The organism is Halalkalibacter oceani (assembly GCF_023715605.1).
Lineage (GTDB): Bacteria > Bacillota > Bacilli > Bacillales > Bacillaceae_D > Halalkalibacter > Halalkalibacter oceani.
In genome coordinates this window covers 1-43,369 of the sequence record NZ_JAMBOL010000027.1, presented here as the reverse complement: position 1 = coordinate 43,369, position 43,369 = coordinate 1, and the positions used below count along the sequence as shown (strand labels likewise).

Below are 43,369 nucleotides of genomic sequence, written 5' to 3'. Positions count from 1 at the left end.
CACTATACCAAAGAATGAGGTGTTTTTTGTATTTATGAAGCATAATGTCAAGGCTCCTATTGAAATAGGGAGAACCCAAACAAAATCAACAACCTCATCTAATTATTTAGGTGCGAAGTTTGAGTTAATAAGATAATTTATGTCCATCAAAGATTCCTCTCTCCCCCTATAATAGATATACCCCTATATGTATTATAACATTTTTTTTAACTTTTACCAGCGTTTAAATTTACCACAGATATACTGAGAATTTTTTTATTTATCTCCTCAATACTTATTTTAATCCAAATATACAGACAGCGAAATCACTTCCTTGTTCACTTAATGTAAAGTTACAACCTACCTTGTTATCTAAACTGTTTGCTAAAAAGACTAAGTGTCCATGTTTGAGAGTTCAAAGAAATCCTATATTAGAATAAATACGACTTAGATGGGAAAAAGAAAAATTGCTAGACATAACAATCTTAATTGTTTATGTACATCTTATTTCTTGCAGATACTTCTTCATCCTCTTGAAAGAACTGGACCAAATCGTAATGCGATCTAATGTTCAGTATGGTAATTACAGGGGCTATCCATGCAAGTATTTTTTTACGAGTAATCGGCAACTGATGGGTGGTCAAGTACTTATTGCATTACTATATTTCTCCTTTACCAGGATAGATGAAGAAAAAGCCCGCAAAACCTTATGGTCATGCTGGCTTTTTCTTTGGCCTTTCATATAGCCTTAAACTTTTATGTACCGCAAAAATTGGGGATTTTTACGCTAGGCAAACTATAATTTTAATAAGTCTATTTCCTGTAAAGGAATCAACTATATAGTTGTCTTGTTTAACTAAAAGTAAAATACTCACGCTAATTGAGAAGAGTAGGAAATTATTATATCCTTCTCTTAACATTTTCAATAACTACTTTACTTTGGGGAATACTTGGTATGCTCACCATGCTGTAACTTAAATCCTGGTTAGGAACTTCATATTCCATTTGGTTGGCTAGATAATCAAGACTTACTTTCATGACTTCAATGGTGACCCACTCTCCAGCACAGCGATGACCCATAAAGTAATCACCACCACCTTGCGGAATGAAGCCAAATGGGCTTCCTTCCCATTTAGCAAACCGATCAGGACTGAACAAATCAGGATTTTCCCAAATTTCAGGGTCATGATTTGTACCATAAAGATCCAGTAAAGTTAATGTGCCTTCTTCAAATTTATAGCCCTTCCAGATGAAATCTTTTTTTACCAATGCTACGACAAACGGAAAAAACGGATAAAAACGGCGAACTTCCTGTACAAACATCTGAGCATATTTTTCATCATGGGATTCAAGTTTCTCCCTTTCTTCTGGAAAATGATGCAATGCCAGCGCAGTGAAATTGATGAATATCGCGATCGCAACAATAGGTCTCAAGATATTGATCACTTCCACAGCAGCAGTCTCAGTATCCAGAAGATTCCCTTCTAAATCGCGATGCCAGGCAAATCTATGTAAAGCTGTATCTTCTGGAGGATTTATTTCCCCGTTACGCACCTTATCAACCAACTCACCAATCCAATTTTCTACTTTATTCCGTGCATTTCTCCCTAACCAATGGTTTGGGCCAACTGCAGCCGGAGACTCGAACATCGCGGCCAAGTCTTTTGTCATTTCTTTAACATCGTCTTCTTCCAACGGGACGCCTGCCCACTGGCAGGCTGTTCTGCACAGGACTTCTTTTACTTCTTCATAAAGAATAACTTCATCCATCTGTTCCCATTTATTTAGTGCTGTCTTCCACTGTTTTTTTGTGATGTCTGTTAGGCTTTGAAGTCCCTCAGGAGACATGATGGACATAAACATTTCCTTCCGATGTTTGTGATCTTGTCCATCCAACGCCTGAACACCATTCTTCCCGAATAATGTTTGAACCGCCCGGTTCGGTGCTGCATCTTTCCTTTTGAATTTCTCAGTGTCATAAAAAACTTCTGCAGCATCTTTTCCTACCATACAGATAGCTTTCTTTCCAAGTAATCGAGTCTCAAAAACATTAGAATTAAAACTTTGACGTCTGTTCAAAATGTACATATATCCTTCTCTCATAAGGCTAAAGCTATGATCTATTCCTTCTTCCCGAGGCATTTGATTTGTATCTGACATATCATTCATCTCCATTTTCATTAATGATGATTTTATTATTTGTAACTTTTCCCTATTTATTCTCAAAAAAACTTTGATCTGTCCCATCCGTGTTCAATTTGCTACATTTTATAACCTTCTTAACGAGAAGGACTTCTAATTGCTCTTAGTCAGAGCTCAATCATCTTCGTTAATTTATGAGACATTCTTCTATTCAATAATGGAACCTATTGTAAATTGATGAAGGCAAGTCCCTTAAACGAATGTTTTAGGGATTTTTTTCGCATGCTTAAATTTACGTAGTTTTAGACTATTTACCGTTCCCTAAACTATTCCCTTTAACTTTTTCCCTAAAATTGACGGCACTCCCGTATTAGGGAATAATTAATTTTAGGAGGGGAATAGAATGGGGAAAATTTTTGGATATGCCCGAGTTTCTACTCAAGATCAAAATTTAGAATTACAAATGGATGCATTACAAAAGGCCGGGGCAGCTGTTATCTACAAAGAAAAAATAACGGGAACAAAAAAAGAGCGTTCAGAATTAGAGCAACTCTTAAAAGCAATAAGTGAAGGAGATACAGTGGTTGTCTATAAACTAGATCGTATCTCAAGATCTACTAAGCACTTAATTGAACTAGCAGAAACCTTTGAGGAAAGAAAAGTGAATTTTGTTTCTATAAGAGACAACATTGATACATCAAATGCAATGGGTCGTTTTTTCTTCCGTACCATGGCAAGTATTGCTGAGTTAGAACGGGATATCATCAGCGAACGCACTAAAGCAGGCTTACAATCCGCAAGAATTAGAGGTAGAAAGGGCGGAAGACCAGTTAAGGATCCAAAATTAGTAGAACGAGCATTAAAACTACATGCTTCTAAGGAGTACAGTATAAAAGAGATTTCTGATATGACTGGTGTTAGTAAATCGGTGTTGTATCGAGCTATAGAACGTATATAGAAATGAACAGGAGGAACTATCTTGTATTTGAGAGCAAGAGAACTACTTACACATGAACAACGCATAGATTTCATGACAATTCCAGCTGATATTAGTGAGTGGGAAATAGCTACCTCCTACACTTTATCACCACATGATTTAGAAGTGATTAAACGTCGAAGACGAGACTATAATCGACTTGGATTTGCCGTTCAGTTATGTCTGTTTCGCTTTCCGGGATGGACATTATCGGATGTTAAAGAAATACCTAAGTCAGTTTTACGGTTTATTGCCAATCAAATTAAGGTAGATCCCCTGGAATTTCAATCATATGCTGAACGGGAACAAACTAAGCATGAACATATGGTTGAAATTCGGAAAGAGTATGGTTATAAGAACTTCTCAGTAAGAGAATATCGTAACATCTCTTCTTCTTTACTAAGTCATGCAATGGAAAATGAGAACTCAATGTATTTGATTAGGACGGCTATCGAAGAAATGAAGAAGCGAAAAATTATTCTTCCAGCTATGTCGACGATTGAACGTCTGGTTTGGCAAACACGTCATCGAGCTGAACAAAAAATATATAAAATATTATCGCGGTCTCAACGATTAGAGTATGTGAAAAAACTTGAGTTATCTATTGATTGTAATGACATACACCCGAACCGGCTTCTTCAATTGTCGCGTTTAGGTGCGCGATATGAACCTCATTCCTTCCGAAGATTTAATGAGTCTAAAAAATATGCCATTCTTGTGGCTTATCTCTTAAATCTCAGTCAAGACTTAATTGATCAAGCCATTGAAATCCACGATCGCCAAATTATGATCTTGCAGTCAAAGGGCCGTAAGGCCCAAGAAGAAATGCAGAGACAAAAACGGTAAAACAATTAATGAAAAAATCATACAGTTTGCTGACATCGGTGCTGCACTAATAAAGGCAAGAAATGAAAGATTAGATCCATTTACTACACTAGAAACCGTCATGTCCTGGGAGAAAATGATTGCATCGGTGGAAGAAGCCAAACAATTATCACGTCCTATCGACTATGATTATTTAGATCTTTTAGAAAAACGATTTTTTTATCTTCGAAAATATACGCCTACTTTACTTAAATCACTAGAATTTCAATCGACCCAATCAGCCAAACCATTGATGGAAGCACTAGATATTATTAAAAATTTGAATTATTCAGGTAAACGAAAAATTCCAGAAGGAGCTCCTCTTGGGTTTGTCTCTAACCGGTGGCAGAAACACGTATATGACGATGATGGAAGCATCAATCGTCATTATTATGAAATGGCAGCATTAACTGAATTACGAAATCATATTCGATCTGGAGATGTATCTGTTCAAGGCAGTAAACAACATAAAGATTTTGAAGAGTATCTAATTCCAAAAGAAGAATGGTTAGAAACTGATTTACATCATAATCGCCTTGCTGTAAGCAGTTCAGCTGAAGAATATTTGAACGAAAGAATGGATTCTCTACGAAAACGGCTGCAAGCCATGTCCGAAAACGTTGATGAACTAGAGGGTGTCAGTATAGAAAAGGGAAAATTTCGCATTGACCGCCTCGAAAAGGATACGCCCGAAGATGCAAAGGCGTTTAGTTCATCCCTATACAGCATGTTGCCACGGATAAAACTAACGGATCTGCTAATGGAAGTCGCAAGTTGGACAGGTTTTGACGAACAATTTATTCATGCTTCTTCAAGCCGTCCTCCCAAAGGAGAGGAAAAGTCGATTTTATTGGCCGCGCTTATGGCGATGGGGACAAACATTGGCTTAACAAAAATGGCAGATGCTACACCCGGAATTAACTATCACCAAATGGCTCATGCTTCACAGTGGCGTCTTTATGACGATGCGATGAATAAAGCTCAGGCAACACTTGTGAATTTCCATCATCAGCTTGCTTTATCTACTTATTGGGGAGATGGAAGTACTTCCTCTTCAGATGGTATGCGTGTGCAAGTTGGCGTGTCTTCTCTACATGCAGAATCAAATCCTCATTATGGTTCTGGTAAAGGAGCTACAATTTATCGATTCACAAGTGATCAGTTTTCTTCTTACTTCACAAAAGTCATTAATACCAATGCTCGTGATGCCGTTCATGTGATAGACGGGTTACTGCATCATGAATCTGAATTAAATATTGAAGAACATTACACAGACACTGCAGGTTATACTGATCAAGTTTTTGGACTGAGCCATCTACTTGGTTTTCGTTTTGCACCTCGCCTTCGAGATCTGTCTGATACTCGACTATACGTAATAGATAAGCCTGGTGAGTTTCCAACAATAGAAAAACTACTACGAGGGCGTATTAATACAAAGGTTATTCTAGAAAACTATGATGACGTTTTACGTCTAGCCCACTCCATTCGGGAAGGGAAAGTTTCTGGTTCACTTATTATGGGAAAGTTGAGGTCCTATTCAAGGCAAAATCGTTTGGCTACAGCACTCCGTGAAATGGGTAGGATTGAAAAAACTATCTTCATATTAGACTATATTTCAAATGAAGCGATACGTCGTCGAATTCAACGAGGATTAAACAAAGGAGAGGCTATGAATGCCTTAGCCAGAGCTTTATTTTTTGGAAAACGAGGCGAACTCAGGGAAAGAGCACTACAAGACCAGCTTCAGCGAGCAAGTGCTTTAAACATATTAATTAATGCGATAAGCGTTTGGAACACGGTTTACCTCACCGAAGCAACAAAAGTCATGAGTGAAAAAGGGATATTACAAGATCAGATGATAAAACATATTTCGCCATTAGGGTGGGAGCATATTAACTTTTTAGGAGAGTACAATTTTGATATAAAAAGAATGACGGGACTCAACTCTTTAAGACCTTTAGATCGATAAAACCCTGAACCGATACCCTTAGAGTAAGGGATATCGGTTTTTTTATGGTAAAAAATGTATTAGCGTGGGTTTTATGTCAAAATGTTGGCGGTACCCCAAACCTAATTCATATCCAATTGATTGATAAGTTTGTTCTTGACTTCCGCCAATGACAGCAATTGTTTTCATAGTAACGCTCCTTATAAAATTTGATAACGAATAGTATTCTTTATGTAAACATGATAAAAACAATAACTGTCATTGTCAAGAATTTATTTCCAAATTCCTAATTTTTTAGAGATTGCATTTTTTTCTAATTCCTCAAAAATATGTGAATAAGTAGTGTTCGGCTCGATTGTCAATGCATTGGCTAGACCGGCTTCGACCAACATCGCATTCAACATACTAAGTTCTTGGTTATCTTTGTCATCAATCCAAATATAGGCCAATGTCCGTTCATATGGGTCATAAGGATGTTCAGGATCGATTTCTAGGAAGATTGTTTGATTTTGTATAATACCTTCTACAAACTGTTTAGCTTCTTCGGCCAATGGCTCAGGGGCTAGAGTACTGTTGCTATTTATTTCAGGAGTATCAATCCCAGTGAACCTGATTCGTGTCCCATCACTTATAACAATTGTGTCCCCATCAATTACTCGACTAACTTCACCAGGACTTAATGCAAGGTTGGGTTCTGTTGGCCAATATGTGTAGTTAAAGTTGTCCGTTTTCTGTTCTGTTTCATTTGTACCTTTTAACTTTTCTTCAAAAGGGTTACGAAATTCGATATTCTCGGTTGGGCTCATCCCTTGTCTGGGACTATCAATAAGCTCGGCAACTGAGCAACCTGATAGGATTGTTGCTATTATAGCAATACCAATGATGCATTTCTTCATATTAATTAACTCCTCTTGTGTATTTTAAAGTTTTGGATGAAAGTAATGAGAATAAAATTATTAGAACTAAAATCATACCTTCCCCAATCTTGTGCCCCGTGGTACTTAAGGCTAAATTGTTCTCCTTCAACCAGAAAAGTAGATGCATCAGTTTTGTATTTTAATTCTATGGGAACAAAGATATCCTCTAACTTGACCCATATATCAAGGTAAAAATTCTTCGATGTATTAGGGTAATTAAACTCTAATCTTATTTCAGCCTGAGGATACAACCTTTGAATTTCCCAGGCTAAAGCATGTTGAAAGTCTGCCTCTGAATGAAATAAAGGTCTTTTTGATTGCAATGACTTGAGAATTTTATTTATATCCATTACATTTCCCGCTCCTTATTTAAGTAATATTCTCAGTAGGAATGCTGCTAAGCGTTTGTAAACACTGAGGCTATTTCAACAACTACAAGAGTTCATTGATTCTTCTGTTTCAATCCCTTATTCTTACTTTAACAGAAAGGAGGGTTCATGATGTGTGGAAGATTTACTCTTACGGCAACAAAAGGCACTCTACAAGAGCAATTTTCCTTGCCGTTTCCGGAATTCACTCCAAATTACAACGTAGCTCCGAGTCAACAAATTTTAGCGATCGTATCAGGTGGAAACGAAAAGAAAGCAGGATTTTTACATTGGGGATTAGTCCCCTCTTGGGCCAAAGATAAGAAAATCGGATATAAAATGATCAATGCAAGAAGTGAAACATTAGATGAAAAGCCAGCATTCAAACGTTTACTCTCAAGAAGACGCTGTCTAATACCAGCTGATGGTTTTTACGAATGGAAACGAGAAGATGACGGTAAAACTAAGCAACCGTTTCGCATCACAATCGGGAACGGTCAACTATTCACATTCGCTGGCTTGTGGGATAAGTGGAGAACTGAAGAAGAGGAATACTTTTCCTGTACTATCATTACCACGAAGCCAAATCAACTAATGGAAAGCATTCACGACCGTATGCCTGTCATATTAGAGGGAGATGACCAGGATATATGGCTAAATAAAGACATTGAGGATAAACATATTTTAAAGAACATCCTGAATCCTTATGATGCAAATAACATGTCCGCTTATCCTGTATCGACATTGGTGAATAACCCTAGAAATAATAATGAGGCATGTATTGATCCACTTAGTTAATTTATAGTCGAAATAAGCGTATTGCACACTTGCAGTACGCTTATCAAAGCTATCTCGGATAAATTAGCACATACTGCTAGAAGGGTGTCGTAAAGGATTCATTTAAAATTTGAATTAATCATTACTTAAACGATGAATCAAATCATCGAGCAACTGCGGTACATCACCGCTACAATACTTTTTCATGAAGTCTGTTAGAAGAATCTCTAATATGTTTTCAATTGTAATATCCAGGTGGTTGACCTGTTGTGATACATCATAAATGAAAACTTCTCCTCGTAGCACCTTTTTACGTGCAAGATGTAAACGTAACGAGGTTCTTTTTTCCACTCTTTTGAAATAGTCCCCCTGGAATGTCGTCACTTCCGCAGGCTCAATGGAATGACTGAGCAGCTGCCTGTATGTTGTATACAGGTGATTGGTTTCCTTCAAATTGATAAGAAAATCATCATATAACAATTCAATCAAATCTGCTGGATGAAATGGCTGTTCTGCCTTTTCTTCAATATCCTCGCATAAAATCTTTGTGCGCAGTACTACATATGCGGGAACTTGAATGGTAATGGAAACAGTGGAGCTCAGCAGATCATGCGCCAACCATAACCACTTCGCCTTCAAAGTCTTAGGTGGTCCATACTCTAAACGGTCTAATTCGTCCTCCAGGACGTGGAATTTTCGTTTAATGGGTTTCATGTTACACTTCCCTCTTTGCGTTTAATCATTTCAACGAGGATACGATGAGCCGTTCTTCTCATTGTCGTGTATCCCCACTCTAACGAAAAATTGAAAAGCTCATCATAATAATATTGCTCAAGCTTGGCCCGCGCCATAGTTTTGTGTTGACGATAATCTAATTCCGGAAACAAGGAGATGTCCATTCTAAGACCCTTCTGGACAAGCCAACTTGAATATTGAGTCATAGAGAGTTGTTGCTTATGAGCTTGTCTCCTCAGCATTTTATATAGTTGTAACTCTAACGGAATATGGATGTCATGTTTTTTATCAATTCGAGTCTTTCTTGTTTCCGTTGGCGGTTTCCGAATATTCGTTTCATTCCATTTGGATCTAATTTGTGATGAATTTGGTCGCAGCATTGGATTAAGATTAGGACGATTCATTACTATTCCCTTCCTCCCCCTCTTCTTTTTTTCAAAAACCCTCTTTGATGTCAGGGCCGCTGGGCTATAGGGTTGTTTGGTCCATATTATTCAAAAGTGGGAGGGACTAGAACGTTTAAAAATAAAAAAATTGGATATGCTGAAACCATAGATGAAAGACGAACGATCTTATAAAGGGAGTTGAAAAAAGTATGTCAAATAATAAAGCGATTGTTCCTAAAGTAACAAAAAAACAAGCCCTAAAACTAGCCGAGCTTGCTAAAAAAAACCGCATTGTAAAAACTGAAAAATAATTTGTGAAGGAGACAATGTGCCTTTTTATAAGATAAATTAGATCCATACTTTACGTTTCTTCCTATGGTATTTACCTAATCACTTTTAAAATGGATTGCATTAATTCCATTTTTTTCGCGTTGTTTACGAACGTATATTCGCATATAATAAAACAGAATATATGTTCTTATTAGGGGTGTAAGAAATGAAAAAAATAATCTTTCTAGTGGATATGCAAAGTTTTTATGCTTCCGTTGAAAAAGCACGAGATATCCGATTGACCAATAAACCTATTATTGTCGCGGGTGATCCCAAGCGTCGATCAGGAATTGTGCTGGCTGCCTGCCCCCTGGCTAAGCAAAGAGGCGTCAAAAATGCGGACCGGTTGTGGGAAGCACAAAAAAAGTGCCCAGAAGCGGTCATTGTTCCGCCCCGCATGGAGGATTATGTTAAAGTCGCCACCGGAATCACAGCGATACTTGAAAATTTCACACCATTGGTCGAGCCTTACTCTATTGATGAGCAATTCATGGACGTGACGGGGAGTCAAAAGCTATTTGGTTCACCATATGACATTGCAGAAATGATTAAAGCTGCGATCTGGGAAAGATATCAGGTCCGAGCTAGAGTTGGGATTGGTGAAAATAAAGTCTTAGCGAAAATGGCCTGCGATAACTTTGCTAAAAAGAGCAAAAGCGGAATTTTCTGGCTAAAAAAAGACAATCTTGAAGAGCAGCTGTGGCCCTTACCAGTCGGGTCAATGTTTGGGGTTGGCTCTCGCATGGAGCAGCATTTACGTAATATAGCTATTCGGACGATTGGCCATTTAGCCACCTGTCCAGTTGAACGACTTAAAAGGAGATGGGGCATCAATGGTCATGTCCTTTGGATGACGGCCAACGGTATTGATTATTCCCCAGTTTCCATTCATTCACATGAGAGTCAAAAGGCCATAGGCCATGGGATGACACTTCCTTGTGATTATACAACTCGGCAGGATATCCAGGTCGTTTTGCTGGAACTTTGTGAGGAGGTATGCAGCCGTGCACGTCGTTCTCATGTAATGGGAAAAACAGTTTCATTGAGTGTATCAGGTGCAAATTATGAACTCCGTACCGGCTTCCATCGTCAAACCACTATGCCCGTTGCTACAAATGTAACAATGGAAATGTACAAATACATTATCAAACTATTCGATAGCTTTTGGGATGGTTTACCTGTAAGGCGACTTGGAGTCACCTTGGATAAACTACAAACAGATCGTGTCATACAACTTAGTCTCTTCGAAGAGAATAGAGATCGTCTCTTAAAAATAGGTTCAACAATGGACAGCATAAAGGGCCGCTACGGTGAAACAGCCATTCTACGGGCCTCATCTTTACTTCCTTCAGGCCAGGCAAGGGAAAGAGCAAATAAGATCGGTGGACACTACAAATGAAACCATCTTAGCCCTCAGGTTTGACTGTAAAAGAAGTAAATTACTTTTCCTTGGTCAGCTGACACTAAAATAGCACTTACTTTATAGTAAGTGCTAAATATATAAGTTTTCTTACACTGCATAAAAACGTACTACTCTTTATTGTCCTTATTTGAATGTTTATTAATCCAACTTTCTATGAAGTCTGTCCGGTTTTTCGTAATTTTAGTAAGTAGACTTAATTTATCCCATTCTTCTTCAGCTTGCTTTCTAAGTCTGAAGATCTCTGCTAGAGAATTAACTTTTTTCTCACTCTCAATAATACGTTTGTTTGATTCTTTTTCTTGCTGTTGTTGTTTTTCTTGTATTTCCTTTAACACATTGTTTTGATCTTCTAATTTTTTCAGCACTGAAGATTGCTCTTCTATTAAATTATTTTGATTTAACAGTTGTTGAAGTGGTTGCTTTAGTTGAAGCTGATCATTCTCACCTTTTTCAAGCAATAAGCCCAATAACGTTTGGCTCACCGTTTCTAAGCGTTCGATCTTTTCGAAGGCATCAGCTAATTCCCTGTCCCTATTACTACTACTTTCTTTTGTTTCCTTTATAACATTTTTAGGATTTCCGGTAATACCGAGTTCTGCTTTTAACCCTTTCAGTCTAAACTCATCTTTTAACAGCCATACCATTTTTAGTTTTACTAAAGACAAATAATTAAGCCGAATGTAACTATTTGAGGGAGCATCATCTGGAATGATATATTCCTCTAAACTATCAATATAATAAGATAGTGAACTTGGAGGTATCGGCTTGTCTCCTCCTAAAATCCTGCCTGCCTCCTGGACGCTGTACCACCTATGCATATCTTTCTCAAGATGGGAAAGAAATCCACTGTCAAAAAGTTCAGTTTTAAGCTGATCCCTTTCAATGATTAAATTATATAAGTTATCATACTGCAAATCAGATTCAATTTTGACATATATATCGTCTTCATTCGGGATAATCTTTCTTTCATTCAAATACAACGCCTCCAATCATCACGAAATTCATCGAACCGAAACAATTCGTATCAAATTCACGAAATCATAGTATAACTTATGATATCGTACCACAAAACACGGAAATTTATAAGGTTTTCCACCAAAATAACGAAAAGACACGAATAATTTTTCATTACTAATTATAACGAAATCTTACTACGTTATACGCAGATACAAACTATATAACTATTATTAATACTTCGTTTCAATTCGATTCACTTAGTAATAAATATTATATCCAACGAATTAACCCGAAATTTCTCGTTCAACCAAGTTTTAAACGAATTTAAATGAATTTTCTAGTTGATGTTCGTTGAAGCAAGGAATCAAGACGAAAAAAGCTGATAAAATTCGTTAAACCAATAGATTGTCCATTTCACAAAAAAAGACATCTCAGATGTCTTTTTTAAAGTAAATCGAAAGGATTAGGTTTTTTTGTTTTTGCATTATTTGAGGATGAAGATAGAGTACTGAAAGGATCGACTTTTTCCTCTGTTATTTTCTTAGCTTTTGTCCGAGAATAACCAGCCAGAGCAGAGAACACTTCATCTTCATCATCTGTGGCGTTTTCTAAGTCAATTAGTCTAGTATTTTCTTCAACCAATGCTTTAATAGATGTAGGAAGTGGCAAACCTGCTAGTAAAACATAGAAATATATGTCATTCTTATTTTTTAGATTATATTTATATTGAGCAATTGGTCTTTCACTAGCAATAGGAGCTATTTCTAATAACTGTTTTTCTATAGTATTACTAAAAGTTAAGTTGAAAATACGCTGTGAAGTACTTTCATTTGTAATAATACTAACAGCAAGCCGCGATGCTTTATTTAAGCGATAACCCCCAGATAAAACACCATTCTGTATGTATTCTTCCAACTGGCGAATGTAAGTAAGACTTTGATCTGTATCAACTGAATTAGCTGGTAAACTAAACTTCGCTAAGTGTAGAATACGCGGTGTCTTAATGAGATTCTCAAATTCACTGCTGTCAAAGTGAAATTCCCCATATGGTTTAAAGGATGCTGTAATAATATTCAATTCATGTAACGTATCAGCGACATACTCATTACTGAAATTCAGGTAATCCGAAACACTTGCGTTTGGTTCCAGAGTAGTATAATCCCCGTAAAGCTTATTATTATCAACCAGGATGATCGATCCAAAGGCTGAATCCATTAAACGAGAAATAGTCTGTAATTGCTCTAATGCATTATCAAGAACTACTTTTCCTTCAGTTAGTCGAGGTAAGGTGAGTATAAGCCCAAATTTATTATCGAAACCATTATTATATAGCGTTTGTGCAGCTTGTATGATGCTTCCTGTTCCGGTCCCACCACCTAATCCTGCAACTACCCAGACAAATTCAGAGTCTTTAAATTGTGTTAAAATCTCATTTTTAATAGCCTCCTGATTTTCACGAAAGATCTGTTCACCAACAGAGGGGTTACGACCAGCTCCTTTACCATTTCCGACCAACAATTTACGGATTAAAGAATTCTTAGTTTCTATTTTGTCGAGATCAACTTTATTTGTATTCACCAGTAAAGCTGAATAAGGAAAGCGGTAGTTGGTTTTCGCCATTTCGATGTCAGCACATGCTGCTGCAATAGAGCAGCCACCCATACCTAAACCTAAAAAGCCAAACTTCATACTGATGTCAACGTTGCTATCTCGAAGCAATTGCTGTTGAAGTCCTTGTGTGTCATTTTTCCCGGATACGATCATTGCAGAACCTCCTAATTATTATCGATTCTTTTTCTTTTATTAAATTCTAAAAATTCTTCACCTAATTGAGAAAGGCTATAAAGTCGCGCCTTACCAATTTCAGTAACATTAACAAGCCCTGCACCTACAAGACGTTCAGTATATTTATCTAAGATATACCTAGATGTTACAAGTAATTTCTCATCTCCATCATTCATATTATTTTCAAGATATAAGCGATTAACTTCATCTTTTAATTTGTCCTTTAATAAAGGTTGACTGGCCCTCCTTAATGCTAGCATAAACCAAATCCCTTCATCGTCTAATCGTTCTAAAAATATAGAGAAGATATTCTCGACAGTAATGTTAACCAATATGTATCACCACCTTAATGAGTATGATGCGGTAAGTATTACGTCAATTACTGACGCAATACTCCCTAACATAGTAAACTATTACCGTAATAATTAAGGCAATTATTGCCTTAATAACTATATTAAATTCTCATTGTTTGACTGTCAACAATTACCGCTGTTTCCTTGTATTAAAGATCGTACACTAACAAGATATCACCGCAATAAATGCCGCAGTGTAATATATTGACGCAATAACTGAGGTAATAATTAAGGCAATAATCGCTTCAATAAATATGACACAATTAGCAGTAGTTATATGAGATAGCTAATTAAGTTAAAATCACATATAAGATACTAAATATTCGTTATACTTCAGGATTTACATTATATTCGAGGGTTAGTTCCTTAAATTTTTCGTCACGAACAACTACGAATTTTTTCGTATTACTTCGTATGAAGTTTATTCGTTAATATCTATTGGTGCGTCGAGTTTAGTACTACGTTTCATGCTAACGAAGTTAAACTTCGTCGAATTTTTCTAAATCAAGAAAACAACCAAGGGGAGAGAAGTGAAACGAAGATTATAGTAATTCAGGGGAAGGTTAGAAAAATATAATAGTGAATGTTCATTAGTTATATTAATTTGAGGTATTCCCAAAGTGCATGAAAAACAATCACACTTAATAACTTGATGAAGCCGCTGCGGAGTTGTAAATAGGGGGGAGAGGGTTATTTAAGCTTAGCGTACTAAATCAGCTTATCTATGGAGCAGGCTTAATTTCAAAGCTGACTCCATATATACTTACTTATTCAAACTAATGCTGTTTAAAGCACGGTAGGTTGCCTTTCGTATCGTGGCCATTTTTAAACAACATGATTATTTTAATGATTTATATCTTGAACGACTTTGTAGACTTTCCCTGAGAATAAAGAATAGTTTATGCTGTCCATCCTGGCTCATAGGTGAAAATAATATCTCCTCCTTTTTGAGCAGCACCACGAAAAGCTTTAACATCTGATTGATCCCTTAGAATCGGCTGAAATACTGAAAAATTCTCTCTGGAAACGCGATATGAATTCAATAATAGCTCCTTACAACAAATTAAATTTTATTTTATTAGCTTTTAGTATTAATTATAATATTAGTATAGGTGGACCAGTAAAGCAAAGTCGATTATCTTGTAGGTATCGGTTTCACAAAGAATAGGGAGGGGATTGTGTGCATCCATCAGAACAATGGAAGAGTATTCAAAGGAATTTGAATGCTATAAGCGATTTTGAACTGCGCAAAACAACGATGGTCATTGATCAAATAAGTGAGGTGGCAAAAAAACACGTTATAGAGACATTAAAAGCTCAACAAGCATTGTTGAGTACTTTTGAAATGGATAGTTACGAGGAGGCTCTTTTACCAATAATTAACGCAAGGCACACCTTGATTGACCATTTGAGCAATTCAGTACAGAAAGTGCAATTAAATCAGATAGCAGATGGTATTTCGGAAATTGTAGAGTCACTTGAGCCTTTAAATAAAAGAGTTATTTCTGACGCTATTAGTTTAAGATTACAGATACTTGCGGATCAACTTGAAGGGTTAAGTCCTAAGGAAGATTATGCTGATTTACCTAGTGGGTTAGTTGTTCATGCGGCTAAGAGGTCTAATGGAACAGTTAAGGTAAGTTGGGACCAATTAATAGTAATTTTTATTGCAATCTTTAATGTACTTCTAACTTTCTATCTTAACGAATCTACTACCCAACAGTTCAGCGAAATGATTACAGAGTTGAAACAGCAAAATGAATTACAAGAACAAGTAATCATTATTCAGCGTGAAGAAATAAATATTTTAAACGAGCAAAACGACTTAAAGCAGACTCAAATAGAACAATATAACGAAATGACAGAAACACTGTCAGAATTCGTAGAATACACTAAAGAAGTTTTACCTGTAGATAAAGGTGCAGTAGAATCCAAAGAGAAGGGTAACTAATAAGTGATAATATAAGAAGCTAGAAGTGGCATATTAATGACTAGATATAAAGTGGAGAGGGGAGACCTCCATTGATAGTGAGAGGGTCCCAATCTTCAAGAACGGCATGCGCTTTTATATAGACCAGTCATATTGGATAGTGACAGTCGAGTGAAAGACTTACATTTTCAATAATTTTGATTTATGAGAGTTAATAAAAGTATTTTGAAGGTAAATGATAGCGCTAAATAGAATAGAACATACGTAGATATAGATTGCAGTATAAGATTCAATTAACAATTATATATAGGAGGAAAGAAAATATGAGCTATACTGGCAAAGAGGCTTTTGATGAAATTCGTAATTTACAAAGCGAAATCAAAAAAATAGTAGATAAATTTGGATATGATGGTGAGGATATCATTTATGACCATTCACCAGACAACAATATGTATACTGATGAATGTAGAATAATGCTTAATAAAATGGACGACGTCGTAAGAAATATTCGATATTTAGAAAAGCCAATAAGAGATGAAGGCATATTAAGGCATAATTCAGACGGACGTTATGAATTTGAAAGCGGTACATATTTTACTTCTGGAGATTCCATCGAGATCCTGGAGGATGAGGGAGATTATTCTCGGTGGAATGCTACTCGTATCGAACATAATGGAGAAGACTATTATGCCGTGTCATTAGGAAAAGATATATCGATTAACGGGAAGAGGGCGAGATGTAGATAGTGATCTAATTGAGTATTTCTTTCGTGTATAGGGAACCTTGATATGATTAATGGATATTGTATATAGGATGTTTCAACATTGGACAAAGGACAATAAAGAAGCGGACGACGAAATAATTGTGGTGACATACCGAAAAAATGAAGTAAAAGTGTATACATAACGGTCAATGTCATCATAATTGCTTCAAAAAAGGACGTCATGTCATCACCATTGCTTCAACGGACAGGAAGGGAAGAGTTTAATTATTTAACGCTTCACCGCTTTAATTTGTTAGTTTACATAAGATACATTATCGGAACCAAAGTGAATAAATATTTTATGTCTCAAAAACAAAAGTTATCTTGAGAAATGAGACAGAAAAGTTCTAATTGTATAATGACAATAAAGTTACTTAAATATTCAACCTCAATCAAGCATACCACGCACTACATGTAGTGCGTGGTTTAAAATGTTGTTTAATTTTTGATTTGAGATAGAAAAGGCCTTGTTCAACATAAGCTCTTCTTTAGTTCCTTATTTTTGTTTTGGTTTAAACTTATCTGGGTTCATTGTGATCTGAGCCCAGATAATTCCATGCACCTTTTCTATTTTCTTATATGATTCTTCCCACTCTTCGAATTTTGCACTGAGTGGATCTATATAATCTTCTGTATCCATATCTTCGAAATCCGCCCATTTTAAGTTTTTTTCGGCCTGTTCCCAAAAATGACTTTCATTTTCTTTTAAATAGTCTAGCGAGTAACTGAGCTTTTCTTGGATCGTTTCGTCAGCTCCTTCCTTTGTGACGTTCTTGCCCAAAATTTCTGTAACCTTTCCAAGGGCCTGTTTATAGTTCGGGAGTGTTCCTTCAAGCCAGTCTTCAAGTTGACTAATCAATCTTGTGGATTGGTTCAAACGGTTCTCAAATGTACGTAAAATCTCAGACCGCGATACTTTCAACTCTAAAATACTTTCGTAACTGATCCATTCTCTCGGTTTCTTCATTGAAGGCACTTTTGCTTTTATTTAAGCTGATTTGCAAATCTTCTGCTTCACGAATCGCCACATTGAGATTGCTGCTAAGTTCTCTTACAGTTTCAATTTTCGTTATTGCTTCGTTTTTGAGCTGCTTCATCTCATCGAGCCGTTTCTCTACTTCCTCTACCTTAGACGAAAAAGCCCTTCTGGAAACCCAAACGAATATACCGCCAAACAATGTAAGTACAGCAATAATAACCGCAAGCAAGGACAGTAGTGCACTTATATTTCCTTCAAGCATTGCGATTCTCAATTTTTGAGTATCTATTAGTTGCTGGGTGACTTCTTCTTTTGTAAGGGTGTGCTCTTGCTGTTGTACCATTACCCAACGAGGGCCATAACGTTTCGTCCATTTTCGATCAACTCTTGTTGTTCTTTTTGAACCTGCTCAATACTAAGAGCCAGTCCTTCTTCAAGATTTTTCGTAATATCTTCAAATTCATTAGACAAATACTTTGAATAAAGCGAAAGACTTAAAATGACAATTAAAAACGCACTTAAAATGCCAGCTAAAGATATTCTCATTTAAAAGCCCCTTTACAAAATTATTCTATTAATGGCTGTGAATGAAAGAGTGCTGTATATTCCTTTACATAGCGTTTGTAAACTTCTTCTTCCAATTCCAGCACTATCGACTTCTGTTTTTCTACGTTCGTTTTCGTATATACCTGTGCTTGTTCTATCATCCTGTTTTCATCCCCTTTTCGAATAAAAAGGTCCTCATGATTAAAAATGGCTGAAGAACCTTTTTCTAAATGAAGGATGACTAATTTCTTCTCATTCGGTAATAAAATCGTTTTTTCTCTATCCTTGATCAGCTCATACGATTCCACCTTCATCCCCTTCGCTTCCACTATCGTTTCTTTCCCATTAAACCAATCAATTGTTTTTTCAAAGGCCCAAGGAATGATAAAGAGCGGTAGGAATAAAGCTAACAAGCATATAACGAATAGAAGCTCTAATAAAAATCTTTTTATTGTCAATTGCATTATTTATCCTCCCATTAGCTCCTGCAACTCTAAGAGGCCATAAAATAATCCTGCATCTTTCTTTTTGCTCGGTTAAGGTGCTTATTGATTATAGATGGTGATACGCCTAACTTTTTTGCTAATAGTGCATGAGTTTCACCAGCAAGTTTTCCTAAAATGCAGGTCTTTTCGACCTCTGTCAACGCCTGAATAAACTCTCCAAAATATATAGTTGATTGATTGTACACGATTGGTTCTTTTGAGCGGTGAATGACATCAAGTGAGGAAAAGGTCTTTTGTTGATTGATTGCATTTAACGCTTGTCTAGCGTGTTCAATAGGAATATTCAGGAGATCAGCAATCTTGATTGGATCATCGGTATCAGCCTGAGCTGAGATTCTCCTGACCTTTTGTGTTAGATCAATCAGCCATGCCGGATACCGGAAACCTCGATTACCTTGAACCCTCAACTCTTTTAAAACATACCGATAAATAAATGCGTTACCCATTTGAAAAAACTCCTTTTGTTCCAAAGCCCCTAATTCATCATAAGCGGCGAACAAGCCCATGCATGCCATTTGATATAGGTCATCCTGGTCTAACCCTCTAAGCCGAGCTGCGGGAGTGAGTTTATTAACTATACCTTGTATGTTACCCTTCCACTCTTGCAGTAAATTTTCAAAGTTAATGATTTCTCGGTCGCTCATAAAGCGCCTCCTTTCTTCCCTTTTTTAATTCTTAGTTAAATTTTCATATGGGCAACGATCTCGTCAAACATTGACCTTGCATACTCAAAGAACTCCTCCACGCAACGGTTCACAAATGCATTAAATACATTGTGATTAAATTCTTCCAACATTCTTGCAAATGATGTTGTTTTTAACATCAATAGCGCTCGCCTATTTTTTAAAAAGTCATCTCCAGCAGCATGCGTCACAACATACCTAGCGAACTCCTCCATTACACTCTCCGTAGTTATACCCGCTAGGATTTTCCACATTTCAACGGCTGATGGGCAAACTTCCGGTATTACATTGACATTACGCGCCACTCCCTGAATAACGCCGTCCGGCCGAGACGTGACATAATAGCCAAATAACAACGATTGAGGTTTATCAAAGAATAGCACTACCGATGAAGAGGATGGCTCAAAATACATACGATGTGGTGCTTGAGCCATTATCCGTCGAAATAAATTCATTCTCATCCTCTCGTTTTTCTTTGTCTCTTTAAAGAAATTATTGATTGTCAAATGAGCAGCGCGAACATCAATCTTACCTTCCATCGCAAACCCTCCAGCCAATTTATTATATTAATAAATTAATTTTAAAAAACTTATTTATAATTTAACTTACTAATATTATAGCATTTAAGTCTTAATTTTTCAATTAATATTAACGTTTAAATTATGTATTTTTATTAATATTTAAGTTTTAAAGATACTTTTTATGCAAGATAAAATTTTCTTCAACCCGAAGCTGTCCACCTGGTAAAACCCCTTCAGCCAAGCGCTTTTTTACTCTGTTTTCGTGATGACTTCTTACTATCATCAGAAACACCAAAAGGAGATAATCAGATTGCTGAATATCTCCTCCAATAATTTTATCCTTATTAAAAATCATCCATTTGCCATTCACAAACTTGATGTCATTTAAATGTTTTTTCACTTCAACTCCAGCTCTGTTATTCTTCAGCGGGAAACAAAATTTGCTGTAGCGCTTGCTTGATATTTTGCACCAATAGAGTTTGATCAGATTTGATTTTTACATAATCTTGCCTTAGTTGATCTTTGTCGATTTCCTCTTCATCGTCTTTTGACATCTCTAAACACCTTAGAAAAGTCTGGTGCTGGAAATTAATTAACACAATCAATTCACGATGTAAATCGTATAGCCGGTCATCTACGTTATATAAAACATCATCCAGCTTTAGCAGCAACTGATTAGAAAGTGGAACGATCTCCTCTAATTCTTGAGCTACAGCCTGTTTACTTATCTGTTGGCCATAAAGTTGATCTAACATCTTATTAAACCGCTGCAGCAGAACATTGGAGTCGTTGAATACATCCGTTACTAGATCGGCATATTCTTCATTCGGATCAACAGTTTGTTCAATTTCCTCGTCGTCTCCCCACCATGGGAGTAAAGATAAGCTACAGCCCGTCAAAAAAAATAGGGCACCTAGAAACATGAATATAAATAATACGTTTTTGTACATTTAATAAACTAACCCCTTTCATAATATAAATAAAGAGCCTCTACACTTGGGTAAAGGCTCTTTATTTATTCGGTTTTATGACTGATTCCAGTTTTTCAATTGCGTCTAAAGCGTCTAATGCAATTAGGTGCTCATTAATCCTCCCATCAACCATGTAAATTAGTCTGAAAATATCACCGGCCTCTCGCTTTAAATTAAAAGAATCGACCTCACACGGTGTAATTACCTCCTTCACACTATATTAGGCCACCTATGAACAGTTGCACTAAAGAAACGGTTACTTCCCAATCATACATCATATAAATGATCGTTCTTAGAATGTGGTTTTTAGCTAGACATGTATTCCTTATTATTATCACATTTATTTTTTACTGTTCCTATTCGAATCACTGAAATTTTTTCACCTTCCCATTCAGTAACCCCGGCAAAATAGTACAGTTTGTTATCTTTTTCAAATATTTCTTTTTTGATTTCTTGATACCATGTAAGCCTGCTTTCCGGGTAATGAAAATGGAATGTTCCTTTTAATTGAAAACCAGCTTGTTCCATTGCTTCTAATACTGTTTCTGTCGGAGTATGTAGATGTATATCTTTCAATCCTTCCATGCTCTCACCCTTTCTAAAGTAGACTCCGCTTAATAACCCTTAAAACAATTAAGAATATTCAGTATTTAATACAGTGTAATTAAAACGTGCTGCCACATCCTTTTTCTATAGTTGTGTGGACATGGGCAGCACGTATAAACTTATGTCGGATCCAGTTTGTTCCTGCAAATACTGTATCGTCTTTACAATATCTGCTTACCTCACTGTAAATGTAACCAACAACCCTCTCGCAATATTCAAACCATTTTGCCCTTTAACTTTTTCCCGATCGACCACTAGCGTATAGCTTCCAGGAGGATAACCATCCTTGCTGCTGGATTGGAACGCTAATGTGATATCACGTCTTTCGGTCCAGCTATCCACTGGATGCTCATTACCATTCTGATCAATCAAGAAAACAGAATCCTTTGTGATCGAGGAAGCATCGATTTCGCCTGTGAAATTAATGCGTAACACATCATTTGCACGGATACTCTTCTCTATTTTTACCGTATGATAGTCACTAGAACTTGGAATAGTCTTTGATGGTTTTTCCGGTTCTGGCGTTTCTTTTTGTTCCTCTTCAGGTGTCTCCTGTTGATCTTGCTCGTCTTGCGGCTGTTCTTCTGTTGGCTCTTCGACAACTTCTTCCTCATGAGCAGAATCGTCTTCATTGTTTGCCGGTGGGTCTTCTACTTCCGGTGGGACTACCGGGTCAACAGGAACATTTGGAACATCTTCTTCTACCGGTTCCTCTTCGACCGGCTCTTCTTCTGGAGGAGGTACAAGCTTTTCTCCTGCTGTTAATGGAAGGTCATGATGTCCTCCTGTAATTTCATACCCTTGAAGGAGATTCCCCTTAATCTCGATCTCTCCAACATATGGTTCATCATAGTATGGGGATGAAACCCTAACCGTATAAGTACCTGTTATTAAAGGGCGTACATAGTAGCCACTGATTTTGCGATCTTTCTGATGGTAAACATGAAACAATTGAGTACCGTTAAATAATTCTACAGATACTTCGTCTAGTGAACCCGCATAAAAATGCCATACAAGTTGGTTTACCCCACGGATACTAAGTCCTTGAATAGCTAATGATTCCACTGTAGTAAACGACCAGTTTTTGTCAAAAGTCTCTGACGCCCCATCATGATCCACTACAGTCCCTCTTACAGAAACATGATAAGTGGTTCCTGGTTTTAGTACCTCTTTTGGAATAATGTGCAAATGCCGCACAAATGGGTTCTCTTTTGTGCCTCCTACTAAGTAGCTGTCTATTTCTTGGCCCCATTCGTCTTCTAAAATCACTTCATCATATTTTAATTGGTCATAGCCGTAGGCTTCCAAACTGATCGGATACCCTACGTAATTCCCACTCAATCCAAAACGTTCCAGCGGATTTGGTATCTCTGAATTGTACCAGCTGATCGGTACGTTAATTTGGCCGTCAAAGGGATAAGAGACAAGTTCCTTTGCCGTGTACCGTTCCGGTCCACCATAATTATTTACGAGTGCAGAACGTCGATATGGTACGTTGGTCACGCCAAAGCCTATATGACGGTGATTCGGGTTTAAAAGATCCATTCGATGATAAGGAGCGTCAAGCAGCGCTTGTAGTGCGACAACAGGCGTTACTGTGTGCCCGGTGATCCCTTCGCCACCTGTAATTGCATCATATCCAAAATAAGCTGTACGATTCTCGAGTCTTTCACCCGTATATAAAGGATGATCTTTTTCCGGTTGAAAATGTCCGGTACTCTGATTTAGAGCTGTTTGATAATTCGCATGGGATTGTGCAGACTTATTCAAATCCTCATGTAATGTATACGCTGGTAATCCCATCATCTCTCTGCGCACATTAATCCACTCCAACAATTCCTGTTGCGTTTGTTGAAGATCCTTTTGATCAAGATCCTCAAAAGGATCAATGACATCAATCGGTGTCGCGCTTGCTGTAATGGGAGCTAAACTAAGCACTCCGGATATGAAAGCTGCCGCTAAATATGACCTTATTTTTTTCATGATCTGCCTCCGCATTTTTTTGTAGACATCTTTTTAATTTTAATGTTCAAACTATATCACTTAAGTAAAAAAGCACAATTAAATTTAATGATAGCGCTAGTAGAAATATTAATAAAACAAAAGCAAGTCGCATTCCGATCATGCGCACATATGCCAAAAGAAAAATGGCAAGTTGACCTATCAACCAGGATAACAAGATAAAGTTCAACAAATCATTATAATCCATAAATCCCTCCTTTCGTATTTGAAAGAAACATAATTTATTGTTTATATCATATATATATTATATATTATTTAAACGTTAATAACAATAGTTTTTTGCTTCTTTTTTCCTATTTTAACAAGTAACATGGATGTTTCCAATACTTTTCTGAAATTTCAATTTGATGTTTTAAATGACAAATCAAAGCGGTTTCTGTTGATTCTGTGGCGGTTTCACAGTCGTTAGAAATTATCTATATCATGATTTTCAATATTTTGAAGTTGATTTCTCATCAATTCAATAGGTAATTCGATCCCCTGCTTTGTTTGCAGACGCTCCATATTCGTAATAAACACTTTAAGGATCCGTGTATCGCCTGTTAATTTACTGCGGTTTATAAGATTCTCGAATGTTTTTAAAACAGCATTTGTAGACATTTCCAAGCCTCCTTTTGCTCATTTTTTCACAATGCGAGTGCATAGCATAAGAAATCCCCCTTAAAAGGGGAATTATCCGCGCTGCTATGACATTTACTTACCTTAATCAAAAACTGAAAAAAGAGAAGGATCAATTTTATTTTCTTTTTTGCCTTTAAAATTCTCTTGAGTCAACTGGATTTCGTCTGCTTTCTCCTTCTGTGAACTTGCTACTCGCACCGGTATTACTGAAGTAGTTGATTGCAATTGATCCTTGATCTTGTACTCTAACAGCTGCAGCTGATGAACTAAGACCTGCTCAAACGCCGTTACTATTTGTGGGAGTATTTCGTCAACCGTTTTTTGTTTAGGATCTGCTCCTTGTTCACGCATATAACGTTCCTTAATCATTTCGAAAATGACTCCTCTTGGTCCATCTGGATGATCATTTGCTAAATCAACAAAATAATGAAATAGCTTATCTTCAAGTTTATCAGTTCGAAATGAAACAAGCGGTCTTCTATCCGTTTTTATCAATCGCCCTGGTTTTCTAGCCATCTTGTTTTCACCCTACTATCCTTTTCATTCCTCACTCAAAATCACCGGTCTCACTTAGGCTTATCACTTCAAGCCCAATTAAATTCATTTGCCGTGCATTTTCCACAAAAATATGCTGCTTCTCAAACGTTTCTTCGCCGTATTTCTTTCCTACTACATCCCTCATCGCCTCTCGTAAGACTTCAGATACACCGCCTATATAAAGGAATTTATACTCTGATTTCACTAAATCACGAATTTCCCCTTCCAGCTTTTTTAATAGCGTGGCAGCATATCCTTCTAGCATTTCACTAATAGGCTCCTTGAGTTCAGTGACTTGCTGCGTGATCGGATCTTTCTTTGCCATTTCCGTTCTCCCGATATTGCGTACAATAAAATCTTCAAGTTCACGCACATCACTAAAGTGCTCCAGGAGTTTATGCTCACGGAATTTTTCTAAATACTTTAGATATGCCACATCGGTTAGTGTAGTTAAGGAATCCTTACTCCGGGGAGAGTCTAATCCAGGTGGTAACACCACGATATCTACAGTACCTCCCCCTATATCAACAATTACTGTCACAACCTTTTGAAAGAGGTCAGCTACAGGGTTATCCTCCAATGAGAGGTCTTTCTTTAAGCCCCAGCGGGCGACTTCTCCTTCAATTCGGCATTTACTTTGTTGGACTTCGATATGGATCGAGCGTTCCAAGCCCGGTGTTTTCACTTGTACAATATGATTCCCTTGAAAACGAGCGGCCATTTCGTTTAGCATGTCGCTAAATTTAGATGCCTTGCGAAGTAGCCATACTGGCAACATTGTTTGGAAGTAGTCTACTGTCACATGATATTCTTCTGATTGTCCTTCCCTATTTTCTTCTGTTCTTGCTATTTGAAATTCTGCTATAGAAGCTAAGAACATGACATAAGGAATAATCGACTCTACTTTATCGTGCAGGGTTCGAATATGTTCATTTTTAAACATCTCTCTTTCTGCGAGTTTCCCTACAATAAAATACCTTTCCTCTCCATTAACTTCCGTAGAAATCATCATGTTTGAAATGAATTTACTCTTATCGGTAATCGGATTCACAAAGTAGTCTTCTGCTTTGTCTTTATTAATTTCAACGACATTGGTTGGAATCTCTTTTAAATACCCGTTTATTAACGTCATAAAATACGAATTACCAAAATCTGTGTTCATTCTTCTTATTCTCATAACTAATTAACACTCCTTTTATCATTTAAACTGTTTACAAAGCATTTAAACGATAGTTTAAATGCACGTTGGCTTATTGTATTTTTTGCTACTATTACTAGTATGTTTTCAATCGGAACTATACGTCTTTCCGCTGTTATCCAAGACTTAGATTGAGTCTTTGTTTACGTTTTTTGCACTAGAACCGAATTTGTTTACAATTCGGTTCGGACGATGCAGCAGCGGCAGCAGATGCCGCCGCTGCAACCTAAATCAGCATAAATAGCCACCAACAAATTAATTTTGTTGGTGTGAGCAGCAATCTATAATCCTTTTGCTCTGTTTTTTGGATTCCGATAGTCCATGCTCGCTTCTTTCTCCACCCATCGCGTATAGAAGGGGTGGAGCATGAAATCATGCTCCTTGAAGCTAAATACCTTTAAATCTTCCCTCTTTTCACTCAATTTCTCAAACCGGTCCTTCTGATCCTCCCAGCATAAAACACCAATTTTCTTCCCTGTTTCCTGGTGTTTTCTCTGGGGATAGTTCCATATTGCATTAGCCACAATGAAGTCATTCATTAGATAGTTAAATACAAGATAGTCACTACCTTCATGTTTTAACTGCATCGAGACGAACGCAGTAGCTTCTTCTCTCTTGTTTTCTGGAAAAAGGGTAGGTTTACCATACTTTTCAGCTATAACGTCATACAGGGCATTCTGGGAGCCTATAAAGGGCATTCGCAATGCAATGTACTCATAAGGCATGATACAAAAAGATAGCTTACTTAATTCCACGCTCTTGTCTTCGGACATCGCTTTCATGTAGGAGCGCGCAGCATTAGGCCCCATATAATACACCATATAGCGCGATAACGCAGTTTCTTCCTTGATAAATCGACGAATTCTCCTAATGGTTTCGTCTTCCACTTGATCCGGAAGTATAAAGGTGTGATATTTCTCGCTATTTTCTAATGTAATTCCGTGGCGTATAGGGGATCCTGCATATAACGCAAACGTTTCTTTCCAGGTGCGATCCTCTGTGACGGTATAACCCCAATGATGCAAATGAACAAAGAGTTCATTTGCATCAAGTACACGCTCTATTTTCCTCCAATCGAGCAGCTTATTACGATCCCAGCGTCGCTGAAAGCGTATCCTGTTGTTCTTAAAGAGCATCTCAATAGCGGGTTGGAGCACGTAATATACCACTTCGTACTTCTTTCCATTGCGAACGTGCGGTTTAGACGCTATCCATCCTTTTTGACGCATAATTTGCATTTTCCGATAGTGGTATTTCTTGCTATCTGTAAAAAAGAGCCTCTTAATTTGTGAGGCAGAGAGAATACGATACTCATATATTGCTTGCAAAATATCCAGGTCCTTCACTCTACTTGCTCTCTGTTCGCTTACATAGCTATCCACCATTAAGGCTCGTTCCCTATTCATTAATTCTCTTTCCTCCTCTTCGGCGAAGCAAGAAGGAGGGGGAATGTTCCCCCTCCTCTTCTATGCTGCTGAAAACCGCTCGTCCTCCAAAGCGCATACGCGCTTTCTCGGCAGCTAAATCACAAAACCGTAGCAGAGGGGAACGTGGCTGATCCCCTCTGCTACTTCGTCCAAAATCCGGTCTACACTCTTAGTGGCAAAGTAAGAGGTATAAACGGTTAATACATCAGGAAAATTTACCATATAAAATGTTGAATCAATGTCTGATAATGGCAGTTTATCCAAGACATTCATTGTGAAAACAGGTGTAGATGACCGTTCATCTCTTTTTTTTATGTTAAAACAATACAAAGGAATCCTTCAATTCTAAAAATGTAGATACCTTAGTATAAATGAAAGACATTGATTATACATTATTTTGATCAATCTACTATTACTATGAAGACACATTGTTTCTACAAAAAAAATTTGACTGAGAAGCTACCCATTCTGCGAATGTACGTTCCTCAATTATTGTAATCGTCGTTGACTCCGGCTTGTCAGAATATTGTCCATAGCTCAAAGTAGAAAGATGAGTTAGATTGTCATTTTGTATTAATCGTGCATTTCTAATTGCGTCAAATACAAATGATTGAAAACGATTATCAACATCTATCTCCTTCGTATTGCTAACGTAAAAAAAAATGACCATTGCTTTTTCATAGTGTATTCCAAATTCTTGCTGTATTTTTGTTAAACCAGGAGCTATTAATTTTATAAAATGTGTACGATATTCACGATAAACCTTATTAGGCATCACCTTCTTTAGTGTTGGGAGAACATGTTTTGTTTTTAAAGTAGTCGTTTTCTCAGATGGCTGATACGAAATTTTAAAATCATACTCTTTTCTAAGGGAAGACGACAAAACGGTATGACGATCACCAATTAGTTTTAGCAATTCATCATACCGTTTATAAAAGTATAAATTAAGAAGGTGCTGACGGTTCAGCTCTTCCATTACAACCCTCAATTCTGATTCTAACTCTTCAAACTTAAATTCCTTTACAATATCAGTTTCAAATAAATCTTCAAAATCAATCCCAGGTTCTTCTTTATTACTCTTTATGATTTCATTCATTAAGCTAGATCCTTCTCCTTACTTCTGGAAATTGTGTTGCTTTCCTCTAGTAGTTTTAATTGGTTTACCATTTGGCTAGCACTAACAAAAGAATCTGGTTTGACAATGGCCGTTATCGTTACTTTCTCACCAGAACCATTTAAAGTTAAAAAGCCATGAGATTTCATGACTTTTTCAATCAGGATGGTTTTCACTTTATCAGCATCCTTGCCAACAGTATATTCTTTTTTTAAGGTGAGAGAATCAACTTTACCATTTCTTTCACCAAGATCTACTTCCCCATCCCAAAGATCAATTAAATGTAAAAGGTCCTTTAAAATAAAATTATCTTTATTCACTTCAGCACCCTCCTTATAAGATGTTAGAATATAGAAAAAAGCCCTTTCCGAATTTTTTAATCCGATAAGGGCTTTTTTTCTATTAAAAGACAGTATTTCAGCTCTTTCATATTGTCAATATTACTATATTCTTAGTTAAAAGTAAATTATTTTTGTACACCAGGTTATAATTAGTATGATTTTCTGCTTGTTGCAAGGATGAGCATCATGTTACACTCCCAAATTTAATTCTGTATTTGGATCTCTTTCCATTCGCTCAATCATATCGTATAAATAAGATAAAGCTAAGTTAAAGTTATCATAAGCTTCGTTATAAAATTCCAGATCACCATGTAAGTCATAGTTCAGATATGCATAGCAAAATTCAATAAGTGTATTCAATATTAAATCATACTCTTCTTCTAATCTCTCATATCCAGAAAAGTCAATTTCAGAATTATAAATTGAATCTTCGACAAAAATTAAAAAGTTATTCACATACAAATATCTATCGTTTAAAGATATTGTCTTATCTTCTTCCATAAGCATCCATTCATCCATAATCTCGATCAAAAAAGCTAAATGTGATTCGAAATCCGCTGTTAAAACATTATTATCATACTCATTATAATATTTATGATTTTCTTCTACCTGTATTGCTTGTTGAGGAACTTGATGGTTTGTTTTCGTATGACTAAGTGTTTTTATTACTTCATTAGAAGCGTCGTTAATTACCCCGAACATTATAAATCCAGCTATTGTTCCTAAAATAGCTGTAGAATATCTAATACTATAACCACTTAAAACATCCTTTTCTATGCGTTTTTTTATTACATTTCCTGCAGTGTACAAAACAAGTGATAAAGCTCCATATATCCATACACGAATATTAAAAAGCAAGTACAACCAATTCAAACTTTCTCCTGGACTATTCGGTGAATAAATAAAGGTATCTTTTATAGATCCCCATATAAAAGAAGCAAAAATTAAGACTAGTGCCAATATCGACATAAACATTGTTCCGCGTATTAAATAATAAAGGAATCGCACATCAGCCCTCCGAATCCAATTTATTACTTATTTTAACACAAATTAATTAAATTTTATTAATTTTTAATAAGGCCGTGTTTTGAATTATTAATAAAACAGTCAATTAATTAAAACTTTTCTACTCAAGTTATAAAGAGAGCTTGACTAGAAGCCAAGCTCTCTCTTGCCGAGGACTTATTACCTCGCAACCGCAAAGGTTAATGGATGCCCGTTCGTATCGTATACGATGTCACCATCCAACAACACCTGATACTCTCCGTCCAGCAAACCGTAGAACCAGACAGCCTGACGGCCGTTAACCGGTCTGGTTTCAATCACCTCGTCCCCTTGCAGTAGTGTTAATTCCCCGCTTCCGCTAAAGTCCGGAAACTGGATCGACTTGTAATTGTAAAGGCGGCCCGTGGCCACGATACTGACGTGCGCGGTATCCGGCAAGTCATGAATCGCCTCGGTCACGTCAATCGTTTCCCAACGCTTTCCACCAAGATACACGTCATACTGACCTTCAATCAAATCCGTAAAGGTCGCCTGTCCGTCAATCGTAACGGTTTTCTTTCCGGCCGTCTCTCCTGCCTTGCGCAGTTCCACTTCCAGGTACTCCAGATCATAGGCCGACAGACCGTCGATCGTCAGCTGTCGGGTACCCGGCTCCAGTTGAACGACCGTTACCACCAGCGCCTCCACATCGATGTCGAGTGTATCCTCTTCCGTAATAACAAGTTCAGCTAGTTGGTATCCTTCCACCAGCACTTGATACGTGCCTTCTTCGATATTGAAGAACCAGCTAAACCCTTCATCATTCACTTCCTGGGTATAGCTTACGTCCTCATTGTGCAGGGTCACGTTCACCTGCTGGCCGTCCAGTCCATCGAGATACACCCCGCGTGTTGATGCCAAGGCAGCCTCCTTGACCGTCAGGTCAAGCTCGTCCAGGTCAAAGCCGAGGTCGTCTTCTTCCTCTTCGGTTCCCTCGACTTCAAAGCTGCCCAGCTGCTGATCGCCAATAAAGATCTCATAAGCACCCGGAGCCAGGTCAAAGAACCACGTGATAAATTGCTTCGTCCGTTTTTCCTCCACGAGCTCGCTGTCCTTATACAAGCTGACCATGTGATCCGTCGAAGCGCCTTGGATATGCACTCCTCGCCGATCCTCGCGGCCCGCTTCCAAAATCGTAATGGAAAGATCCGAATCCTCTTGCTCTTCCTGGCCAATTACAAACGAGCCAAGGTAGACATCACCGACATACACTTCATATTCGCCATCGGCCAACTCAAAGAACCAGGCGGTTCGATTCGCGGTCATCTTTTCCTCAATAAGGTCTTCTCCTTGCTTGAGGGTGACGACGACGTTCCCTGGGGTTCCTCTCACCACAATCCCTTTCCGGTCCGGCTGAATTGCGTCGAGAAACTCAATCGATAAGTCTGTTTCCTCTTCTTCTTCGTCCTCGTTATTCGGCTCGCCTATTGTAAAGGAACCATGCTTTTCCCCGAGAACGAAAATATCATACTCGCCATCCTCAAGGTTGAAAAACCACGCCACCCGGTTTGCGGTCGCTTTGGTTTCCACTTCCTCTCCATCTTTCATGAGCGTGACATCGGCACTCGCTACCCCGTTTACCCGAATGCCTTTCCGGTTTGGTTGCGGGCCATCAAGGATATCCACTGTAATGGCCGGCGGTTCGGCCTCGCCTTCGCCCTCTTCCACTTCCCCAATCCGGAATGTGCCAAGGACTTTGCCTTCAATGACCACCTCATACTCCCCGTCTTCCAGATTGAAGAACCACGATAAGCGGTTTGATGTCCGTTGCGTTAGAACAATGTCCTCGTTCTCTTTGTGTTGGATGGTAATGTCCACTTCCTCATTCATCCCTTCAACCCGAATACCTTTTCGGTCCGGTTGCGGCCCATCAATCAAAACAATCGACAGGTCCTCTGGATCGACCGGAGGATCGGTCGGCTCTTCGGGATCCGCTGACTCGGTAAGGTTATCGAATTTCAGGAAGACCGGTTGACTCGTTTCGTTTGTTTCCACGTTTCTTGACCGCAGATACAGCACACCCGGTTCCTCGATGTGAATGCCTTCCGTGGCATACAGCTGCCACCCATCATCCGCATTGAGGTAATATTCATGGACGAGCTTGTCGCTTTCTTCATAGTAAGACGCCGCGATCCACATCTCCTCCACAACCGGATGCGTAATCACCGTCCCGTTCTCTAACCCTTCAAGAGAACGCAAGCTCTCTCCGGTCGCTGCTCGCATCTCCAGAAAAGCAGGAGCTGGAATCGGGGAAAATTCAGGCGTATCATCCTCAATTGGCGAGCCATCGCCTCGTATCGGGACGATTTGATAGTGATACATGACCGTCGGGTCAATCGGCTGATCGACAAAGGTGAAAATCTCGTCCCCATTGTCGGTGATCTGTTCAATTGGTACTCCATCACGATACACCTCATAATGGCTCGCGCCTTGGATCGCATACCAGCTTAAGCGAATGAAATCGGGCCCAACTTCCGCTCCTGTATCGTCATCTTCATCTGGTTCTTCTCCCGTGCCATCATCCGGACGAGGCGGAATCGTCTCATCGACTTCTTCCTCCAGCTCTTCTGTACGGGCCTGAACCTCGGCAGGATCGCTTTCCCCGCCATTGTTTTTGGCGATGACCACATAGTCATACACCGTATCAGGGGTAAGTCTTCTGTCTTCGTAGGCGATTTCTGTTGTTTCGCCTACTCGGACGCCGTTTCGGACAATGAGATACGAGTCAGCACGCTCACTGCCGTCCCAAGCTAACGCGACTGTAGTGCCCGTAACGTCCGTAACGATTAGTCCGGCAACCGGTTCAGGAGGATGCTTTAACGTCTGCGCCTCCACATGAGCGCTTTCTCCTTCGCCTACATCATTTAAGCCAATGACTTCATAACGATATGCGGTATCAGCCTGTAAGCCTGAATCCGTAAAGGTGGTCGCTGTGGTCCGGCCAAGTTCCACGCCATCGGCCAAGACCCGGTACTCGGTCGCATAGGGAGCGGCCAGCCAGGAAAGCGTGATCGACTCTTGCGTCCGGTCTTCGACCGTCAGGTTGGACACGGCATCCGGTACAGGGGTTGGCGTTGTCACAGATACATAACCGGCCTCTGCCTCGCCCCCGTTGTTCATCGCCACCACTTCATAGGAATAAAGGGCTTCAGGGGTCAGGTTTTCATCATGGAACACCGGCTCTTCCACTGTCCCGACGACATCCCCGTTGCGGCTAATCCGGTACGAATCAGCGCCGGCCGCCGGATCCCATTCAAGCGTCAGTTCCCGAGGTTCCAACTCCGTGACGCGCAGATTCTCAATCGGATCCGGCGCCTCTTTTAAGGTCGTCACATCATGAGATGCAGGCTCGCTTTCTCCGACGTCATTCACTGCGACAATCTCATAGGTATAGTCCGTATCTGGCGATACATCTGAATCGGTGAACCGTAATTGATCGGTCGTGCCAATTTCCACCCCATCGCGAAGGACTTTGTATGCCTCCGCCATACGGGAGGAACGCCATCCAAGTGTCACCGCGTCCTGTCGCAGCTCTTCTGTCCGCACCTCGGTAACCGGCTCCGGCCGTGTCAGGACAGTTGTGACCTCCACTCTTTCTGATGTCGACTCTCCCCCGTTATTTGCGGCCACGACATAATAGGTATACGTGGTAGCGGGCTCCAGTCCCTCATCGACATACCCGGGATCACTCAAAGTCGCCACGGCCCGGCCATTGCGATAGACCGTATAGCTAACGGCCCGGTCTACGTCCGGCCACGACAGCGTCACGGAATCAGGTTGGATGTCGGTGACAGAGAGGTCAAACGCCTCTGGCGGCTCCATTAAAGTCGTCATACGCTCTGTCGTGCCTTCGCTTTCACCAACAGCATTGATCGCGACTACCTCATAGTCATAGGTGGTGTTTGCGGCTAGCCCCGTATCGACAAAGGTTGGCTCGCTTCCTTCATAAACGATGGCCCCATTTCGGGTTAATCGATACGACGTTGCCCGCTCACTTTCGGTCCACCGTAAGGTGAGTGTCGTTTGCCCGCGTTCCTCAGCCCGCAGTCGTGTTGGGGCCTCCGGGGCTTCATTTTCCGTGGTAACCGAGAGACTGGCTGGCTCACTTTTGCCCGTCGCACTGATGGCGACTACTTCATACTCATAGGTCCGGTAAATGGCTAAATCCGTGTCCGTCACCCTCGGCTCCGTCACCGTCATGATCAATCGGCCATCCCGGTAGACCTCATACGCTTCCGCCCCCGTTACATGATCCCATGCCAGCTCCGCTGAACGGCTCGTGACATCGACAAGTCGGAGGTTTTGTGGCGTAGCTAGTGCCTCTATTGGAGTCGTTACACGCTGGCTCGCAGCGGGGCCCTGTCCATTTTCATTCTTGGCATGGATTGTGTACTGATAGGTCGTATTTGGCGCGACTGTTTCATCCACATAGCGACCGGCTTCGGTAAAGCGTTCCACTTCAATCCCATCTCGATAAAGGATATACTCATCTGCGTCTTCAACTGCCGTAAAGGACAACGTCACACTCGTTTGAGCGATCTCCTCAATAGTAAGAGTAGGAGCTGAATTTGGTTGACCATCCCCTTCTGGCACTTCAACGTCATCAAAATCAATCGGATCCCCTTCCGAGCCATCATCAAAGACCGGGATCGCCCGATACAGGTTGGTTTCGCCTGGTACGGCCTTGTCGTCGGTAAACGAAATATCCGACGTCCGGCCGATTTCTTCCCCGTTGCGCTCGACAATGTATTCTACCGCTTCTTCGCCGTCTTCATCCTCCACCGGGAACCAGTTAAACGTCACCAGCTGATAGGTGTAGGCATCCTGGTAGGTCGGCTCCGACGCCCCCCCTTCAGCGTTCACAGCTTGAATCCGGTACTCGTAATGGGTCCCACGGCCGACAGACGAATCAGTGAAGGTCGTACCGGATCCTCGGTACACTTCGGTGAAGCCCTCGTCCGAAGCCGCTGACATAACTGAAAGAGCAGAATACATAAAAGTCGGCTTCAGGCGACGTTCTAAGATGTATTCAGTTGCCCCTTCTGTTTCTTCCCAATCAAGTGAAACGGAATTTGTTGTTTGGTCAAAAACTGTGAGTTGTGGGCTTTCCAGTGTTGGAGAGGTAACGTCCTCTTCTTCATCGAAATCAAAATCACTTGGGAGAATAGCAACAAAATCTTCAATTCTAGTAGGTACACTTCTGGCGACACTATCTCCATGACCTAATGGGCCCCACGTATTATTCCCCCAAGTATAAACTAAGCCATCTTCCGTTAACGCCATAGAATAAGTTGAACCTAATGAAACAGATACTACATTCGATATTCCCTCGACTTTTGTTGGAACAGGTTTATTTTCTTGATCTCCGTGCCCTAATCTGCCGTTCCCACCATTTCCCCAAGTATATAGTGAGCCATCTTCCGTAATTGCAGCTGCATGAGCTGGACCGATATCAACAAATTTCACATTTGAAATTCCTTCAACTTTTGTTGGAACAAGTTTATTCTCTTGATCCCCATGTCCCAAAACTCCAACGGGATTAGCCCCCCAAGTGTAAAGACTTCCATCTTCTGTAAGAACTATATTAGCGTGATTATAAGTTTTAGCAACTCTAACATTATTTAAGAGATCGACTTTTACTGGGCTAGTTCTTGTAGTTACATCTCCAAGTCCTAATTGTCCATTATCATTAGCGCCCCAACTGTAGAGAAAACCGTCTTCGGTAACTGCCAGCATATGCTCTGTTCCTACACTCACTGATTTAACATTCTCTAAACCATTTACTTTTGTTGGAATGTTTCTATCAACAGTATCGTTATGTCCTAGATGCCCACTATTGTTTTGTCCCCATGTATAAAGAACACCACCTTCAGTAATAGCTGCAGTGGCATATACACCAAAATCAACAAATTCTACTTTATTCAGAGATTCTACTTTAGTAGGGGAATCTCTTAAATAGAAATTTCCATGCCCTAGCATTCCACTCGCACCACTGCCCCAAGTATATAGATACCCTGCCTCATCAATTGCTGCCCCTCTACTTCTACCTAACGAAATTGATGTTACTCTCTCCAAATTTTCTACTTTAGTAGGAACCAATTTTTGACGAGCACCAATAGAAGTACGATCACCCAGACCTAGTTGGCCATTAATATTATAACCCCAGGTATAAAGATAACCATCATAAGAAATTGCTGCGCTATGGTCAGTACCTGCTGCTATTGATTTTTTTGCAGCTTGAACATTATTTGTTTTTACTTCAAAACGATAAGGCTCGGTTTGACTAAAGGCATTCTCAGCAATTATTTCATATTGATATAGGGTATTTGGAGTTAATCCTTCATCAAAAAAGTTTGTTCCTGTCAGCACAGCAATCTCTTCATTATTACGTTTAATAATATACCTAACAGCATTTGGGACCTCAACCCATGAAAACGAAACTGTTGAGGTAGTCAATTCAATAGGTTCATCTATTATCAGATTGCCCGTTTCCGGCTCAGCTTCTGAGGACCGTATTATATCTGAAGAAGCATGTGCTTTTGACTCCCCTATAATGCTTTTCAATTCATTTGTAAACACATTTAAAGCAAAATCATCATTATTTTGCGGCAGACTTGCCACCGCAACAGGAACCACCAATGTCGTACTTAGCATAGCCGTTGAATACTTAAATCCTTTTGACTGATAGATTGACTTTCTTCTATCTGGTGACATACTATAATTCGTTTTTTTCATCATAATCCTCCTAAACTAAGTAGTGATTTAAAAGAGTAAAGCCCTTAATCACTGAAAAATTAAGGGCTTTACTCTTTAGCCATATAGGCTCTTACCAGCCGGTACTCGCCCCATCCCCAGCCATAGCCTAGTGCTGACATTAGATCTGAACCATCAATACCATTTACGCCATAATACTTCTCACAACTCCTGTCCAGAAGCCATTCAGGATAAGAACACACACGGACCCAATTCTTAAGCTAATAAAACTCCAACTTGTATTCACCCAAGTTTCAAAAAATCTGAAACCCTTCTTCATGGACAAACCTCTTTCACTTCAACCCCTTTTTGTCCTCCTTCCAAAAGAAAAAACCACCGAATACAACGCCCTTATCTATGATCTGTCTTCAAGAGACCAATAAATAAGAAACGCCGCTTTTCGGTGGTTTCAACTTTTTATATATTTTTTACTTACGGTTAAATTTTATACTATATAATTAGTTTATTCAACTTTAGTTAAATGTGTAATTGTATTCCATTTAAATGATTTACAAAATTAATGATCATAACAAGAATGACTTAATAGATATCTCCTTCTTTAAATTTTTTTTTATTTCTCATGAAATCATCCATATTCTCCTTTGTCACTATCAATTTTATTAATAGAATATGTCCCTTACCTGACTGTGATTTTTTCATCGATACCTTTGTGTTGTCTTTATGTGGAAATAAGTGATGTACCCGATCAACTACTGAGTCAAAGTCATCCAAAGAATCAATAGATAGCGAAAAGGTCATAAATATTTGATGAATAATATGGTCTCTTTTTGAAAAACTGAAAATAGGCCAATTAGAAATGATTCGCTTTATGTCATGAGTATTGAAGCGTTTTATACTTTGTTTATTTGTCATCGGTTTCTCCTTTCGATACACAAAGTAGATAAAAGAGAGCCTGGCCTCTATGCCAAGCTCTCTTTTCTGTTTGCCAAAAATGGATTATCTCAAAACCGCAAAGGTTAATGGATGCCCGTTCGTATCGTATACGATGTCACCATCCACCAACACCTGATACTCTCCGTCCGGCAAGCCATAGAACCAGACAGCCTGACGGCCGTTTACCGGTCTGGTTTCGATCACGTCCTCCCCTTGCAGTAGTGTTAATTCCCCGCTTCCACTAAAGTCCGGGAACTGGATCGACTTGTAATTGTAAACGCGGCCCGTGGTCACGATACCGACTAGAGCGGCCTCCGGCAAGTCATGAATCGCCTCGGTCACGTCAATCGTTTCCCAACGCTTTCCGCCAAGATACACGTCGTACTGGCCTTCACCCAATTCCGTAAAGGTCGCCTGTCCGTCAATCGTAACGGTTTTCTCTCCGGTCGTCTCGCCCGCCTTGCGCAGCTCCACTTCCAGGTACTCCAGATCATAGGCCGACAGACCATCGATCGTCAGCTGCCTCGTGCCTGGCTCCGGTTGTGTGACCGTCACCACCAGCGCCTCTACATCGATATCGGCCGGATCCTCTTCTGTTACCACAAGCTCAGCCAGTTGATACCCTTCCACCAGCACTTGATACGTGCCTTCTTCGATATTGAAGAACCAGCTAAACCCTTCCTCATTCACTTCCTGGGTATAGCTTACGTCCTCATTTTGCAAGGTCACGTTCACCTGCTGGCCTTCCAGTCCATCGAGATACACCCCGCGTGTTGAGGCCAAGGCAGCCTCCTTAACCGTCAGGTCAAGCTCGTCCAGGTCAAAGCCGATGTCGTCTTCTTCCTCTTCGATTCCCTCGACCTCAAAGCTACCCACCTGCTGGTCGCCAATAAAGAGCTCATAAGCACCCGGAGTCAGGTCAAAGAACCACGTGATAAATTGCTTCGTCCGTTTTTCCTCGATGAGCTCGCCGTCCTTATACAAACTGATCATATGATCGGTCGTGGCCCCTTGAAGATGCACTCCTCGCCGGTCCTCACGGCCCGCTTCCAAAATGGCAATGGAGAGGTCGGAATCCACTTTCTCTTCCTGTCCAATTACAAACGAGCCAAGGTAGACATCACCGACATACACCTCATATTCGCCATCGGCCAGCTCAAAGAACCAGGCGGTTCGATTCGCGGTCATCTTTTCCTCAATAAGGTCTTCTCCCTGCTTGAGGGTGACGACGACATTCCCTGGGGTTCCTCTGACCACAATCCCTTTCCGGTCCGGCTGATTCGTGTCAAGGAACTCAATCGATAAGTCTGTTTCCTCTTCTTCTTCGCCCTCGTTATTCGGTTCCCCTATTGTAAAGGAACCACGTTTTTCCCCGAGAACGTGAATATCATACTCGCCGTCCTCAAGGTTTAAAAACCACGCCACCCGGTTTGCGGTCGCTTTGGTCTCCACTTCCTCTCCATCTTTCATGAGCGTGACATCGGCACTCGCTACCCCGTTTACCCGGATACCTTTCCGGTTCGGCTGCGGACCATCAAGGATATCTACTGTAATGACCGGAGTTTCGATTTCTCCTTCGTCCTCTTCTACTTCACCAATCCGGAATGTGCCAAGAACTTCGCCTTCAATGACCACCTCATACTCCCCGTCTTCAAGGTTAAAGAACCACGCCACCTGATTGGTGGTTGTTTTGGTTTCCACTTCCTCTCCATCCTTCATGAGCGTGACATCGGCACTCGCTACCCCGTTTACCCGGACGCCTTTCCGGTTCGGCTGTGGACCATCAAGGATATCCACTGTAATGGTTGGTGATTCGGCTTCTCCTTCGTCCTCTTCTACTTCACCAATCCGGAATGTGCCAAGGACTTTGCCTTCAATGATCACCTCATATTCCCCGTCTTCCAGATTGAAGAACCACGATAAGCGGTTGCTCGTCCGTTGCGTTAGACGGATATCCTCATTCTCTTTGTGCTGAAGCGTAATATCGACTTCCTGGTTCGTTCCCTCCACCCGGATGCCCTTACGGTCCGGCCGCGGCCCATCAATCAAGACGATCGACAGGTCCTCTGGATCGACCGGAGGATCGATCGGCTCTTCGGGATCCGCTGACTCGATGAGATTATCGAATTTCAAGAAAACTGGTTGACTCGTTTCATTGGTTTCTATGTTTCTTGACCGCAGATACAGCACACCCGATTCCTCGATGTGAATACCCTCCGTTGGATACAGCTGCCACCCATCTTCTTCATTCAGGTAATATTCATGAACGAGTTTGTCACTTTCTTCATAGTAGGACGCCGCGATCCACATTTCCTCCACGACCGGATAGGTAATCACCGTCCCGTTCTCCAGCCCTTCGAGCGAACGTAACACTTCCCCTGCCTGCGTTCTCATATCCAGAAATGCAGGCGCCGGAATCGGAGAAAATTCAGGCGTATCATCCTCAATTGGCGACCCATCTCCTCGTATCGGGACGATTTGATAGTGATACATGACCGTCGGGTCAATCGGCTGATCGACAAAGGTGAAAATCTCGTCCCCTTGATCAGTGATCTGTTCAATTCGTTCCCCGTCACGATATACCTCATAATGGCTCGCGCCTTGGATCGCATACCAGCTTAAGCGAATGAAATCGGGCCCCACTTCCGCTTCAGTGTCGTCCTCATCTTCTGTTCCATCATCCGGACGAGGCGGAATGGTCTCATCGATTTCTTCCTCCAGCTCTTCTGTACGAGCCTGAACCTCGGCAGGATCGCTTTCCCCGCCATTGTTTTTGGCGATAACCTCATAGACATATACCGTATCAGGGGTAAGTCTTCTGTCTTCGTAGGTCATTTCTGTCGTCTCGCCTACTTGGACGCCGTTTCGGACAATGAGATACGAGTCAGCACGCTCACTGCCGTCCCAGGCTAACGCGACCGTAGTGGCCGTAACGTCCGTAACGACAAGACCGGTAACCGGCTCGGGAGGATGCTTTAAGGTTTGCGCTACCACATGAGCGCTTTCTCCTTCGCCTACATCATTTAAGCCAATGACTTCATAACGATATGCGGTATCAGCCTGTAAGCCTGAATCCGTAAAGGTGGTCGCTGTGGTCCGGCCAAGTTCCACGCCATCGGCCAAGACCCGGTACTCGGTCGCATAGGGAGCGGCCAGCCAGGAAAGCGTGATCGACTCTTGCGTCCGGTCTTCGACCGTCAGGTTGGACACGGCATCCGGTACAGGGGTTGGCGTTGTCACAGATACATAACCGGCCTCTGCCTCGCCCCCGTTGTTCATCGCCACCACTTCATAGGAATAAAGGGCTTCAGGGGTCAGGTTTTCATCATGGAACACCGGCTCTTCCACTGTCCCGACGACATCCCCGTTGCGGCTAATCCGGTACGAATCAGCGCCGGCCGCCGGATCCCATTCAAGCGTCAGTTCCCGAGGTTCCAACTCCGTGACGCGCAGATTCTCAATCGGATCCGGCGCCTCTTTTAAGGTCGTCACATCATGAGATGCAGGCTCGCTTTCTCCGACGTCATTCACTGCGACAATCTCATAGGTATAGTCCGTATCTGGCGATACATCTGAATCGGTGAACCGTAATTGATCGGTCGTGCCAATTTCCACCCCATCGCGAAGGACTTTGTATGCCTCCGCCATACGAGAGGACCGCCATCCAAGCGTCACAGCATCCTGACGAAGCTCTTCTGTCCGCACCTCGGTAACCGGCTCCGGCCGTGTCAGGGCAGTGGTGACCTCCACCCTTTCGGATGTCGACTCTCCCCCGTTATTTGCGGCCACGACATAATAGGTATACGTGGTAGCGGGCTCCAGTCCCTCATCGACATACCCAGGTTCACTCAAGGTCGCCACGGCCCGGCCATTGCGATAAACCGTATAGCTGACGGCCCGGGCTACGTCCGGCCACGACAGTGTCACGGAATCAGGTTCGATGTCGGTGACAGAGAGGTCAAACGCCTCTGGCGGCTCCAGTAAAGTCGTCATACGCTCTGTCGTGCCTTCGCTTTCCCCTACCGCATTGATCGCGACGACCTCATAGTCATACGCAGTGTTTGCGGCGAGGTCTGTATCGACAAAGGTTGGCTCGCTTCCTTCGTAAACGATGACCCCGTTTCGTGTTAAGCGGTATGACGTTGCCCGCTCACTTTCCGTCCACCGTAAGGTGAGCGTTGTTTGCCCGCGCTCCTCAGCCCGCAGTCGTGTCGGGGCCTCCGGGGCCTCATTTTCCGTGGTAACGGAGAGACTGGCCGGCTCACTTTTGCCCGTCGCACTGATGGCGACGACTTCATAGTCATAGGTCCGGTAAATGGCTAAGTCCGTGTCTGTCACCGTTGGCTCCGTCACCGTCGTGATTAACCGGCCATCCCGGTAGACCTCATACGCTTCCGCCCCCGTTACCGGATCCCAGGCCAGCTCCGCTGAACGGCTCGTCACTTCGACAAGCCGGAGGTTTTGCGGCGTAGCCAGTGCCTCCATTAAGGTCGTGACACGCTGACTCGCAGCGGGCCCTAGCCCCTGTTCATTCCTCGCACGAATGGTGTAGTGGTAGGTCGTGTTCGGGGCGACCGTTTCATCAATGTAGCGACGAGCTTCTGTAAAGCGTTCTACTTCAACTCCGTCCCGATAAAGAATATACTCATTAGCGCCTTCGACCGCCTCAAAGAATAACGCCACACTTGTTTGGGTGATCCCCAAGACGGTGAGGACGGGTGCCGCGCTTGGCAACGTGACAGATGGTTCCTCCTCGTCTTCCCCTTCGGGAACTTCCACATCATCAAAATCGATTGGATCTCCTTCGGAGCCGTCCTCAAAGACCGGGATGGCCCGATACAGGTTGGTTTCTCCCGGCACTGCTCTGTCATCCGTAAACGAGATATCCGCAGTACGGCCAATTTCTTCCCCATTCCGTTCGACAATGTATGTCACCGCTTCTTCGCCGTCTTCATCCTCCACCGGGAACCAGTTAAACGTCACCAGCTGATAGGTGTAGGCATCCTGGTAGGTCGGCTCCGACGCCACGCCGTCAGCGTTCACCGCTTGAATCCGGTACTCGTAACGGGTCCCGCGGCCGACAGATGAATCGATAAACGCAGTATCAGTGCCCCGGTACACTTCAGTGAAGCCTTCGGCGGAAGCCGATGACAAAACTGATCGAGCTGAAACCATAGAAGCAGGCTTTAGGCGACGTTCTAAGACATATTCCGATGCCCCTTCAGCTCCCCCCCACTCCAAGGAAATTGAATCCGTTGAATGTGAAACTACAGTTAGTTGAGGGGCAGTTTGTTGTTGTTCATTAGTCGTTACTTCAATAATTAAAGGATCACTTTCACTAGACCCGCGAGAGTTTATTGCAATTAGTTCATAACGGTAAGTTGTATTTGGAGTTAATCCTACATCCGTAAAAACAGTATCAACTACTTCTTCTATAATTTCTTCATTCCTTTTAACGATATATTTGTCGGCGAAGGCAACATCGTTCCAAGACAATGTAACGCTAGTAGAACTAGTCTCAACAGGCTCCTTTAATTCAGGCATGCTCACCTCTTGTTCAATTGGTACAAACCCATACCCATCAAAATGAATTTTAAAGTTGCTAAATGAAAAGTAGGGAAGAGTCTTTCCTTCATCAATATTCCAAGCATTTGGTTCAAATCCAAAGCCGTTCAATCTGTAAGTCGATTCAAGTAAGAGATCTTCTTTTTCATACATACCTGTATAATCATCTTCATGAGTAGTAGGAAGTGAAGTCATCCCCCGATAAATATACGCATGTTCAAAATCTCCACTACTGTGCTGACTACCTATCACTTTTCCCACATGACTTTCACCAGCCAAAGAAGGATTTAATGCGAATACTTGTTGTATTGATCCTCGGCGATGATAGCCTACGATCCCACCAACTTCCTCTTTTCCTTCTACACTCCCAACCGCATAGACATTTTCCAATCTTGGGGTACCTGATGA

35 protein-coding genes and 1 pseudogene are annotated in these 43,369 nt (G+C 40.7%); 6 read left to right on the top strand and 30 right to left on the bottom strand.

Annotated elements, in window-relative coordinates:
• Nucleotides 1-879: 879 nt before the first annotated feature.
• Nucleotides 880-2,139 (bottom strand): CYP152 family fatty-acid peroxygenase CypC, encoded by a 1,260-nt coding sequence (gene cypC / locus M3202_RS18635; protein ID WP_285890612.1) that lies wholly within the window; start codon nt 2,137-2,139, stop codon nt 880-882.
• A gap of 385 nt (nt 2,140-2,524) precedes the next feature.
• On the opposite strand from cypC, the gene M3202_RS18630 reads away from it, so the two are divergent.
• Together M3202_RS18630 and M3202_RS18625 are read left to right on the top strand one after the other, a co-directional pair.
• Complete coding sequence (locus M3202_RS18630) at nt 2,525-3,079, top strand: recombinase family protein (RefSeq protein WP_251224749.1); 555 nt, start codon at nt 2,525-2,527, stop codon at nt 3,077-3,079.
• Nucleotides 3,080-3,100: 21 nt separating this feature from the next.
• Nucleotides 3,101-5,930, top strand: a pseudogene (locus M3202_RS18625) (Tn3 family transposase).
• A 42-nt stretch (nt 5,931-5,972) separates the two neighbouring features.
• On the opposite strand, the gene M3202_RS22450 reads toward M3202_RS18625, so the two are convergent.
• From M3202_RS22450 to M3202_RS18615, 3 genes are all read right to left on the bottom strand, one after another.
• Nucleotides 5,973-6,098 carry a hypothetical protein gene (locus tag M3202_RS22450; RefSeq protein WP_285890611.1) on the bottom strand — a complete coding sequence of 42 codons (126 nt, stop codon included), beginning with the start codon at nt 6,096-6,098 and terminating at the stop codon, nt 5,973-5,975.
• Between the two features lie 83 nt (nt 6,099-6,181).
• Nucleotides 6,182-6,805 (bottom strand): thermonuclease family protein, encoded by a 624-nt coding sequence (locus M3202_RS18620; protein ID WP_251224748.1) that lies wholly within the window; start codon nt 6,803-6,805, stop codon nt 6,182-6,184.
• A 5-nt stretch (nt 6,806-6,810) separates the two neighbouring features.
• Nucleotides 6,811-7,176, bottom strand: a complete 366-nt coding sequence (locus tag M3202_RS18615) for a hypothetical protein (RefSeq protein WP_251224747.1) — start codon at nt 7,174-7,176, stop codon at nt 6,811-6,813.
• 150 nt (nt 7,177-7,326) lie between these two features.
• Here M3202_RS18615 and M3202_RS18610 point away from each other — a divergent pair, with 150 nt between their 5' ends.
• Complete coding sequence (locus M3202_RS18610) at nt 7,327-7,992, top strand: SOS response-associated peptidase (protein ID WP_251224746.1); 666 nt, start codon at nt 7,327-7,329, stop codon at nt 7,990-7,992.
• 114 nt (nt 7,993-8,106) lie between these two features.
• Here the strand turns inward: M3202_RS18610 and M3202_RS18605 are convergent, their stop codons facing one another.
• Together M3202_RS18605 and M3202_RS18600 are read right to left on the bottom strand one after the other, a co-directional pair.
• The gene (locus M3202_RS18605) at nt 8,107-8,685 is read right to left on the bottom strand and encodes a hypothetical protein (RefSeq protein WP_251224745.1); all 579 of its coding nucleotides are present in this window, start codon (nt 8,683-8,685) and stop codon (nt 8,107-8,109) included.
• A complete protein-coding gene (locus M3202_RS18600) occupies nt 8,682-9,110 on the bottom strand; it encodes a hypothetical protein (RefSeq protein ID WP_251224744.1) in 429 nt (142 codons plus the stop codon). The genes M3202_RS18605 and M3202_RS18600 overlap by 4 nt, the downstream gene beginning before the upstream one ends.
• Nucleotides 9,111-9,588: 478 nt before the next feature.
• Between M3202_RS18600 and M3202_RS18595 the strand changes: the two genes are divergently transcribed.
• Entirely contained in the window at nt 9,589-10,821 is a 1,233-nt protein-coding gene (locus M3202_RS18595) for a DNA polymerase IV (RefSeq protein WP_251224743.1), read from the top strand.
• 131 nt (nt 10,822-10,952) lie between these two features.
• Here M3202_RS18595 and M3202_RS18590 read toward each other — a convergent pair whose 3' ends face one another.
• The 4 genes from M3202_RS18590 to ykzS form a co-directional block, all read right to left on the bottom strand.
• On the bottom strand, nt 10,953-11,819 hold the full coding sequence (locus M3202_RS18590) for a hypothetical protein (RefSeq protein WP_251224742.1): 867 nt from the start codon (nt 11,817-11,819) through the stop codon (nt 10,953-10,955).
• 427 nt (nt 11,820-12,246) lie between these two features.
• Nucleotides 12,247-13,566 carry an FtsZ/tubulin family protein gene (locus M3202_RS18585; RefSeq protein WP_251224741.1) on the bottom strand — a complete coding sequence of 440 codons (1,320 nt, stop codon included), beginning with the start codon at nt 13,564-13,566 and terminating at the stop codon, nt 12,247-12,249.
• Between the two features lie 11 nt (nt 13,567-13,577).
• Complete coding sequence (locus tag M3202_RS18580) at nt 13,578-13,919, bottom strand: hypothetical protein (protein ID WP_251224740.1); 342 nt, start codon at nt 13,917-13,919, stop codon at nt 13,578-13,580.
• 920 nt (nt 13,920-14,839) lie between these two features.
• On the bottom strand, nt 14,840-14,983 hold the full coding sequence (gene ykzS, locus M3202_RS18575) for a protein YkzS (protein ID WP_349775633.1): 144 nt from the start codon (nt 14,981-14,983) through the stop codon (nt 14,840-14,842).
• Nucleotides 14,984-15,120: 137 nt separating this feature from the next.
• Between ykzS and M3202_RS18570 the strand changes: the two genes are divergently transcribed.
• Nucleotides 15,121-15,891, top strand: coding sequence for a hypothetical protein (locus M3202_RS18570; RefSeq protein ID WP_251224739.1), 771 nt, complete (start codon nt 15,121-15,123; stop codon nt 15,889-15,891).
• Nucleotides 15,892-16,193: 302 nt separating this feature from the next.
• Nucleotides 16,194-16,616 (top strand): DUF5348 domain-containing protein, encoded by a 423-nt coding sequence (locus M3202_RS18565; protein WP_251224738.1) that lies wholly within the window; start codon nt 16,194-16,196, stop codon nt 16,614-16,616.
• Nucleotides 16,617-17,129: 513 nt separating this feature from the next.
• On the opposite strand, the gene M3202_RS18560 is transcribed toward M3202_RS18565, so the two are convergent.
• From M3202_RS18560 to M3202_RS18465, 20 genes are all read right to left on the bottom strand, one after another.
• On the bottom strand, nt 17,130-17,600 hold the full coding sequence (locus M3202_RS18560) for a hypothetical protein (protein WP_251224737.1): 471 nt from the start codon (nt 17,598-17,600) through the stop codon (nt 17,130-17,132).
• Nucleotides 17,536-17,955, bottom strand: a complete 420-nt coding sequence (locus M3202_RS18555) for a hypothetical protein (RefSeq protein WP_251224736.1) — start codon at nt 17,953-17,955, stop codon at nt 17,536-17,538. The genes M3202_RS18560 and M3202_RS18555 overlap by 65 nt, the downstream gene beginning before the upstream one ends.
• Nucleotides 17,955-18,158 carry a hypothetical protein gene (locus tag M3202_RS18550; RefSeq protein WP_251224735.1) on the bottom strand — a complete coding sequence of 68 codons (204 nt, stop codon included), beginning with the start codon at nt 18,156-18,158 and terminating at the stop codon, nt 17,955-17,957. The genes M3202_RS18555 and M3202_RS18550 overlap by 1 nt, the downstream gene beginning before the upstream one ends.
• Nucleotides 18,159-18,178: 20 nt before the next feature.
• Nucleotides 18,179-18,622, bottom strand: a complete 444-nt coding sequence (locus M3202_RS18545) for a hypothetical protein (RefSeq protein WP_251224734.1) — start codon at nt 18,620-18,622, stop codon at nt 18,179-18,181.
• Between the two features lie 29 nt (nt 18,623-18,651).
• The gene (locus M3202_RS18540; RefSeq protein WP_251224733.1) at nt 18,652-19,308 is read right to left on the bottom strand and encodes a sigma-70 family RNA polymerase sigma factor; all 657 of its coding nucleotides are present in this window, start codon (nt 19,306-19,308) and stop codon (nt 18,652-18,654) included.
• 35 nt (nt 19,309-19,343) lie between these two features.
• Nucleotides 19,344-19,886 carry a hypothetical protein gene (locus tag M3202_RS18535; RefSeq protein ID WP_251224732.1) on the bottom strand — a complete coding sequence of 181 codons (543 nt, stop codon included), beginning with the start codon at nt 19,884-19,886 and terminating at the stop codon, nt 19,344-19,346.
• Nucleotides 19,887-20,034: 148 nt separating this feature from the next.
• Entirely contained in the window at nt 20,035-20,268 is a 234-nt protein-coding gene (locus tag M3202_RS18530) for a hypothetical protein (protein WP_251224731.1), read from the bottom strand.
• Between the two features lie 16 nt (nt 20,269-20,284).
• Complete coding sequence (locus M3202_RS18525) at nt 20,285-20,818, bottom strand: hypothetical protein (protein WP_251224730.1); 534 nt, start codon at nt 20,816-20,818, stop codon at nt 20,285-20,287.
• A gap of 327 nt (nt 20,819-21,145) precedes the next feature.
• On the bottom strand, nt 21,146-21,424 hold the full coding sequence (locus tag M3202_RS18520) for a sporulation protein (protein ID WP_251224729.1): 279 nt from the start codon (nt 21,422-21,424) through the stop codon (nt 21,146-21,148).
• Between the two features lie 195 nt (nt 21,425-21,619).
• On the bottom strand, nt 21,620-23,428 hold the full coding sequence (locus M3202_RS18515) for an Ig-like domain-containing protein (protein WP_251224728.1): 1,809 nt from the start codon (nt 23,426-23,428) through the stop codon (nt 21,620-21,622).
• A gap of 444 nt (nt 23,429-23,872) precedes the next feature.
• The gene (locus M3202_RS18510) at nt 23,873-24,067 is read right to left on the bottom strand and encodes a hypothetical protein (RefSeq protein ID WP_251224727.1); all 195 of its coding nucleotides are present in this window, start codon (nt 24,065-24,067) and stop codon (nt 23,873-23,875) included.
• A gap of 102 nt (nt 24,068-24,169) precedes the next feature.
• Entirely contained in the window at nt 24,170-24,604 is a 435-nt protein-coding gene (locus tag M3202_RS18505; protein ID WP_251224726.1) for a hypothetical protein, read from the bottom strand.
• Nucleotides 24,605-24,635: 31 nt separating this feature from the next.
• The gene (locus M3202_RS18500) at nt 24,636-25,787 is read right to left on the bottom strand and encodes an Alp7A family actin-like protein (RefSeq protein ID WP_251224725.1); all 1,152 of its coding nucleotides are present in this window, start codon (nt 25,785-25,787) and stop codon (nt 24,636-24,638) included.
• Nucleotides 25,788-26,104: 317 nt separating this feature from the next.
• On the bottom strand, nt 26,105-27,229 hold the full coding sequence (locus tag M3202_RS18495; protein WP_251224724.1) for a replication-relaxation family protein: 1,125 nt from the start codon (nt 27,227-27,229) through the stop codon (nt 26,105-26,107).
• Nucleotides 27,230-27,665: 436 nt separating this feature from the next.
• The gene (locus tag M3202_RS18490; protein ID WP_251224723.1) at nt 27,666-28,346 is read right to left on the bottom strand and encodes a RusA family crossover junction endodeoxyribonuclease; all 681 of its coding nucleotides are present in this window, start codon (nt 28,344-28,346) and stop codon (nt 27,666-27,668) included.
• Complete coding sequence (locus M3202_RS18485) at nt 28,346-28,684, bottom strand: hypothetical protein (RefSeq protein ID WP_251224722.1); 339 nt, start codon at nt 28,682-28,684, stop codon at nt 28,346-28,348. Before M3202_RS18485 ends, M3202_RS18490 begins: the two co-directional genes overlap by 1 nt.
• 210 nt (nt 28,685-28,894) lie before the next feature.
• Entirely contained in the window at nt 28,895-29,674 is a 780-nt protein-coding gene (locus M3202_RS18480) for a hypothetical protein (protein ID WP_251224721.1), read from the bottom strand.
• A gap of 216 nt (nt 29,675-29,890) precedes the next feature.
• Nucleotides 29,891-36,484, bottom strand: coding sequence for an RCC1 domain-containing protein (locus tag M3202_RS18475; protein WP_251224720.1), 6,594 nt, complete (start codon nt 36,482-36,484; stop codon nt 29,891-29,893).
• Nucleotides 36,485-37,042: 558 nt separating this feature from the next.
• A complete protein-coding gene (locus M3202_RS18470) occupies nt 37,043-37,375 on the bottom strand; it encodes a hypothetical protein (protein WP_251224719.1) in 333 nt (110 codons plus the stop codon).
• An 84-nt stretch (nt 37,376-37,459) separates the two neighbouring features.
• The gene (locus M3202_RS18465; RefSeq protein ID WP_251224718.1) at nt 37,460-43,351 is read right to left on the bottom strand and encodes a fibronectin type III domain-containing protein; all 5,892 of its coding nucleotides are present in this window, start codon (nt 43,349-43,351) and stop codon (nt 37,460-37,462) included.
• Nucleotides 43,352-43,369: the final 18 nt, after the last annotated feature.

Excerpts from the sequence above, each read along its gene's own strand:
- cypC (WP_285890612.1), bottom strand. The coding sequence starts at position 2,139 with ATGTCAGATACAAATCAAATGCCTCGGGAAGAAGGAATAGATCATAGC.
- M3202_RS18615 (WP_251224747.1), bottom strand. The coding sequence starts at position 7,176 with ATGGATATAAATAAAATTCTCAAGTCATTGCAATCAAAAAGACCTTTA.
- M3202_RS22450 (WP_285890611.1), bottom strand. The coding sequence starts at position 6,098 with ATGAAAACAATTGCTGTCATTGGCGGAAGTCAAGAACAAACTTATCAA.
- M3202_RS18595 (WP_251224743.1), top strand. The coding sequence starts at position 9,589 with ATGAAAAAAATAATCTTTCTAGTGGATATGCAAAGTTTTTATGCTTCC.
- M3202_RS18585 (WP_251224741.1), bottom strand. The coding sequence starts at position 13,566 with ATGATCGTATCCGGGAAAAATGACACACAAGGACTTCAACAGCAATTG.
- M3202_RS18630 (WP_251224749.1), top strand. The coding sequence starts at position 2,525 with ATGGGGAAAATTTTTGGATATGCCCGAGTTTCTACTCAAGATCAAAAT.
- M3202_RS18620 (WP_251224748.1), bottom strand. The coding sequence starts at position 6,805 with ATGAAGAAATGCATCATTGGTATTGCTATAATAGCAACAATCCTATCA.
- M3202_RS18520 (WP_251224729.1), bottom strand. The coding sequence starts at position 21,424 with ATGGAAGGATTGAAAGATATACATCTACATACTCCGACAGAAACAGTA.
- M3202_RS18540 (WP_251224733.1), bottom strand. The coding sequence starts at position 19,308 with ATGAGCGACCGAGAAATCATTAACTTTGAAAATTTACTGCAAGAGTGG.
- M3202_RS18535 (WP_251224732.1), bottom strand. The coding sequence starts at position 19,886 with ATGGAAGGTAAGATTGATGTTCGCGCTGCTCATTTGACAATCAATAAT.
- M3202_RS18560 (WP_251224737.1), bottom strand. The coding sequence starts at position 17,600 with ATGAAGAAACCGAGAGAATGGATCAGTTACGAAAGTATTTTAGAGTTG.
- M3202_RS18555 (WP_251224736.1), bottom strand. The coding sequence starts at position 17,955 with ATGGTACAACAGCAAGAGCACACCCTTACAAAAGAAGAAGTCACCCAG.
- M3202_RS18475 (WP_251224720.1), bottom strand. The coding sequence starts at position 36,484 with ATGAAAAAAACGAATTATAGTATGTCACCAGATAGAAGAAAGTCAATC.
- M3202_RS18495 (WP_251224724.1), bottom strand. The coding sequence starts at position 27,229 with ATGAATAGGGAACGAGCCTTAATGGTGGATAGCTATGTAAGCGAACAG.
- M3202_RS18550 (WP_251224735.1), bottom strand. The coding sequence starts at position 18,158 with ATGAGAATATCTTTAGCTGGCATTTTAAGTGCGTTTTTAATTGTCATT.
- M3202_RS18515 (WP_251224728.1), bottom strand. The coding sequence starts at position 23,428 with ATGAAAAAAATAAGGTCATATTTAGCGGCAGCTTTCATATCCGGAGTG.
- M3202_RS18610 (WP_251224746.1), top strand. The coding sequence starts at position 7,327 with ATGTGTGGAAGATTTACTCTTACGGCAACAAAAGGCACTCTACAAGAG.
- M3202_RS18600 (WP_251224744.1), bottom strand. The coding sequence starts at position 9,110 with ATGAATCGTCCTAATCTTAATCCAATGCTGCGACCAAATTCATCACAA.
- M3202_RS18470 (WP_251224719.1), bottom strand. The coding sequence starts at position 37,375 with ATGACAAATAAACAAAGTATAAAACGCTTCAATACTCATGACATAAAG.
- M3202_RS18490 (WP_251224723.1), bottom strand. The coding sequence starts at position 28,346 with ATGAATGAAATCATAAAGAGTAATAAAGAAGAACCTGGGATTGATTTT.
- M3202_RS18505 (WP_251224726.1), bottom strand. The coding sequence starts at position 24,604 with ATGGCTAGAAAACCAGGGCGATTGATAAAAACGGATAGAAGACCGCTT.
- M3202_RS18510 (WP_251224727.1), bottom strand. The coding sequence starts at position 24,067 with ATGTCTACAAATGCTGTTTTAAAAACATTCGAGAATCTTATAAACCGC.
- M3202_RS18500 (WP_251224725.1), bottom strand. The coding sequence starts at position 25,787 with ATGAACACAGATTTTGGTAATTCGTATTTTATGACGTTAATAAACGGG.
- M3202_RS18545 (WP_251224734.1), bottom strand. The coding sequence starts at position 18,622 with ATGCAATTGACAATAAAAAGATTTTTATTAGAGCTTCTATTCGTTATA.
- M3202_RS18525 (WP_251224730.1), bottom strand. The coding sequence starts at position 20,818 with ATGTACAAAAACGTATTATTTATATTCATGTTTCTAGGTGCCCTATTT.
- M3202_RS18480 (WP_251224721.1), bottom strand. The coding sequence starts at position 29,674 with ATGTCGATATTGGCACTAGTCTTAATTTTTGCTTCTTTTATATGGGGA.
- M3202_RS18605 (WP_251224745.1), bottom strand. The coding sequence starts at position 8,685 with ATGAAACCCATTAAACGAAAATTCCACGTCCTGGAGGACGAATTAGAC.
- M3202_RS18565 (WP_251224738.1), top strand. The coding sequence starts at position 16,194 with ATGAGCTATACTGGCAAAGAGGCTTTTGATGAAATTCGTAATTTACAA.